The following is a 56,360-nucleotide window of genomic DNA, read 5'->3' as shown; positions in this document are numbered from 1 at the left end:
CCCGCGCCGCCCCGGTGCAGGGCAATCGCAGTGGGAATCGCCCCGCAGGAACACAGCGGCAGGGGCATGCCAATCACCGCCGCCCTCACGATGCTGCCCAGGCCGCGCCCGCCCATCCAGCGCTGTAGCAAGCTTTCTGGCAACCATGCCTTGATCATGCCGGCAATCACCAGCCCCAGCAGCAGCCACGGGGCCGCCGTCAGCGCAATTTGCAGCAGCTCGGTCATCAGCGTCATGTCATCACCTGCTTGTCCACTCGGGGAATAAGGACTAGCCTAAACCCTGTCATCGTTACAGGGTCAAGCCATGACACACGTCTACCGCATTGGCGAAGTGGCCGCCCGCACCGGCTGTTCACCGGAGAGCATTCGCCACTACGAGAAACTCGGCCTGCTGCCGCCCCCACAACGCGGTGAACAGGGCTACCGACACTACGACCAGGCGGCGCTCGAGCGCATCAGCTTCATTCGCCATGGCCGCAACCTGGGGCTAGACCTGCACAGCATTCAGGAGCTGTTAGCGCTCTCAGACCACCCTGACACCGACTGCAGCGCCGCCGATGACATTGCTAGCCGCCATCTCGCGCACCTGGAGGCGCGCATTGCCAAACTGCAGGCGCTAGCGGACGAGCTGCGCCAAGTGGTGCACCAGTGCCGGGGCGGCAAAGCCGCCGACTGCCAAATCATCCAAACGCTGTATGAGCACCAGCCCAGCTGCAGTGACACCCGCTGTGGCGACAGCCAATCTTTGCTCAAATGACGCGCGGCCATCCCCCAAAGGAACTGCCCATGATCGAAACGAAGGAAGAACTCGAGGCCATCAAAAAGACATGCCAAGCGATGGTGACCAAAAGTGCCGGACTCTCAGCGGGCACCGCCATCATCCCCGTACCGGGACTGGATATCGGCTCGGACGTGGCGATTCTGATGCGCATCATCCCCAAAATTAATAGCCAGTTTGGCCTGACACCGGAGCAAATCGACGGCCTGGATACCGAGAGCAAGCTGTTCGTCATGACCGCTATCTCCAACACCGGCAGCAAGATGGCGGGCAAATACATCACCCAGAACCTCATCGTCTCGCTACTTAGCAAAATGGGCGTTCGGGTGGCGGCAAAAGGCGCGTCCAAGTTCGTACCGCTGATCGGCAGTGCCGTGGCAGGCGGCATCAGCTTTACCGCCATGAAATACATGGGTAACAGCCACATCGACGACTGCTACCGCATCGCACTCGCTGCCCTAGAGCACCGCCAGCTCGAACGCGCGGTAGAGGACGACGCCGTGATCGAAACGGACGCGTACACACCCACCGACGGCCCCACTCGCCCTGATTCATAAGGCAGCGTCCGTCGGCAATGGTATGCTGGAGCGTCTTGTCATCTTATCTAGGAGAAAGGAATGCCCGCTTATATCGTTTTGACCCGTGAGCGCACCCACGACAGCGAAGAGATGCAGCGCTATAGCGAAAAAGCCAAAGCCGCCCGCGAAGGCCACGACCCGCAGCCGCTAGCGTTTTACGGCGATGTTGAAGTATTGGAAGGCAGCGACATGGAAGGTGCGGTGATTCTACGCTTCCCCGACATGGCCGCCGCCCGCGCCTGGTACCAAAGCCCCGCCTACCAAGAGGCCCGCAAGCACCGCTTCCAGGGCGCCGATTACCGTGTCTTCCTGGTGGATGGCCTGACAGAGGCATGAGACTCCCCAAACAAGCGCCACGCTGTTAAGGGCAGAAAAAGTGGCTAGGCTGACGCATGTAACGCTTCCATCAGCCTCAGGAGGACATCATGGACGCTCCGTCACCCGACACACTCTACCTGGATGCCGACGGTGCCACCGGCTATCCCAACGCCGCCTTACCGGTGCTGATTTACCGGCATGTCGTCGACACCAGCGACGCGGAGAAGCGAGCCGACGCATTCGAACGCCTGTTCCAACGCCACCACTGGCTGCCCGCTTGGCGCTATCACCTCTACGACTTCGATCACTTTCACTCAACGGCTCATGAGGCATTGGGTATCTTTCGCGGGCAAACCCTGGCACGCCTGGGGGGTCCTAACGGCCGCACATTGATGCTTTATCCTGGCGATGTGTTGGTACTACCTGCCGGTGTCGGCCACGCCAGTCTGACCGCCGACGATGATTTCTGCATGGTGGGTGCCTATCCCCCTAACCAGCAGCCCGAGATCGAGCTCGGTGACCCCGCACGACTCGGCGAAGCGCAAAACCGCGCAGCCCGCGTGGCGATTCCCGAGTTCAGCCCGGTCGGGGGGCCATTGAGCGATCTCTGGCAATCGGCGACGCCTTGATAAGACGGATTCGCCGCCTTACCGCCCCTTATCGGCTCACAAAATGAGCCGATAAGCCAACGTATTCGGCTCAGCCGGTCTTTCAGCCGCTGCTATCCGCCCAACAACAGCTCACGCTCGATGGGGATGAACTCGCTCGCGGCATTGATGAGCGAGGCGGCGGTGAGCTGGGGCACGCCGTAGACCTCGACACGTTTACCGTGCACCTCACGGATTTTCTGGGCTAACAGATCGAAGTCGCCATCGCCGGACACCAGCACCACCACATCCACCTTCTCGGCGTATTCGATGGCATCGAGAGTGATGCCGACGTCCCAGTCGCCCTTGGCGGAGCCGTCCGCTCGCTGAATGAAGGGCTTGAGCCGGACATCAAACCCAATCGAGCGAAGGATAGTTTGGAACTCGCGCTGCTTGGCATCGCCCTTATCGATGGCGTAGCAGCGGGCGGCCACCACCTCCCGGTTCGCCGTCACCTTGGCCCAGAAACGGCGGTAATCGAAGTGTTTGCCGTAGGCCTCGCGCACGGTGTAATAGACGTTCTGGGTATCGACGAAGATGGCGACGCGGGTCATGGAAAAGGCCTCGGCAAGTAATAACACGCCAGCCTCATGAGGCTGGCGTTGGTAAGGGTGCATGGTACCGCGCCGTTATTTAGAATGCGCCCTCTGGATAGGCACGAGGCGCGACACCACCCCGGCCGCCTTCGCCGTTGCTCGCCCAGCGGCTGCGCTCACATCGTCCAGTGATGCTGCGGTCAACTTCGCCAATGCGGCAACGTCGTCCAGTAATCCTATCAAGCCGCCAATGGCCATGGGGGCTTCCTCCGTGAATCAGCATTGCAGATAGTAAAGCACACGGTGGCTGGGGCGAGCGGTCTCTTTCGCATCCCGATTTGCACCTCTTATCCCAGCAAGTGCTCCAGCTCATGGCGTTGCTCAGCATGTTTCGAGGCGTTATCGTTTTTCAGTTTTTTTAGGTTGATGAGTTTCCAGCGTACCGCAGGCAGATTGGCCGCTTCTGGGCGGCCGATGGCATCAAAATCCGGTAGACCGTCATGCAGGCTCAGTAAGAAGCGTTTGGTATTTTCATCAAAGCGTGACTGAATATCCGCAATCAATCGCTTACGTATGCTCAACAGTTCTTCGAGGCTAACAGGAGTTCTGGTCATACCCTCAAATTCTTGTGTATAAGGCTGATCAAGATCGATGAGGTTTGGATTCAGTAGCTCATGTGAAGGGCGCGAAGAACTCGCTATATAAACCAACAAGGTGCGAAACAAAGCATCCGTTAGGCCCTCGTTATCGTAAAGTAGCTTCACATCATAAAGATCACGCGGATGTTGACGATCTAAGGCGGCATGCAGTTTTCCGCCAAACAAGTCCTCGAATGAAACGATCCTCATTTCTGCGTAGCCGAAATCATCCTCAACAGTATCGGACACTGAGCGCATTTGAGGCTCATGAACGATACCACGTGCAACGGGTGACGTTTCAATCTTAATCTCCGCACCACCAAGACGCGCCAGCAAACGCGTGGCTCCACCACCGCCGCCTTTTATACGTTGCGTTTTGGCACCAACGATGCCGCCTTCAATAGACACCGCAATGCGGTCCATTGCTTCGTTGATATCAGTAAGGCTGTCACTTCGATCTTTCATCGGTAGGTAGGTCAGATCGATATCCACCGATAACCGGGGAAAATCACGTTAAAACAGGTTTATCGCTGTGCCGCCCTTGAGCGCGAAGACCTCTTCCTTAGCAACATACGGAAGGATACGTACAAGTAGCGCAACCTGCGCCTCATAAACCTCACGTGCCATCGCTAGCCTCCTACCCCGTAAATTCTGCAGGCACCATAATACGATAGCGTGGATGAATCTTACCGCCTTTGACGAGTGCCCTATCGCCACTGCCAAGGTTGAACGCGGTGACATCAAGACGCTTGCGCCAAGGGTGGTCATGGCGATCCGCAAAGACAAAGAATAGCCGCTTTACCTTAATCTTCTTACAACTGTGTAGCAGCACGGACAGCACTTTTGGGCGTAACGTCGTCAAGCTCTCAAAGAGCATATCGAGGTGATGAAAGCTCTCGTGGTCGGGCAGCTCATCCATAGCTTCCATCACCGCTCTTTCGGGCATCGACATATTCAGCACCCACTCCCATGGCAGTGCGTCTTCATCATTGTGTCTTTGATTAGCTAGCCCTAGCGATGAATCAGAAAACAGTGACGTGTTGCGGATTTTGATGGGGGCGGTAAGTGGTAGCTTACTGAGCCAGCTAGGGATCGTATCACCGTATACCCAAACAGGCGCATGGCTGCCCAAACGTAAATAATGATCATACCCCTGCAAGGAGAGTGCCGTGGTGCCACCGATATGAATGTCATAACGCATGATGTGCTGAATGGAGAGCAGGCAGGTTTTCCAATCGATGGCTGTGCTAGGCGCAGGACGCCGAAATACGCCTCGGTTAACCCTCTCTAGCCAGCCGTTCTCGACGTACTTACGTGCCAGAAAGCGGCTAACGCCATGTCGTTCAAGCCAAGCGGTATCCGCCATAAACCCAGGTGGTATGGCTTCTAATAAACTCTTCAGTATTGATCTATTTTGTGTACTCATAGAACACAAAGTAGCATTCAACTAAAGGATTTACCACACTCGACTTTGAAAAATATAAATTGGGTGCACCTATAGACCACAAACCACCAGATTCATAAAGCAAAAGAACGGTATGCTTATTTACCTGTTTGTTTTCAATCCTGATACTCCCGCTGAGACTCATCGCCATAGTTTATGCTCATTAGCTATCAGGCAGCGTGATTTGCCCCATTAGATAAGGCGCAACGCGGCCTTTAATCATCACGCGCTCGCCTTCTACCACGCAGCTCAGCGCGCCTTGGCGAGCGCCACCCTGGCGGGCAGTCAGCGCTTGCTTACCCAAACGCGCTGCCCAGTAAGGTGCGAGCGACGTATGCGCCGAGCCGGTGACCGGGTCTTCTTCCACGCCGACCTTGGGGCCAAACCAGCGAGACACAAAATCCTCGTCGTCGCCTTTCGCGGTAACGGCCACACCTCGCCCTGGTAACTGTTTAAGCCGCTGCATATCCGGCATAAGGCGTTCGATCACACTCGCCTCCTCGACTACCACCACAATGTCATCCGAGATCAGCAGTTCCTCGATTTCGATACCGCCTAGGGCAGCGGCGACTTCCGCGTGCATGTCTAGCGGGGCGAGCGTTTTTGCGGGGAAATCCATCGTCAGCACATCGCCTTCACGGCGAACGGTCAGTACACCGCTTCTGGTTTCAAAGGCCACCGCCTCGGCCACCACGCCCAAGGCATGAAACACCACCCACGCCGCCGCTAACGTGGCATGGCCGCACAGATCCACCTCCACCGAAGGCGTAAACCAGCGCAGGTGATAGCCCGCTTCCGTGGGTACGAAAAATGCGGTTTCGGAAAGGTTATTCTCCGCTGCAATGGCCTGCAGAAGCGCATCATCCAACCACGCCTCTAGCGGGCACACGGCGGCAGGGTTGCCCTCAAAGGGTTTTGAGGCGAAAGCATCTACTTGGTAGAGGTCGATTTTCATGAGTTATCCCAACGCAAATAAAATAATCTCATCAAGATATCGTAGAAACGTGCATGCAGGTGAGGGTTAGCAAAGTCCAGCAGAAGGCAAGCTCGCTGAGCCTACCTATGAGCGCGAGTAGCCTTCTAAGCGTTGTCTCTGTTACGCTCAATCAGCCATCAACACATGATTGAAAAAGCACACACATGGGTTCCAAAAAAGCAGACCAATAAGCCGCAGCAACCCCTCGTTTCTGTTGTTGCGGCCGCCTGACCATCACTCAATCGACTCGACAGGCTGCCGTCAAATAAGCGTATTTGCACGGAGTTTCCTTGTGTCTGCTCAAAACCCTCGACAGTGGGCGTATAGCCTTCCGTTCGCGCTGGCGTTGCTGGCCCCATTCAACCTTCTCGCCTCACTCGGCATGGATATTTATCTGCCGGTAGTACCCGCCATGCCGGATATTCTGGATACCACACCCGACGTCGTTCAGCTTACATTGACGCTCTACATGATCATGCTCGGCGCTGGCCAGATCCTCTTTGGTCCGCTCTCAGACCGCATGGGTCGCCGCCCTATCCTAATAGGCGGCACCCTCATATTTGTGGCCGCATCATTCTCCCTGGCGTTCACAACGGTGGCCTGGTTATTCGTTGCACTCAGGCTGGTACAAGCCATGGGGGCAGCCGCCATGCTCGTCGCTATGTTCGCTACGGTGCGTGATGTTTACGCCAACACACCTGAAAGCGCGGTTATTTACAGCCTAATGAATGCCATGCTGGCTGTCGTACCTGCGGTGGGGCCTATTGCGGGTGCTTTGATCGCCCGTTATCTAGGCTGGAGCGCCCTATTCATCACCTTGGGTATTCTGGCTCTGCTCACACTCAGCTACGCCTTCCCGAGATGGCATGAATCACGTCAGGCATACTCCACCACTCGCATGGTGGATGTGGGGCGGGTGCTTAAAAGTACTCAGTTCTGGGTCTATACGGTTGCGTTCGGAACCGCTATGGGGGCGTTCTTCGTATTCTTCTCGACAGCCCCTAGAGTGCTCATCGAAGGCGCTGGTTTAACCGAGCTGGGGTTTAGCGTTGTCTTTGCGACGGTGGCCCTGGTTATGATCGTCACAGCGCGCTTTGCCGAACGTTTCGTAACGCGCTGGGGCATTCCAGGCTGCGCCCTGCGTGGCGTGTTGGTTCTGCTGATCAGCGCAGGCCTGCTGGGGCTGGGGGAAATGTTCTTCACACCAAGCCTTTGGTCGTTTGTCGTGCCCATGTGGCTGGCGGCGGTGGGCATTGTATTCATCACTTCTGTCACCGCCAATGGCGCGCTGCAAAACTTCAGCGACATGGCTGGCACGGCCGTGGCGCTACACTTTTGTGTGCAAAGCCTGATCGTCGGCGGCATAGGCACCGCGGTGGTGGTAGTGCTGGATGGCAGCACGGCTTGGCCGCTGATCGCCTATACCGGTGGAATGGCAGCGCTGACGCTGGTGTTGCTCACCTGCCTAGCGCGTGCTGAATCACAAACGTAAGGGCAATGCCGCTTCTGGCGGAGGCATCAAGCTCAATCGCGCATCGTTAAGCGCTGAGTTCGTCTCCGCCTGGTAGCCATCACGGCCACTACCGCGATGCAAAGGGCAACGGCAACACCCGCCCACACAAAATGGGAAAGGCCGCTTAATCGCTCAAAAAGGGGCGCAAGGGCCTGACCAAACATATAACCGAGCGTGACCCAGGCGGCCGACCAGAGCAACGCTGAAATAGCATTGAGCAGGATAAAGCGTGGCCAAGGATAATCGGTCGTGCCGATGGTCACCGCACCGGCCATGCGTAGCCCATAAAGGAAGCGCAAGGAGAACGCGAAAACATCCGGGTGGGCGTTGAACGTGGTCACTACACGCCCACCCGCTGCGCTCCCCTGAACCGAACGAACGATAGCGCTATTGCGCCCCCCATGCCCAAGCAGGAAGAACACTTGATCCGCCAGGAAAGAACCCAATGCCAGGGCGATGATCGCGGGCCAAACGCCGATCAGGTGCTGATGAGACATGATGCCGCCCAGCATCGCGATACCCTCGCCCTCCAGGCTCGCCCCCACGAATAAGCCGAAGCTGCCATAATTCGTCACCAAATGCTCAAGCGTCATTTGCGTTCATCCATAAAGTAACCCCGGAGCCGTGGGCGGCACGTAAACGCCATCTCTATCGCGATTCGGGATGATGCGGAGGGTTGAATAGGGCTTTTTAGAGGCAGGCAGCTTATTCAATCTGCGAATGGTGTTCAACAGCAACGCACGCAGGCCACACCCATCAGTGCAGCTAAACCAACAACCCGTTATTATCCTGCTAACTACTTTGCCTACTGGCATCATGCACACCATACCAACTCAATGGGCACGCTATGCATAACCTATGGATTCCCGTTGTCGCCATTTTCATCGTGGCAGGCCTGATATTCGGTGGCCAAGCCTACTCCGAGGGCCAGCGTGATGCGCACATCGCCGCGAGTATATCGGAACGCCTCGGCAGCCAGACACAGGTCGACATCTCGCATTTAAAGAGCGTCAATAAGGGCTATGGGGTTTGCGGCGACTATAACCTTGCCAACGTTGAGCATGGACACTTTTACTACAACAGCGCCACCGAGCACCTAGCGCTGGGCACCGATGCGACGCTGTATCAAGACAACTGCGATAGGGTTTCTGATTAACATATAGCAACGGGCATGTTCCATGATGTTTGATTGGCCAGCCAAGCCCACATACCCTGAGCAAATATCTCTGCTGCGTGATCAAGCAAACGTTTGGGTGCGTAGCTTTATTTATGAACAGGGTATATTTGTTTCGCCTATTCTCATTGCATTGCCTGCCTCTACTGCGCCCCTCTTAATAAGACATTAGATTATAGTTAATTTCTTAACACTTCAAAATAGTATAGAAAATAAATTCAATAAGAATTGAAAATTAAAAAAAGCAAAACTTGATGGCATTTTTTATAATAAAAACCACTCTCGAATGTTTAAAAATATAAATAAATAAAAATCGACACATAAGTAAAAACAATTCTTCTAGAGAAAGAACATAAAAATGTGATAAAATAAGGAAATTGAAATTATTTGCGCAAAAAAATGACAGAACTTGAAATAAAAATCATCTTAGCGGACAGCATATCCAATCAATATCCAGATTACATAATGGGTATAGAGTTTCCTTTTCAATTTGGTGAAAGAAGAGCTGATTTAGCTCTACTAAACGATATGGAGCTGACTTCATTCGAAATCAAAAGTGCTACCGACCGAACAACGAGGCTCGGTTATCAGCTCGCAAGTTACAGATCTTACTTTGATTATTGTTATGTTGTATGCGAAGAGTCTAATCTAAAGGAAATTAGGGCCAACACACCAAAACCAATAGGCATTTTGATTGCTTCCAAAAAAGGAATTAAACATATTAGAAAGTCTTATAAATTTAGAAGCCATGATAAGGAGAGCCTGTGCAGCACTCTTTCAGTTAGTTTCCTAAGAAGCAAGTCTTCCCTTAAGAAAATCAAATCCAAACATGAACTGTGCAAACACATCTCTTCAAAAAACCACGTTGAAACAATCAGAAACTGGTCACGGTTAGACTTTAAGGAAAGATATGAAACTGCTTCAAAACTAGTAAAACTAGAAAAAGGAAAAACTATAAATGCGGATGATATCCTCACGTTAACTAAAAAATCACCATCTAATTTATTTAGAAGAACTTCTTAGACGCAACCTTGTTTCAATAAAATAATTCATACGCACCGATATCCAAAATGCAGGACTAATTCCCGTTGGAGTGTCATTGCTTGCTAATTCTATCTCTTCATCAGCCCAAGTACTTAAAGGCGTATAATTGGCATTATCTTTTATTGTCTCTTGCGCGCATTTTACGTATCCGCCAGCATTGCGCCTATAACGCTTATATGTGAAGGCGAAGCCATCTAAACTAGCAATATCTATTCTTGGAACAAAAGTCCCCCCTCTCATTTCAATTTGCTCGGTATTAATAGAAGCATAGTCACCATACTTCACATCTACTTCTTCTATTACTTTTTGATACACACTTTCTTCAAAAATATCAAATTTTCCTTGAGAATCGTCTTCACCTGCTTTTGCAACATTTGAAGGAAAACTTGTTGATATAATCACTATATCTTCTATATAGTGCAACATATCATTTAAACCAGCACAACTGTCGATAAACTTATCTGCCACATCGTTGACATGTTCATTCCTTATATAACCTGCATCCAGTATCACATACAGCTTACATCCTTCCACCATCGAATCAACAATAGGCCTCACATAACTAAATATATCTTCACTACCTAAGTCGTAAGGCAATCTTACAGCCAAGTAGGCTTTTCTTTGAGAAGCTATCTTAACAAAAGACTTAACATCTTCTGCAACTTTACCCTCATCCTCAAAAATATGGATCATGGGGATAATATTAAGATCATGATTTAGGTCAAATATAAAATACTGCCAATCTTTAAACCCCATATAAGGTGAAAGAAGCTGCTCAATCTGAGGGTTTATATATTTATCATCTGTGCACAAATCTAAAATAAAGGGCCTTCCTTTTTGTATTTCGCCTATTTTTTTCATGCGCTTATAAATATCACCATCAGGTGTTTTCAAAGTTTTTCTTGACTTTGTAAGCTCGTATATAGGCAGTAAATCATCAAAACTTTCTTCTTTAATGTTACTGAAGCAACGCAGTTCTGCATCTCTTGTTTTAATTAAAGGAAAATATCTAAAGTCAGTCATAAATTATGTCCTTCGAAACCTAAAACTTTTGCTCTAATTCTAACAGCCATAGAAGATACTTGAAAATGGTTAGCTAAGTCTTCGACTTTAGCAGAAAAATTTGTAGTATAACTAACGAATTCCTCTTCTGGCATTAAGAGAGCAGCAGCAAATTGATTCGCCTCTATTTCCATCCAATTAGTATCCCCATTTCTAAAAAATGTTTTGTCTTCAAATTTATCACTATTTGCAGCATGGCACACTCTATGAGCTAGCTCATGTGCAATAGTGAACCTTTGTCTATGTGGATGATGTAAAGAATTAACCGTCATAATCCAAGTTCCTGTCTTCTTGTCTTTAGCCAAGCTGCCCGAAACATCATCTTCAAGAGGCTCAAACCTCATGATAACGCCCAGAGCTTGCGCTAATTCCGATATATTAACAGGATTTGTGCTTATTCCTTTTTCTTCCGCTAATTTTAGCAAATCTTTAGGGGTTGATAACTCTTCAAATTCAGGCATTTTCCTGTCCTGAACGGTTCCTTTACGAACGAAGGCCATTATTTTAAACTCCTATTGATTACTAGGCTTCCACCATCATTATCTTTAGTATCCAGCTCGGCTAGCTTTTTAGATATAATATTAAGCTGTCGCTTTAAATCTGAATTCTCACTTTTAATAATTTCACATTCTTTTTTAACTTCATTAAAATCTTCAATTTTCGCTTCTAGCATTTCAGTTGTGCTGGAATAATCATTTTGAAGCTGACGCAACTTACTTCTACTTTTCCTCAAAATAACTTTCTCTACAAAAACAATAAAGCTTTCGCTTTTAACGTAAGACTTTGCAGCATCCTCAGCCTTATCCTCTGAATTTGTTTTTATATATAGAACAGACAAAGCAGCTATAAAGCCGTTAATAGCTATTAAAAATGTTATTATCGTTTGGTACAAAGAGGCTTGAAACGACCAAGCCTCCTTCAGACTTAAAGTTTCAAAGTCAGTCTTATGTGGTAAAGCTGACTGGCAGTTCTCAACCTGGCATTCTCTATTCGCTGAAATAACTGAGATTAAGTTAAAATCACTAATTTTATCAATTAAGCTGGGTGATGATATGAAGACAAAAAAAGCTAGCAAAAAAATCAAAGTAATCAAACAAGTCAAGATACTTATCATAAAGGCAAACTTCTTAGTACAAAAACCCTTTTCTTTTGTCATAAATATCTCAAAAGCTTAGTTATAAAAATCAGAATGCAGCACTTTAAGATGATATTACGAATATGATGTAGATTTCAATTCATAAAAAAACCCGCTCTTAAGCGGGTTTTTTTGCAATCAAGAAGGATTTACTCCCACTCAATCGTAGCAGGCGGCTTACTGCTCACATCATAGGTCACTCGCGAAACCCCTTCCAACTCATTGATAATGCGGTTGGACACCTTCTCCAGCAACTCGTAGGGCAGGTGTGCCCAGCGGGCGGTCATGAAGTCGATGGTTTCGACGGCGCGTAACGCGATGACCCATTCGTAGCGGCGGCCGTCGCCTACGACACCTACCGATTTCACCGGCAGGAACACGGCGAAGGCTTGGCTGGTTTTTTCGTACCAACCGGCGGCGCGCAGTTCTTCGATGTAGATGGCGTCGGCATCGCGCAGGATGTCGGCGTACTCTTTCTTCACTTCACCCAGAATGCGCACGCCCAGGCCAGGGCCGGGGAACGGGTGGCGGTAGACCATGTCGTAGGGCAGGCCGAGTTCTAGGCCGAGTTTGCGCACTTCGTCTTTGAACAGTTCGCGCAGCGGCTCGACGAGCTTCAGCTTCATGGTTTCCGGCAGGCCACCCACGTTGTGGTGGGATTTGATCACGTGCGCTTTGCCGGTTTTCGAGGCGGCGGATTCGATCACGTCCGGGTAGATAGTGCCCTGGGCCAGGAACTCCACGCCTTCAATTTTGCTGGCTTCTTCATCGAACACGTCGATAAAGGTGTTGCCGATGATCTTGCGCTTGGCTTCCGGGTCGTTTTCGCCTTTCAGCTTATCGAGGAACAGCGCTTCGGCGTCGACGCGAATCACCTTCACGCCCATGTGCTTGGCGAAGGTTTCCATCACTTGGTCGCCTTCGTTTTTACGCAGCAGGCCGTTATCGACGAACACGCAGGTCAGTTGGTCGCCAATCGCTTTGTGCAGCAGCGCGGCCACAACAGAAGAATCGACACCGCCAGAAAGACCCAGCAGTACGTGGCGGTCGCCGACTTGCTCGCGTACGCGCTGTACTTGGTCTTCGATGATTTGCGCGGGCGTCCACAGCTTTTCGGCTTTACAGATATCCAGCACGAAGTGCTCAAGAATCCGCTGGCCTTGCAGGGTGTGGGTCACTTCCGGGTGGAACTGTACGCCGTAGAACTGCTTCTCTTCCCAGGCCATGGCCGCAATCGGGCAGCTTGGGGTAGAGGCGGTCACGGTGAAGGTGTCGGGGGCTTTAGCGACTTTATCGCCGTGGCTCATCCACACGTCCAACAGCGCGTTGCCGGTGGCGGCGTCGACGTGGTCTTTGATGTCTTTGAACAGCGCGCTTTCCGCGTCCAGGCGAATCTGGGCGTAGCCGAACTCACGCTGGTTAGAGCCTTCTACCTTGCCGCCCAGCTGCTCGGCCATGGTTTGCATGCCGTAGCAGATACCAAATACCGGCAGGCCCATTTCGAACACGCACTGCGGGGCGCGGGGGGAATCCAGCTCGGTGACGGATTCCGGGCCACCGGCCAGGATGATGCCGTTGGGGTTGTACTCGCGAATCTCTTCTTCGGTGATGTCGAAGGCGCGGATTTCAGAGAATACGCCGATTTCGCGAACCCGGCGGGCGATCAGCTGGGTGTACTGGGAGCCGAAGTCGAGAATCAGGATCTTATGGGCGTGAATGTCACTCATGGCGGAGCCTCTATAACGCGGAACGGGCCGCATTGGCTAAAAAGCAAGCGGCGGGGCAATGCCCGCCGCCGTGTAACTTAATGCGCTGGTTAGCTCACCCGGTAGTTGGGGGCTTCTTTGGTGATCTGCACGTCGTGAACGTGGGACTCATTAAAGCCAGCGCCGGTGATTTGTACGAATTCCGGCTTGGTGCGCATTTCTTGAATATCGCGGCAGCCGGTGTAACCCATGGAGGCGCGCAGGCCGCCCATCAGCTGGTGGACGATAGCGCCCATCATGCCTTTATAAGGCACGCGACCTTCGATGCCTTCCGGTACCAGTTTTTCGGCACCGGCATCTTTGTCTTGGAAGTAGCGGTCGGCGCTGCCTTGGTTCTGGGACATCGCGCCCATGGAGCCCATGCCGCGGTAGGCTTTGTAGGTACGGCCTTGGTAAAGCTCGACTTCACCCGGCGCTTCTTCGGTACCGGCCAGCAGGCCACCTACCATCACCGCACTGGCGCCAGCGGCAATGGCTTTGGCCAGGTCGCCAGAGAAGCGCACGCCGCCATCGGCAATCAGCGGAATGTCGAATTCTTTCAGCGCTTCGGCCACGTTGGAAACGGCGGTGATTTGCGGTACGCCCACGCCTGCCACAATGCGGGTGGTGCAGATGGAGCCGGGGCCGATGCCTACTTTCACGGCGTCTGCGCCTGCTTCCGCCAGGGCTTTAGCAGCGGCGGCGGTGGCGATGTTGCCGCCGATCACTTGAATCTGCGGGAAATGCTCTTTGATCCAGCGAACACGATCGATCACGCCTTGAGAGTGGCCGTGGGCGGTATCGACGATGATCACGTCAACGCCTGCTTCGGCCAGTGCCGCGACACGGTCCGGGGTTTCCGGACCGGTACCGACGGCGGCACCTACCAATAGGCGGCCATCGCTGTCTTTGGCGGCCATCGGGTAAGTGCGGGCTTTTTCGATGTCTTGGAAAGTCACTAGGCCGCGCAGGTGGAAGGCGTCATCGACAATCAGCATTTTCTCGATGCGGTGTTCGCGCATCTTGGCTTTACTGACTTCGAGTTCGGTGCCTTCCGGTACGGTGACCAGACGCTCACGGGGGGTCATGATATCGGCCACGCTGTCACCGTGGTTCGGCTGGAAGCGCATGTCACGCTCGGTGACGATGCCGACCAAGGTTTCGCCTTCCACCACCGGGAAGCCGGAGAAGCCGTATTCGCGGGCCATGGCCAGCAGGTCTTCCAGCTTGGCTTTGGGGCTCACGGTGACCGGGTCTTTGACGATGACGCTTTCGTGCTTCTTCACCTTACGCACTTCAGCAGCCTGTTGCGCCATGGTCATGTTCTTATGGATGATGCCAATGCCGCCTTCCTGCGCCATGGCAATGGCGAGACGCGCTTCGGTCACGGTGTCCATTGCAGCGGAAAGCAGGGGAATGTTCAGGAAGAGATTGCGGGTCAGGCGGGTTTTTAGGCTGACATCCTTGGGCAGAACGTCGGAGAAGCCAGGAACGAGAAGTACGTCATCGAACGTAAGCGCTTCTTGGGCCATACGTAGCATAGCGGCAACACCCATTGAGAAGTGGGAAGATGGGGCGTGGAAAGTTAATCGCCCATTATAACGTTTTGAGGGCCGCTCCAGCAACGCGGAGAGGCGGTTAGGCTTATACCAATTGCTAATGACGGTCAGCGTCAGCCGGGAATATGCGGTGAAGGGAAGCCTTATGAGCCGCGTTTGAGGTATCGTGACATCTACGAGAGAACCACCAAGGCCAACGATGGAACCAACGAGCACACCACCCACCCCCCAAGCGCTCTCCGTGAGCCAACTCAACCAGCGCGCCAAGCAAACCCTGGAGCGCGACGTGGGGGACGTGTGGGTAGAGGGCGAGCTTTCCAACGTCTCGCGTCCGGCCTCGGGGCATATCTACTTCACCCTGAAAGACGACCGGGCGCAGATTCGCTGCGCGCTGTTCCGTCAGCGGGCACGCTTCGTGGCCGCGCCCATGCGCGATGGCGACCAGGTGAAGCTACGCGGACGTGTCTCGCTGTTCGAGCCACGGGGCGACTACCAGCTCATTGCCGAGGCGGTCCAGGCCGCTGGCCTCGGCGAGCTGCTGGCGGCCTTCGAGCGTTTGAAAGCGCAGTTGGAAGGCGAAGGCGTGTTCGCCAATGCGCGCCCCCTGCCCTTGCCACCGCGCAAGATTTTGATTTTAAGCTCTGCTACCGGCGCGGCCATTCGCGATGTGCTGGCGGTGCTGGCCGCCCGTTGGCCGCTGGCGGACGTGACGCTGATTCCCGTGCCGGTTCAGGGGGCCGATGCCGCCCCGGCGATGATCTCGGCGCTAGGCCTGCTCAACCGACAGGCGCGGCTAGACCCTGAACAAGATGTGGTGCTGATCACCCGTGGCGGCGGCAGCCTGGAAGATCTCTGGGCGTTCAATAACGAGCATCTGGCGCGGGCGATTTTTCACTCCCGGCTGCCGGTGATGTCGGCGGTGGGCCATGAGGTGGATGTCACCCTGGCGGATTATGCCGCCGATAGGCGCGCGCCCACGCCTTCCGCTGCCGCCGAGCGTCTCGTACCCGACCAACACGCCTTGAAGCGCCAGCTCATCCAGGCAGAGCAGCGCTTACAGCGCGCCATGCAGGCCCGGTTAGAGCGAGATAGCCAGCGGCTAGACACCCTACGCGCCCGCCTTCGTCACCCCGGCGAACAGCTCGCCCGCCAGCGCCAGTACCTCACTGCGCTGCAGCAGCGGTTACACCGCGCCATACAACACACCCTCGCCCAGCAAAAGGCGCAAACGGCCCAACTTACTCGCCGCCTTGCCAGCCAAGATATGAAAAGGCTGCACCGCGCCGACAGCGAACGGGTAAGCAGCCTACAGCGCCGCTTGGCCAATGCGATGCAGCGCCTGCTGGAGACGCGTCAAGCACGCCTACATAGCGCCGCCCGAGAACTCAACGCCGTCAGTCCGCTGGCCGTACTCGGGCGCGGCTATGCCATCGCTCAAGATGCCCAAGGCCAAGTCGTCCGTCGCGCCGACGACACCCAGCCCGGCCAGCGCCTCACGCTGCGCCTGGGCGAAGGACGCCTCAGCGTCGACGTAAAACGGCGCTACAAAAAGTAGCGCCGTGAACCAGGGACGAGCCAACTCAGCCGTTACGGAAGCGGTGGCTTACGCGTCTCGGACGTTTGCGTGGCGGTATTCGCCCCCGGTGTAGTGGGGCTGCTAGCAGGATGGGTAGCCGTGTTCGTACCCGCGCCCTGAGTGTTGCCTGACGGCGTGCTCGACCCCGCTAATCCCGGCTCGTTATGCTGGGTGGGGTTATCCTCGTTCTGGTGCCCCTCGTGGCGTTGCTCATGGGCGTGCTGCTTCACGGATTCTGCCGTGTCGTGAATTGCCTGCTGCGCTTTGTCCACTTGCGCCTCGCCCATCTTGGTCGCTTGGTCCATGGCATGATCACGATACTCGCCCAGGGTTTCGTTCTCTTTGCGTGTCGTAGCGCTCAGGCTGGCCAGCGCCGCCCCCAGAGCAAACCCTAACGCTCCCACGACCAGTGGGTGCTCTTGAATGAAATCCGAAGAGCGGTCGCTCACATGATGAGCGCGCTCTTTCATGTGATCGATCCGCTGATGCGTGCCCTGCTGGGCGTGGGACATGGAATCGTGCATACGTCCTCCCATTTGGTGAGCTTTGTCGCTGAACTGCTGCGCGGCCCCTTTCGTGCTATGACCAATATGTCGGGCGCGCTCTTTGATGCCGTGGTCTGGTCCGAGTGAATCGCTTCGCGGGTCGTGCTGCCCGGCACTTGCACGCTGAGGCGACATCACATCATCAGGAGGCGGTGGCGTGGCATGTACGTCAGTGGCATCGACGTGCGCAGAGCCACGCGAATGGGAGCGATGAGGTTGGCGCTGGCTAAGCATCAGCCAACCTAGGCCCGCGCCGGTAAGCAGCGTAGGCACGGGGTTCTGCTTGACGGTCGTGCCCAGGTTGGCAAAGAATTCATTGGCACCGCCGTGGCGCAGATAATCATACGTGCTGTGCAGCCACTGTTCTGGCGAAAAGCGCTCTTCGATCTGATGCAGCGTGGCATCCAGCCGCTCGCGAGATTGATGAATCTCTTGCTCGATTTGGTCCGGATCGCGCTCTGTTTGGCGATGTGAACGTTCATCCTTGCTCATTTCACCTCCTCCTTGACGTGCTGCTGATGCTGCTTGGCCAGCGTTTTATCGCTGCGCAGGCTCTGCATGGTGCGGTTTGGCATGAGCCCCTGGGCGCGTACTTTTTTGAGCCCTGCCTTGAGCATCACCACGCCCATCAGCGTGACCACGGCGCCTACCACCACGGCGCCCAGCCAAGGGCGAGTGTCCGGTGGCAGTACCTCGTTCAACAACATCACAAGCGCCGCCAACAGCGTAAACAAGCCAGCGAAGAGCACCGCACCGGCCGTCGCCACGGCGCCTACGCCTGCCATGGCCTGGTGAGTCTTCTCTGACATTTCGGCCTTGGCGAGCGCCGCTTCGCCGCGCACCAGGGCAGAGACTTCGTTGAGTAACGTGGATAGCAGCGTGCCTATCGAACTGCTTTTATGGCTTTCCGATTCCATTCTTGCTCTCCCGCTTCCTGCATGAAAAATGGTATGGGTGTCTGATGAACACAGGGGTTCAAAGCGTTTGGTCGGGCGCCTTGGATTCGGTTGACACATCGGACGACGATGCCTTGGCGGGGGAGCTGCGCAGAAAACGCGTGACTAAAAAGCCTGCAGCAATCGCGCCACCAATGAACATGGCGGGCTCACGGCGGCCATACGCTTCCGCTGAACGACACAGCGCGTGGAGGTCTTTATCGCGTAGCCGCTGGGAAAACCGCTCGGTATGGTCGGCCAGCTTCCTGGCCTGCTCGGAACAGAAGGGTTGCTCTTGGCGGTCGAACTCGTCAGCAGCGCGCTGCAATACCGAGCCGAAGGTGTGAGTGTGCTGCGCGACACTATCGCGCTGTCGGTCGAACGCGCTCTCGGCCTGTTCGCGGGCGGCCTCTTTCAGCTCATCGGCGCTTTGCTGGCCTTTCTGCTTGAGCGTTTCGTGATCGTGATGGGGTCCTTGATCGTTCATGGTGACGTTCTCCGTGTCAGTGAAACTTCACCAGAACTATAGCGAGCCTGGGGCCCCTTTCCATGTCCATACCGCCGAATTAACCCAGCGCGACCCGGCCAGCAACAAAGGTTAAGTCAATAATGGTTAAAGCCATCTGGCTGGCTGCCCCCATAAAAAAAGACGCTGTTGAAAGCGCCTTTTTCAGTAACGGGATTGGGCTTATTTCTTATCCGACTCGTCATCGCTATCCGGGTTGACGTGGTGCGTATCGGGCATGGGGTTCGCATCGTCATGATGGTCGTCGCGCTGGTCTTTCTTTTGATCGTCTTTATCCGGAGACATAGTCCCTCCTACTCCTTGGTGGTCGAGCTTGGTGATCGAGAAAGTGGCTGTCTACACATGACTCTGGACAGGCCTCACTCACTATAGCCGCTGACACGTTGATTGCCATGCAGCACAGCAGGTCTCCCAAGGCTGATCCAGCACCCAAAAAATCATAAAAAGCCATTTAAAACATAGGATTAAAAAAACCATAGCCGCCATAACCGTGTAGATGAGCAGTTTAAATAGCTTTTATTAATTCTGGCTATACATCGCCGCTGCTGTCGCTGCGTCATTTGCCCTCCTCTTCGCCGTTGGTCTACGTTGAAAGCTCCCCGTCGACAGCCAGCCACCCAGGAGACGGGCCGCCCTGTCGACAGTTCGAAGCGATTCGTGCACACAAAGGAGTGACCGCACATGAGCGAACAGCAGCAGCCCCCACAGCATCAGGACAAGCAGCCCGGCGACGAGTACGCCATGCGTCCGGAGCCGGAGTACATTCGCGAGAGCTATCGCGGCACCGACAAACTGCGCGATAAAGTGGCGATCATCACCGGCGGTGATAGCGGTATTGGCCGCGCCGTGGCCGTGCATTTTGCCCGTGAAGGGGCGGATAGCGTGATCGTGCACCTCAAAGAGACCAAAGATGCCGAAGAAACCAAGCGGCTCGTGGAGGCGGAAGGCCGCCGTTGCCTAGTGCTGAAAGGCGACGTGGCCGAGCCTAGCTTCTGCCGAGAGATCGTCGACCGTACCCAACAAGCGTTTGGCAAGATTAACATCGTGATCAATAACGCCGCCGAGCAGTACGACTGGGACGACATCACCGAGATCCCCGACGACCAACTGATGCGGACCTTTCAAACCAATATCTTCAGCCACTTCTACTTGACCAAAGCGGCGCTGCCCCACTTGAGCGAGGGCGATACGATCATTGCCACCTCGTCGATCAATGCCTTCAAAGGCAACGACACGCTGATTGACTACACCGCCACCAAAGGGGCCATTCAAGGCTTGGTGCGCTCTTTGGCGATGTCGCTGATGGAGCGTGGCATTCGTGTGAACGCCGTGGCCCCCGGTCCCATCTGGACGCCGCTGATACCCGCGAGCTTCGAGGACGATAAAGTGGCGGAATTTGGCAACCAAGTGCCGATGAAGCGCCCGGGCCAACCCAGCGAAATCGGCCCGGCGTACGTCTACTTGGCCAGCGAAGAGTCGTCGTATATGAGCGGCCAAACCATGCACTTGAACGGCGGCGTAATTCTCAATACCTGAGTAGCATTCCGGGGCGGCGTAGCCGCCCCAGCCACTCACCACTCACCTTTTTCCACTCACTCACTTTCATCCCGCCAGATTTTTCACCAGCACCTTGGACTTACGGGCGTGGTTGTAGGCCTCGCGTTTGAGGGGCGGCAGGTCGTCCAGGCTGGCGGCGCGGAAGCCGCGCTCGACGAACCAGTGGGCCGTATGCGTAGTGAGCACGAACATGTCGGAAAGCCCCCGCTGGCGGGCGCGTCGTTCAAGGGCTTCGACTAGACGCTCGCCGCGCTCGCCGCCCCGGTAGTTGCCGTGAACGGCCACACAGGCTAACTCACCCACGGTGGTATCAGGGAAGACGTGCAGCGCCGCACAGCCGATCACCATACCGTCGCGTTCGATCACCATGTAATCGTCGATCTCGTGCTCCAGCCGCTCGCGGGAACGCGCAACCAGCATGCCACGCCGCTCTAACGGCTCCAGTAACTCGAGCAGGCCTGCCACGTCGTTGAGGGTGGCGGGGCGAAGCTGCTCGTAGCGATGCTGGGTGATCATGGTGCCCACGCCGTCGCGGGTGAACAGTTCGCCCAGCAGCGCATCGTGATTACGCCACGACAACAGGTGCGTGCGGGCCACGCCTTCCCGGGCAGCGGTGCAGGCAGCGTTGAGATGGCGTGCCAGCTCGCTGCCGGGCACGGCCTGCTGCAAGCGCGGTTCGGCTTCGAAAGGTGAAAGCTGGCGCAGAAGCGCGCCCTGCTCGTCCTCCAAACCGTCCGACTCGCCCAGCAGAATCAGCTTGTCTGCCTTGAGCGCCACGGCGGCGTGCTGGGCCACTTCAGAGGCGTCCAGATCGAACACTTCTCCAGTGCTGGAGAACCCCAGCGGCGGTAGCAGCACCAGCGAGCCTTTATCCAGCAGCCCTTCGATGGCGCTGGCGCGCACCCGGCGCACTTCGCCGCTATGGTCGAAGTCTACGCCTTCACGCACGCCCAGCGGCTTGGCGGTGACGAGGTTACCGGAAATCACGCTAAGCTCGACACCGTGCAGCGGCGTGCTGGGCAGGCCCAGCGAGAGCCGCGCTTCCAACCAGAGCCGCTGGTGAGCGGCCACCTGCTCCACATGAGCCATCACGGCGCGGTCGGCGACCCAGCGGCCATCGATGCGGGTAGGCTCGACACCGGCGGCCGTCAGCGCCTCGTGCACTTGGGGGCGAATGCCAAACACCACCACCAAGCGCACGCCCAAGGTGTGCAGCAGCGCCAAATCCTGAATGAGCTGCTCCCCTCGGCCAGACGCCATGGCTTCGCCTTCGATCAAGATGACAAAGGTTCGCCCCCGATGGGCATTGATGTACGGGGAGGCGTTACGAAACCAATCTACGAAGGGGAAACGAGTGTCCAAGGGCCGCTCTCCGGCAGCAGGTGAATGAAAGTGACGCTAGTTACTTTAACAGAGCACCAAAAACAGCGGCACCTTCTATTGCAACGATCTGATAAGAAGATCATCTGCAAAGAAGGTGCCGCTGTAGGTCAAACAGTGTCGTCTTGGCGTGCCGAACGTTTAACCAAACATGCCTTTGAACATGAAGAAGAACAGAATGGCCAAGCCCGCGCCAGCCGGCAGCGTGATCAACCAGGACATGGCAATGGTGCCAATCACGCGCAGGTTCAACGCCGCCATCCCGCGCGCCAAGCCGACGCCGAGAATGGCCCCAACCAAGGTGTGGGTCGTCGAAATCGGCAGGCCGGTACCCGAGGCGAGCACGACCGTGGTGGCCGCTGCCAGCGTCGCCGCAAAACCGCGGCTCGGGGTCAGTTCGGTAATGCCGGTACCGACCGTGGCGATCACTTTATGGCCGTAGGTCACCAAACCCACGACGATACCGCCGCCCCCCAATACCAGTACCCACCAGGGCACCAGCGCGGACGCTTCGATTTCACCGCCGGTTTGCACCACGCTGATGACCGCTGCCAGCGGCCCCACTGCGTTGGCCACGTCGTTAGAGCCGTGGGCAAACGCCATGGCGCAGGCAGTAAAGATCATCAGCACGCCAAACGCGCGCTCTACGTTGGCGTAGCCAAAGTGGTCGTTGGCGCTCTTTTCGAACTTGATACGGCGAAGCATCAGCATGCCGATGCCCATGATGACCAAGCCGATCATGATCGACAGCAGCAGGCTCTGGTTGAAGGTGAGATCGAGCCCCACGTGGGAGAGACCTTTGGTCAAGGTCACCATGGCAACGATGAACCCTACCAAGAATACGTAGCCCGGCACGTAGCGCTTGGCGGCCGTGAACGGGTTATCGTTCTCGAAGATCAGGTGGTGCACCGATTTGAACAGCACGAAGCCGATGGTACCGGCCAGCAGCGGGGAAACGACCCAGCTGGCAGCAATCGTGGTCACCGCGCTCCAATCGACGGTAGACGCCCCCAGACCGGCGACCGCAAAGCCTACGATCGCACCGACGATGGAGTGCGTGGTGGAGACGGGCCAACCTTTCACCGAGGCCACCAGCAGCCACGTACCGGCGGCCAATAGCGCCGCCAACATGCCGTACACCAAGAGTTGCGGGTCTTCTTGCAGCAGTTCTGGGTCGATGATCCCTTTACGGATGGTGTTGGTCACCTCGCCACCCGCGAGCCATGCGCCCAGGAACTCGAAGATCACCGCAATGATGATCGCCTGTTTGATGGTGATCGCTTTCGACCCCACCGAGGTGCCCATGGCGTTGGCCACGTCGTTGGCCCCCACGCCCCAGGCCATGAAGAAGCCGAACAAACAGGCCAGAATGATAAAGATGTCACCGTGCTGAGCAATAATCTGCATGAGTATCCCTTAGCGTGCGGTCAAAATCTGCAGGCGGCTGCCCACGCGCTCTGCGCGGTCAGAGACTTCACCGACCCACTCGATGATCTTGTAGAGAAAGATCACGTCCACCGGCGGCAGTTGGCTCTCCAACTCGAACAGTTGACGACGGATCGCCACCTGCTGGCTGTCGGCCTGATGTTCGAGGGTGTGGAGTTCGCGGATCATGTTCTGCATGACGTCGGAAACGTTGCGACCAAAGCCGGACTCCAGCAGGTCTTTCAACTCTTCCAATGCTTGGCGCGCTTGGGCCACACACGCCACACTGGTACGCATGTAGTCACGCATCGGCTCGGCCAACACGTCGGGCACGCGCATTTTACGGCCCAGCATGATGCCGGTAATGTCGCGGACTTTGTTGGCGATCTTGTCCTGCACACTGATCAGATCGAGCAGGTCAGAGCGCGAAACGGGCAGGAACATGGTGTTGGGCAAGTTCAGCCGCAGCTCTGTCTTCAGGGTGTCGGCGTCGTGCTCTAAGCGCGTCACGTTCTCGCGCAGTTCTGCCGCCGTATCCCAATCACCGGTCAACGTGGCCTCGAAGAACGGGAGCAGTTGATCGGCACATTCATTGGCCTTGACGATGTGGGCCAGCAGCGGCTGGAATGGCGAGCGGCCAAACATCGCGGAAAAAGGGTTGGAGGTTACCATATAGCCTTTAGCCTGTTTTCGGGGAGCCTGGAAATGGCGGGCGCCAGTATAAAGAGTGCGCCCGCCGCCGTCATGAAAAGTTCATAATGTCATCAAAAATTAACCGAAATGTCACAATATCGAGGTGGCGATTGTCATGAAAGAGTCAACCAAAACGCCAGCCCCTACGGAAGTGGAGCTCAAGCTGGCCCTGCCCAGCGGTCAGTCGGGTGCGCTGTGCCATCATCCGTTACTGGCCGCGACGCCACCGCACCAGCAGCAGCTCGCCAACACCTACTTCGATACCCCCACAGGCGACTTGGCCGCCGCACGGGTGGCGGTGCGCCTTCGCACCATTGATCAGCAAGTGCTGCAAACCGTTAAAACGGCCGGCCAGGGCGGTGGCGGACTCTCCAGCCGACAGGAGTGGGAGTGGCAAGTTCCCTCCGCCGCTCTCGACCAGGCGGCGCTGGCAGAGCTGCCTCCATTTCAAGGGGCGCTTGGCGATTGCATCGCAGCGCTGCGCCCGACGCTCAGCACCGATTTCACCCGGAAAAGCTGGCAGTTAGTGTGGCAAGACAGCGACATCGAACTGGTGCTGGACGAAGGAGAGATCGTCTGCGGCAGCGCGCGAGCGCCGATTCGCGAAGTGGAGCTGGAGCTGAAAGCCGGTGCCCCGGCAGCGCTCTGGACGCTCGCCGTCGAGTTGGCGAGCCAAATAGCGCTGCGCCCCTCCGATACCAGCAAGGCAGCGCGGGGCAATGCCCTAGGCCACCAGCACTGGCCGCTGCCCGCCGCCAAGCGCCCTGCCGAGTGGCTGCACCGCGCCACCGTCGCGCTGGATGCCTATCATGATAGCGGCGACGCTGCGCATCTAAACGCCGCACGTCAGGCGCTGGATACGTTGGCCCAGCACCCCCAGCTCGATAGTGCAGCGCGCAGCGAGGCAGAAGCACTGCCCAACGCGCTGAATGCCCAAGGCATGCCGTCGACGACCTACGGCGTTGCTGCGTTAAATCTGGCCCGTCGCTTGGCCCACGAAACCGCGCTACGCTAACCACACTGCCCGATTGATGAAGCCGACTTCAGGATGATGCAATGAGCTTTCCCCTTACGCCCGGTGCCGACGGACTTCGCGCCCGGCTGTTTCACATTATTTTCGAATCCGATACGCCGGGGGCCAAGGCGTTCGACATTGCGCTCATCGTCGCCATCCTGCTGAGCGTGACGGTGATCTTGCTGGGCAGTATCGAGATCTATGCCGAACGTTACGGGCAGCTCTTCTTCTACGTAGAGTGGGCCTTTACGCTACTGTTCAGCCTGGAGCTGCTGGTCCGTCTTTACTGTTTGGAGCGCCCGACGGTCTACCTCAAGAGCTTTTATGGCATCGTCGATGTCGTGGCCATCATTCCCACTTGGCTGGTGCTGCTGGTGCCGGGCGCCCATGGGCTGGTGATCGTGCGAATTCTGCGCGTGCTGCGGATTTTTCGCATTTTACGGCTGATGGAATTCGTCGGCGAAGGTCGCCTGCTGCTGGATGCGCTCAAACGCAGTCTGCGCCAGATTCTGCTCTTTTTTAGCAGCATTCTCATGGTCGTCACGCTGTTTGCCGCGCTGATGTACACCATAGAATCGCCCGAGGCGGGCTTTACCAGCATTCCCATGTCGATCTACTGGGCCATCGTGAGCATGACCACGGTGGGCTATGGTGACATCGTGCCCGCCACCCCCCTAGGGAAAGCCATCACCGTCATCCTGATGCTGATTGGCTACTCGATCATCGCCGTGCCCACCGGCGTGTTCTCGGCCCAAGTCATTCGTTCGATTCGTGAAGACCGCTACTCGGAAGAGGCCTGTCCTGGCTGCGGCCACGACCGTCATGAAAAGCGTGCCCGCTACTGCCTACGCTGCGGCACTTGGCTGGATGAAGATAGCGAAGACCCACGCAAGAAAGCGCAGAGAAAAGAGGACGACACTGACGATGACACACCGAGCGAGTCGTAGCACTCATGCCAGGAAACGGGGGCGCCAAGCGCCCCCGTCGTACGACACGTTTAGTATCCGTCTTGAAACGGGGTGATGTCGCCACGCCCTTCCCGCACGATTTTTGGCGGCAGTTCGCGCAGGTCGATCACGCTGGTGGGGTCGAGGTGGCAAGCACCGCCGTCGATAATCAAATCCAGATGAGCCCCATAGCGGTCGCGGATCTCCTCGGGGTCGCTCATTGGCAGCGCCTCACCTACGGGAATGAGCGTCACGCTCATCAGCGGCTCGCCCAGCGCGTCGAGCAGCGCGTGGGTAATCCGGTGGTCGGGCACCCGCACGCCGATGGAGCGGCGCTTGGGATGCAGCAATAGGCGCGGCACCTCGGTGGTGGCATCGAGAATGTAGGTGTAAGGGCCCGGGGTATGGGCCTTTAGCAGTCTAAATACGGCGTTATCCACCTTGGCGTAAGTACCTATTTCGGACAGGTCCGAACACACCAGGGTAAAGTTGTGCTTGTCATCCAGCGAGCGCAGCCATTTGATTTTCTCGATGGCTTTTTTTTCGCCTAGATGGCAACCCAGCGCATAGCCCGAGTCCGTGGGGTACGCCACCACGCCGCCTTTGCGAATGATCTCGGTGGCTTGATCGATCAGCCGCTTTTGCGGGTTTTCCGGATGTATCTGAAAGTACTGGCTCATCGATGACTCCTAGTCGGCAGAGGTGAGAGTGTTCTCTTCAGCGTAGCTGATTCAACCGCTTAACACCCACGGGCCAGCATGCCACTGGGGGCATCGCGCAGATGAGCCAAGCGAGGATGCTGCCAAATCGGCGGCGCGGCGGTACGGGGTACCGGGCTCATGCTGCCGGGGGCGGCATGGCTGCCGGGAAAGTGGAAGTCGCTACCCAGTGAGGCGTATAGCTCGCGTTCGACGAGCTGGCGCGCAAGGTCGCGGGTGGTGTCCGGGTTTTGCTGTCCGCTCACTAGCTCCACCCCTTGGCCTCCGGCGTCCATGAAGCTATCCATTAGCAGACCGCGCTTCCGCCGAGTGAGCCCGTAGCGTAGCGGATGAGCCAGCACGGCCACCCCGCCAGACGCCACGACCCAACCCACCACTTCGCTGATCTCCGGCCAGTGGGCTTTGACATCGCCCTTCTTTCCGCTGCCTAGATAACGTTTGAACGCGCCGGCCCAGTCGGCCACCACGCCTTCCGCCACCAGCGCCCGGGCAAAATCGGGCCGCCCGAGCGGCCGATCGCTGCCCGCCAGGGCCCGGGCTTTTTCCAGCGCATTGGGCAGCCCCATCTTTTCTAATCTTGCGGCGATCACGTCGGCACGCTGGATGCGCGCGTCGCGCTGGCGCTCCAACCCCTCGACCATCGGCCCCTGCAAGCCGCCTGGCAGCAGCGCGACCACATGGATACCGATGCCCTGCCAGCGAGTGGACAACTCGCACCCAGGCACTAGGCAGAGCCCCTGCTGCTGGGCGGCGATGCTCGCTTCCGCCACCCCCGCCATGGTGTCGTGGTCGGTCAAGGAGAGGTGGGTGACACCGCGTTCGGCACACAGCGCGACCAGCTCGGTAGGCGAGAGCGCACCATCGGAAGCGGTCGAGTGCATGTGCAAATCTACCGTGTAACGCTGGTCGGCTTCGAAGGCGGCGGGCAGTGCCGTCGCAAGAGCATTAGGAAGTAGTGGCATTAGCATGACGCCGTGTGGCGAGTTTGTCAGAATAGGCGTGTACAACACGAACAGGCTCGCCATGGTGCGCGCTAACCGGGGTGCGGTCAATGTATTGACCTTGGCGACAACGTCGCCACGTCCCCTGCCTTCAAGGAGTTATCCCCATGCTTTATGCCATTATCAGCGAAGACGTTGCCAACAGCCTAGAACGCCGCCTGGCGGCTCGCCCTGACCACCTTGCGCGTCTGGAAGCACTGCGCGACGAGGGGCGGCTCATTTTGGCAGGCCCACATCCCGCCATCGATGCCGATAACCCCGGCGATGCAGGCTTTAGCGGCAGCTTGGTCGTGGCGGAATTCGACAGTTTAGAAGAGGCGCAGGCATGGGCAGACGCCGATCCTTACATCATCGCAGGGATCTATGCCAAGGTAATTGTTAAACCATTCAAAAAAGTTTTGCCTTGACGCTTTGGGGCGAGTATGGAGGGTCCGCCCGCTTTTTCACAGAGCCTGTGGAAAACTCTGTGAAAACCCGGCGGACGCTTTTCTATAAGCCAGAGATAGCGCCCCGATGAACAAATTGATCATTTTTTAACCAACCATTCATTACCCACGGATGCCCGCGTGACACAACGCCCTGCTCAAGCTCCCACCCTGCCGCCACTGGCGGCATTGAGCGCCCCACAGCTCACTTGGAACGACACATCACTCCACTCGGACGCCTTCGACGACGTCTATTTTTCCCGTGAGGATGGCCGTGCCGAAACCGAGCACGTGTTTTTGGGAGCGAACCGGCTGCCAGAGCGCTTTGCGGCGTGGCAGGCATCGCGGGCGTTCGTGATCGGCGAAACGGGCTTTGGCACTGGCCTCAATATGCTCTGTGCGTGGGCCTGTTTCGAGCAGAACGCTCCAGCCGACGCGCGACTGCACCTGTTATCCACAGAAAAATTTCCGTTAAGCCGGGAAGCGTTGACGCGCGCGCTCAGCGCCTGGCCCTCGTTGGCGAGTTATTCACAGGTGCTATGTGCCCTCTGGCCTGACGCGGTCAGCGGTATTCACCGCTTACATTTAAGCGAGCGTGTCACCCTCGACCTTCACTTTGGCGACACCACCGAACGGCTCAACCTGCTGGACGGCCAAGTGGATGCCTGGTTTCTCGATGGCTTTGCACCGTCGAAAAACCCGGATATGTGGCAACCCGAATTGTTCGAGGCCATGGCCGCCCGGTCTCGCCCGGGGGCGACGTTTGCCACCTTTACTTGCGCGGGCATCGTCAAGCGCGGCCTGAAAGCGGCGGGCTTTCACTGGCAGAAAGTACCGGGGTTTGGCCGCAAGCGAGAGATGCTGGCTGGTGGCATTGAAACGCCCCCAACCGATGCGCGGCGCAGCGCAACGCCCTGGTTCATGTCCCCCAATCACCACGACGCGCACCATGTGGTGGTGATCGGCGCGGGCCTAGCGGGAAGCAGCGTGGCGGCGGCGTTGGCCAAGCGCGGCAAACGGGTGACGGTCATCGAGCGCGACGCACCAGGCGCAGGCGGCTCCGGCAACCGCCAGGGGGCGCTCTATGTGAAGCTGGCGGTAGATACCAACCTTCAGAGCCGGTTCTATTTAGCGGGGCTTCTGTATAGCCAGCGCCAGTTTGGTCAGCTGGCGGCGGCTCATCCACAGGAGCCGCCGCTTTGGCAGCCGTGCGGCGTCGTGCAGCTGGCGCTCAGCGATAAAGAGGCCTCGCGCCAACGCCGCTTCATGGCCCATCACCCGCTGCCCGCCTCCGTCGTGTCGGCACACACCGGCACCACACTCAGCGAGCTGGCGGGCGTGCCGGTCTCGGCCTCCCAGGGGCTCTACTACCCACAAGCGGGGTGGGCACGGCCAAAACGGCTTTGCGAGCAGTGGTTGCAACACCCCCGCATTACCGTGCAGCGGGGCGACGTCACCGGGCTGGCACAGACATCGGAACAGACACCGAGATGGCAGGTCGCGCTGGCCAACGGAGAGAGACTGCAGGCCGACCACGTGGTGATCGCCACGGCGTCGCTGGCCAATCGGTTTACCCAAACCGCCGAATTGCCGCTGCAGCAGGTTCGGGGCCAAGTCAGCGAGCTAACGCTGCCAGAAGGCACCCAGACGCCGGATAAAGTGGTGTGCGCGGGAGGCTACGTATCGCCGCCCGTCAAGAACGTACTGACCTTTGGTGCAAGCTTCGTTCCCAACGACGCGACGAGCCACGTCATCGACGAAGAGCACCAGCGCAATATCGACGAACTGCGCCAGGCGCTGCCAGCGTGGGTGGCCGCGCTTGAGGCCTCCGGCGTTTCATTACACCCAGAGTCGTTGGAAGGCCGGGCTGCGGTGCGGGCCGCCAGCCCCGATAAAACCCCATACGCGGGGCCGGTGCCCAACGCGGCGGCATGGCAGAGGGACTATGCCGTGCTGCGCAAGGATGCCTCGAAAGTGCCGTCCATCCCCGGTGAACACTACCCAGGGCTGTGGATATCCACCGCGCATGGCTCCCGAGGACTGGCCAGCGCGCCGCTATGTGCGGAAGTCATTGCATCGCGCCTTTGCGATGAGCCGCTACCCGTCGAGCAGCCGCTGGTGGACCATCTTCATCCGGGGCGGCGGCTGATCACCGCGCTGGTGCGGGCTCAGTAGTCGCCCTCCTCCTCGTCATCCGCTAACTCTCGCCCAAACGAGCGCCACTGGGCGAGAGTCATCACCTCAGTCATCTCGAGCTCTAAGTCGTGGGCAATGATCAGCTCGTGACGGTCAAGCTGCTGCTTGAGCTCGGCGACCCAGCCGCTCATGCCTTCGCCGGTATCGGTGGTGTCATACCCTTGGCGGGTGACGAAGGCTTCCAATAGCGCGGTGAGGGTGTCCGGCGGCAGCATGCGCGCCGGGACTTCGATGAAACGGCTCATTGACTCTGCTCCCAGGCGGCCAAGCGCTCGATGAACGTGGCTTCGTCGATCACCTCGACCCCCAGCTGTTCGGCTTTGGCGAGTTTGCTACCCGCTGCCTCACCCGCCACGAGGCAGGTCGTTTTCTTGGAGACACTGCCCGCCACTTTGGCGCCTAACGCTTGAAGCCGCGCTTTGCCTTCGTCGCGGGTCATGCTGTCCATCGTGCCGGTCAGCACCCAAGTCTGGCCCTCCAGCGGCGTGGGACCTTGCGTCACCTCGGCCTCTTGCCAGGTCACGCCCGCTTCGATCAACGCTTGCAGCGTCTCCAGGTTATGGGGCTGGCGGAAAAAGGTGTGGATATGCGCAGCCACCACGGGGCCCACGTCATTGACGGCCTCCAGCGCCGCCAGATCGGCCTCTTGTAACGCTTGCAGCGTACCGAAGTGGTTGGCCACATTGGCCGCCGTGGCCTCGCCCACCTCACGGATGCCCAGCGCGTAGATGAACCGCGCCAGCGTGGTCTGCTTGGCTTTTTCCAGTGCATTGACCAGGTTGGTGGCGGACTTTTCGCCCATGCGCGGCAGGCTCTTCAACGGATCGACGCCAAGGTGGAACAGATCGGCCGGGGTTTTCACCCACGCCTGATCCACCAGCTGTTCGATCAGCTTCTCACCCAGGCCGTCGATATCCAGCGCTTTACGGCTGGCGAAGTGTTTTAGCGCCTCTTTACGCTGGGCGGCGCAGTACAGCCCACCGGAGCAGCGCGCCACGGCTTCGCCTTCGATACGTTCGATATCCGAACCGCACACAGGGCAGTGATCTGGAAAAACGATCGCCCGGGCGTCCGCCGGGCGCTTCTCTTCATCCACGCGTACGACTTGAGGAATGACGTCGCCCGCGCGGCGAATCGCGACCGTGTCGCCAATCATCACGCCCAGGCGACTAATCTCATCGGCATTGTGCAGCGTGGCATTCGAGACCGTCACCCCGGCAACGGTGACCGGCTCCAACCGGGCGACCGGCGTAATGGCGCCGGTGCGTCCCACCTGAAACTCCACGTCGTTTAGGGTAGTGACCTCTTCCTGAGCGGGGAATTTGAACGCCACCGCCCAACGCGGCGCGCGGGCAACGAAGCCCAGCTCCCGCTGATGGCGCAGGTCGTCGACCTTGATCACCACGCCGTCGATGTCGTAGCCCAGCTGGTCGCGCTTAGCACCGAGCTGCTCGCAGTAGTCCGCGACGGCGTCGGGGCCTTGCAGGGTGGTGAGCTCTGTACTGGTGCGAAAACCCAAGGTGGATAAACGGGACATCAGCGCACTGTGGGTGGTGTCGCCTAAGTCGGGCTCCAAGCGGGCGGCTTGGTACGCGTGAAACTCCAACGGGCGGGTCGCCGTAATGCGCGGATCGAGCTGGCGCAGGCTACCGGCGGCGGCGTTACGCGGGTTGGCAAACACTTTACTGCCCTCCTCTCTGGCCCGCTCGTTGAGGGCTTCGAACCCGGCATGGCGCATGATCACTTCGCCGCGCACTTCCAGTAACTCAGGCACCTGCTGGCCCATGAGTTTGAGCGGTACCGAGCGCAGCGTGCGCAGGTTGGAGGTGATGCCCTCCCCGGTGCGGCCATCGCCCCGCGTCGCGCCGCTGACCAGTACGCCCTGCTCATACACCAGCGAGACCGCCGCACCATCCAACTTAGGTTCGCAGCTAAACGCGATCTCGCTGGCTTGGCACTCCAAACGCTCCGCAACGCGCTCGGCAAAGGCCGCGATGTCACCACGGCTAAAGGCGTTATCCAACGACAGCATGGGTATGGCGTGGGCGACTTCGGGGAAGCCATCTGCCGGGGCGGCACCGACTCGTTGAGTGGGCGAGTCGGGGGAGATCAGATCGGGGTGCTCGCTCTCTATCTGTTTCAAGCGCTGCAGTTTACGGTCATAGTCCGCATCGGTGAGCGTGGGTTCGTCCAGCACGTAATAACGGTGATTGGCATCATCGAGATCGGCGCGCAGCTGGCTGATCTCTTCCAACAGAGTGGGGTCAGGCTGACTCATTCAGAGATTCCGAAGACAGAGAAACGGGTATTCAGTAACAAAAACACCCGCCTTCCAGAAGAAGGCGGGTGTCAGCGTAGTGTGGCGGTTAACGCGCCTGCAGTTGGCGATGCAAACGGTGACGACGTTCGAATTCGTGCACCCGCTGACGGGCAAACTCGATGGTTTGTGCCGTCATCACGCTACGGTTTTCGTCTTTCAATTCACCGCCCATATGACGAACGACGACCATGGCGGTCTCGACCATCGCCTCGAAGGCGGCAGAGCTATCCACCGCGCCGGGTAGCGGCATTAGGAAGGTAATACCAGGAGTCACGAACTCATCCATCTCTTCGATGGGAAAGGTGCCGGGCTTGAGCACGTTAACCATCGAGAACTGCAGCTCGCTGTCCGGGCTTTCCGTTTCGAAACGGTGAAATACGCCCATGGTACGGCTATAGCGCAGCCCGCATGCCATGATGAGTTCGAGCAGCTTACCGCCATCGAACCCGTCCGGGTCACGGGAAAGAACGCTGATCACCACCATCTCGTCGGCATTGGCCAACGTCTCTTTGGCGTGCTCGCCGTTCACATCGTGACGTAGCGCTTTTTCCAAGGTGGGATGAGCGCGCACCACGTTATCTTGTGCAGCGTAAGTCGCTTCCAGCTCGTCATCGACGCCTTGGTAATGCTCATCGTAATGTCGTGCGCTGTGCTCGTACTCATCCCACACAGGCGCCGACTGTGGGGCCTCCTGTTGGGCGGCTGCTTCATAGGCAGCGGCCTCCCGGGCTTGAGCCTTCTCTTGTGCGATACGTGCTTTTTCCGCTTCAGCAGCCTGCTTGGCTTCGCGGCGCTGTTCGGCTTCTAGCGCTTTACGCTCGGCCTTCTGCTTGGCTAATGCTTCGGCGCGTTTGGCTTTCTCGGCCTTTTTGATCGCTCTCTCTTTACGGCGCTCGATGATGCGGCGTTTGAACGAGCGTCCAATACCTTCGAAATCGACCAAGCGGTACTCGTCGATTTCGTCGTCGTCCAGCTCACGGTCGCCAACGGTCTCATCACGCAGTTGCCGACGTTTGGGGGCATCAGCGGCGTGCTTGGCAAAAACGGCGTCCTCTGGCTCAGCGCGCAGTACCGGTTCAGGATCGGGAGTCGGTGTCGGCTCATCGTCCGCGGCTTCTTTCGCTGTGGGCGCTTCGGCCATCTTAGGCATGTCAGGCTGAGTGGCTGGCAGCTCATCGGCCGATGCCGTTACAGCGGGCTCTTCTTCGGCCGAAGCGCTCATGGCAGGTGCGCTGCTGGAGGCCTTGACGGGGTCAGGCGTTGCGGTTGCCTCAGGCGTTGGCTGAGTCGCCGCAGGCATTCGCTGGGTCGGCTCTGCATCGACAGCCACAGACGGTGCGGGTGCCGTTACCTCTGCGTCGTCTTTGGCAAACACACTCGGCTCGCGACGGAGCTCTGGTTTCACTTCTTGAGCTGCCGCGTGCCGTTCGGCAGGCCCGGGGGCAGCAGGCTCGGGACGAGACGTGGTTTTACTAGAGGGTTTACTGAACGAACGACGGAAATCCGACAGCACTTTGGAAGGGCCAGGGTGCTCTTGGCGTTTGAGTTTGGGCTTTTGTCCCAGCCCGCTATAGTCGGCGGGTTTGACGACCCGAGCACCGCCGTTGGGCAGCTCCCAATTGATCTCGGCTTCTTTCGCCTCGTCGTCTAACTCTTCCAACTTCGCGGTAGGCAAATCTTTTACCGCTTGGTCTAGCCGGGGCACACGACGCTGACGCTGGAGCCTACGCACGCCGTCAACAACGATCAGCGAAACCAGAGCCAGTCCTAGAATGATTAACCACTCTCTTAATTCCATGTCGAGCATTCCATGGGTCATCTAACCGGTTACTAAGCGCAGTGCTTACACTACGCCAGAATATGGGAACCTTCTTATAAAACGATATTTAGCACCAAGCATAGCGCGGTTACTACGAAAAGAGCCAACTTTTGCTGATTTTCACACGTTTGCGCCGCTATGAGCGTTTTTTAGGCGAATTTTTCGACCTTATCAACCAGCAAAAGTGCCCAGCGCGTTATTTCATCTCTTTAAACAGTGTTTGAACACACCCTGCAAGGGGAAGCCACTACCTGCTTCAATCACTCTATTTAAACGTTATGCTAGTGAATGTTATTCACTATCGCTAGTTTCTTATTAATCCTTTGCGCTTTCGACGGCAGGCTGGGCAGACTTAACGTAACAGTAACGCTTCCATGCGGGCGCCTACTCCCACCTCGAGCCGCCCAGGCTCATTGTCAGCAACCTACTGTTATTAAAAGACTTAATGCTCAACGACCTGATTGACGCTAGGTATTATCAAACGCTCACCAGCAGCGCTCGGCACATGACACGAGCAAATAAGGAAACTCTTGGGAAGCCGCGCCCAATATCGTCTCGAACCATGCCCCTACTCGACCAGTTCTGCCGCTTCATCGATCCCCACGGACACCAGCCGTGAGACACCTGGCTCTTGCATGGTGACCCCCATCAGGCGCTCGGCGGCTTCCATGGCGATCTTGTTATGAGTGATGTAGATGAACTGCACGCTTTCCGACATCTCTTTAACGAGCTTGGCGTAGCGGCCCACGTTGGCGTCATCCAGTGGCGCATCGACTTCGTCCAGCATACAAAACGGGGCTGGATTGAGCTGGAAGATGGCAAACACCAGCGACAGCGCGGTCAGTGCTTTCTCGCCCCCTGACAGCAAGTGTATGGTGCTGTTCTTCTTGCCCGGCGGGCGAGCCATGATGGCCACGCCGGTTTCCAATAAATCGTCACCGGTGAGCGTCAACCACGCCGCCCCACCGCCAAATACGCGAGGAAAGAGGGTTTGCAACCCTTTGTTCACCTGATCGAACGTTTCCCGGAAACGCACGCGGGTTTCTTGGTCGATCCGTTTGATCGCCCGCTCCAGCGTGTCGAGCGCTTCGGAAAGCTCAGCATGCTGGGCTTCGAGGTAATTACGCCGCTCGGCCTGCTGGTCGTACTCCTCGATCGCGGCGAGGTTGATCGCCCCCAGTCGGCGGATCTTTTCCGAGGTGCTCTCCAAGCGCTCTTGCCACGCTGGCTCACTGGCATCGCTGGGCAGCGTAGCGGCGAGCGCGTCGGCATCGTGCCCCAGTTCCGCTAACTGCTCGTCTTGGGTGGCGGCTTTGAGCGCCAGCGCCTGCACCTCCATACGGCGCTGCTGTAGCTGTTCGCGGCTCTGCTCCAAATTGCGCTCGTGCTGCTGGCGGGCTAGTTCGTCGTTGCGCAGCTGCTCGGCCAAGGTTTGAGCCTGCTGGCGCGTCTCGTTGAGCCGCCGCTCCTGCTGTTCGCGCTGGTGCAGCAGCTCTTCGAGCTCTTCGGTTGCCAGCTCATCGGGCTCGACCAGCATTTCGCGAGACTCTTCCAACTCGGCAATACGCAGCGAGAGGCGCTCTTCGGTATCGCTTGAACGGGCTTGCTGAGCGCGCAGGCTTTCACGCTCGGCTTTTAAGCGCTCGCGCTCCAGTGCCAACGCCTGCTGACGCGCCTTGAGCGGGGCATGCTGCTGGTTGAGCTGCTCACGTTGCTCACGCTGACGTTGGCGCTGCTCGGCGCTGGTTTCTCGCGCTTGCGCGGCTTCCTCCAACTGCTCCATGGCCGTGTGCCAACGGGCGCGCTGCTCTTCTAAAGTAAGCGTTAACTCCGCCTCGTCCTCTTGCAGTTGCGATAACTCGTCGTTCAGCTCCGTCGCGCGGCTGGATAAATGCTCCAGGCGCTGGGCAAGCCGCTGCTCCTGCACCGCTAGCTGTTGGCGGGTAGCGGCATGGTCGCGCTCCTGCTCCGCCTGCTGCTCACGGGTCAGTTCCAACGTGTCGATCGTTTCACTAGCGACATCGCACTGCTCATCTAGCAAGACCAGCGCGGCTTCTGCTCGTTCGCGCTCGGTGGACAGCTCCTCGAAGCGACGACGAGTGACCAGTAGCGCATCGACGCCTTCGCCATTGGATTGCTGATGCAGCCAGCCACGCCCGCGCCATACGCCGTCTTGGCTGACCACACTCTCACCGGGAGCAAGCGTAGGCAGCAACGCTTCGGCCGCGTCAGCAGTACCGACGTAGTGAATACTCGCCAACCACTCCGTCAGCGCGCCCGCGCCTTTCACCAAATCGCTGAGGCGATGGCCTGCGCCCGCCGTGGCTGTGGAAGGCGGTGCTTGATCGATCAAGCACCACACCGTCGCCAGCGCTTCGGGCAGCGCGTTTAGCTGATGAGCGGCTACCAGGCGGGCGTTGAGCCAGGGGGCGAGCAACCAGGAAATGACCCGTTCCCAGCCTTGGCTAACCGCGATGGCTTCACCCAAGCGGGGCGCATCGGCGAGGCCATGAGCGGCCAGCGTGTCGCTTAGCTGGGGGTCGTGATCGGCTAAGGCGGCATCCATTAGTGCCTGCAGTGAGGCGAGTTCGCCCTGCTGCTGGCTTAATGCAGCGCGCTGCGCATCGCGCTCGGCCACGGCGTGCTGATAGGCGCGTTTGGCATCGCTATAGCGCTGCTGCCACTGCTCACGCTCCACTTGGAAGGCGTCGGCACGTTGGTCGGCTTCTTCCAGGCGGGCTTGGTATTCGGCGTGCTCGTTTTGTAGCGCGGTCATATCGGCCAGCTCGTCGCGCTGCTGGCGGCGGCGTTGTCCCTCGGCCTGCAAACGGGCAATGCGCTGCTCTAAATCGCGCAGTTGATCTTGGCTACGGTCGGCGTCACGGCTGGCTTCGCGCCAACGGTTTTCGGCATCGGCCCACTGCTGTTCAGCGGCCTCTAACGCAGGCGTTGCGTCGGCCAGGGTTTGCTCGAGCATCTCGAGCTGCTCTTCCAGCGCTTCGTGCTCGGGCAGCAACTCTTCAAAGCGCTCGTCGATCACCGCGAGCCGCTCTTGGTCGCCCTCGCTGACCTGGCGCTGCTCGTCGAGATCCCTACGGGCGGTGGCAATGTCGTTGGCCAGCTGTGCTTCGCGGCTGCGGCGGTGGGCTTGATCCTGCTCTAAGCGGGCAATGCGCGTGGTGGTTTCATAAAACTGCAGCTGGTGGCGGTCCAGCACGTCGGCCAGCTCATCATGCTGCTCGCGGGCTTGCTCCAGGCGGGTTTCGCACTGACGAACGCCAAACACGTCTTTCTCGACGGCAATTTCCAGCTCGCGCACGCGGCTCTCTTGGTGAGACTGCTCGGCCCGCAGGGTACGGCCGCGCAGCAGCGCCAGCTCGCCTTTCAAGCGATACTCCTGCTGCTTGAGTTCTTGGTAACGCTTGGCGGCTTCCGCTTGGCGCTTGAGACGTTCGAGCTGCTTGTCCAGCTCTTCGCGAATATCGTCCAGGCGCTCCAGGTTCTCCTGAGTACGTCGCATGCGGTTTTCGGTTTCCCGACGACGCTCTTTGTACTTGGAGATCCCCGCGGCTTCTTCGAGGGTGGCACGCAGGTCGTCCGGTCGCGCTTCGATCAACCGCGAGATCATCCCCTGGCCGATGATGGCGTAGGAGCGCGGACCCAGACCAGTGCCCATGAACAGGTCGGCGATATCCCGGCGACGACACTTCTGGCCGTTGAAGAAGTAGTTGGACTGGCCATCCCGGGTGACTAGGCGCTTGACGGCAATTTCAGCGTACTGGGCGTACAAACCGCCCATACCGCCCTCACGGTTATCGAACTTCAACTCGATGGACGCCTGTCCGACCGGCTTGCGCCCGGTAGAACCATTGAAAATGACGTCGGCCATCGACTCGCCACGCAGGGTTTTGGCAGAGGACTCCCCCATCACCCAGCGTACGGCGTCAATGATATTGGATTTACCACAGCCGTTGGGCCCAACGATGGCCGTCATGTTGCCATCGAAGGGCACGGTGACCGGATCGACAAAGGACTTGAACCCAACGAGACGTATAGAGGTTAAGCGCATTGCGACCCTTAGCAGCGGTAGCTTACGTGGTGGTTATTCAAAAACACGGTTGATAACGACATTGGCGGTATCGTCTTCGCGAATGGGGCCGACGCTGACGCTCTCCACGTCGCCAAACAGATCCCCAGGCTGCGGCGTGGCCTGCCCAGATTCCGAGACACGCACCACCAGGCGCGCTTCACGCACCTGGGAGATTTGCGCTTGCGGCGACATGGCAGCGGCGTCGTCCAGCACCACGGTCATCGGCAGCTCAGAGACCCGAGCGCGGGTCACCGCCAGCGGCGGCAGCTCGCCGTCGATGTCCCGCGCGGTAATGAACACCGTCGCATCGTCGCTGACACGGTCTGCCAGCGCCTCATCCAACGAGACGCTCACCCGCACGCCTTGGCCCTGAGTGGCGGCAGGTGACTCCGGTGCAACGCCCATGCGCCCTTGGGCCACACGGATACCATCACGTAGGGAAGCAGCCGTCTCTGGGTCTGAAATATTGGCAACGGCACGGCGCCAACGGTCGATGGCCGTTTCATAATCACCATTATCGAAGGCGTGAATGCCCAGAAGCCCCAACACGGTCGGCTGACGGGGGTCTAATTCAAGCGTTTCATCGACCAGCGCCTGTACCTCGGGCGTTAACTCCCGCTCGGCCATGAAGAAGCGGAGCTGCGCCAACTGAGCGAGCAGCGGCGGAATGCGCCCTTCGATGGCGATCAAGCGCTCCAGCGCATCGACCGCTTTGTCAGGCTGACCGGTATCCCGGTAGAGTGGAAACAGCGAACTCCACACGTTGGGATTGTGGGGCTGGCGCTCCGCTTCGGCTTCCATCCTCTCCAGGAACATCATCAGCGAGCCTTCCGGATCGTTTCTGACCTCCTGCTGGATAGCGTACAGCGTCAGGTCACCTTCCGCGCCGTTTTGCTGGTACCAAAACGTGCTCGCCCCGACCACGGCCACCATGACCAGCGGCACCACCAGCCGTCCAGCGCTCGCAGCTTTCAGCGGCCGCTTGGCCTGAGTGGCGGTGTCTTCCAGCAGGCTGCGCTCTAGCTCTAGGCGATCTTCATTAAAACGAGCGTCGTCGATGTCGCCACGCTCGCGTGCCGCTTCCAGGGACGCCATGCGCCGCTGGAAAATCGCCACGTTCTGCTCAGCAGACGTATCGTTGGCTTCAAAGTGATCTAGCTGGTCGCGCAGAACGCGGGCACCGCGCATGGGGGCAATCAGCAGCCATAGCGCAGGCAATAACAGTAGTGCAATCGCTATCCAGAGCGGTGTCATGAAGACCTCTCGCGGTTGATCAGAGCATCCAAGCGGGCGCGCTCTTCGGCGCTCAACGCTTTCGCAGACGCATTCCGTCGAGCACGCACCATCAGTACGACCACGAGCGTGCCGAGGACGAACAGACCGATGGGCAGCCCCCACAGCAGGTAGGTGCGGTTTTCCAGGCGCGGGTTGTAGAGGATGTACTCCCCAAAACGCTGCACCATGTGATTGATGATTTCGATATCGGACTGACCATCTTGAAGCAGCTGATAGACCCGCTCGCGCATGTCACCGGAGATCGGCGCATCCGAGTCGTCGATGGCCTGATTTTCACACAGCGGGCAGCGCATCGAAGACGTCAGATCGCGATAGCGCTGCTCCATGACCGGATCATCGAATTCGCGAATCTCGATGCCGGCCGCCACGACACTACTCGACAGTACCAGCAACATCACGGCGAACACCCAACGCATTAACGCCATTTTTCTACCTCCGGCAGGATGCGCTCACGAACGTCTTCAGGTGACACGTAGCCTTTATGGTGGTATCGGATCACGCCTGCGGCATCCACCAAAAACGTCTCAGGCGCGCCATAAACACCGAGGTCGAAACCCAGGCTGCCCTCGGGGTCGAACACGTTGACCTCGAACGGGTCACCGAACTCGCTCAAAAACTCTAGCCCCTTTTCACGGGTGTCCCGGTAGTTGATGCCCACCATACGAATGCCGTGATCGGCGAGCTCTAAAAGCTGGGGCATCTCCTGCTTACATGCAGGGCACCACTCACCCCAGACATTGACCAGCGTGACCTCCCCCATCATCAGCGTTTGATCCACTTGGCGATCAGCATCGCGTAGCGTGGTGGCTTCGAATACGGGAAACTCACGTGCCATCAGCGCAGAGTCACGCTGCGACGGATCGCGCCCCAACCCTTGGTACAGAAACAGCGCGATACCGAGAAAGCCAATCGGCAGGAGTAAAAGCAGCAGGCGTCGTGTCATACCATAGCCTCCTGAGACGACGAACGATCCGTCCGGGCGGGAGCTGTCTGGCGACTCGCGGCACGACGATAGCGTTTATCCACAACGGCTAGAACGCCGCCAAAGGCCATGAGGAGGCCACCCAGCCACAGCCAGCGCACGAACGGTTTGTACTGGACGCGCATGGCGTAGCTGCCATCGCCCAAGTCTTCGCCCATGGCGACATAGAGGTCGCGGAACAAACCAGGGCGCAGCGCAACTTGGGTCATGGGCATGCCGGTGGCGAGGTAAAGGCGCTTCTCGGGGCGCATCACGAAGCTGCGTCCCTCGTCCCCGCGCTGTACCTGAATGATCGAAGTATCGGCCAGGAAGTTGGGGCCACGACGGTTGGTGAGTTCCGTCATGGTGAACTGATAGCCCGCCACTTCCACGGTGGTGCCCGGCGACATGCGCACGTTGCGTTCGATGTTGTAGTTCGAGACCACGGCAACGCCTAGAATGGTCACCGCGATGCCCACGTGGCCCAGCACCATGCCCCAGTAAGAGAGCGAAAGCTTACGCAACCCCGCCAACATCGAGCTGGCGTGACGGGTCTTGTCGAAGAGGTCGCGCACCATGGGCAGCACGATCCATAGCGCCGACACGATTCCCAATGACACCCACAAATTCCATTCGCCGCCATAGATCAACGGCAGGATAATGCCTAACACGAGAGCCACAGCGGCGGCTAATCCCAGCTTACGCCATAGCTCACGGCCACTCATGCTTTTCCAGCGCGCCACTGGACCCAGCCCCATGAAGACACACATCACCACGGTGAGTGGTACGAATAGTGCATTGAAGTAAGGGGGACCTACGCTGATTTTACCCAGCCCCAAAGAGTCCAGAATCAGCGGGTATACGGTGCCCAGCAGCACCGTGACGGTCATGATGACCAGCAGGATGTTGTTGATCAGCAGCAGGGAGTCCCGCGAAAGCCAGTTGAACCCCACTTTATGGCTCACCCGCGGGGCGCGTAGGGCAAACACCAGCAGCGATAGCGTGACGGTGATCGCCAGCAGCATCAGGATGAAGAAGCCACGCGAGGGATCGTTGGCAAAGGCGTGAACCGACGTCAGTACCCCCGAGCGCACCAGGAAGGTGCCCATCAGCGATAGCGAGAACGTCGAGATCGCCAACAACACCGTCCAACTCTTGAACGAGCCGCGCTTTTCGGTCACCGCCAGCGAGTGCACCAGTGCCGTGCCGGTAAGCCAAGGCAGCAGCGAGGCGTTCTCTACTGGATCCCAGAACCACCAGCCGCCCCAACCCAGTTCGTAATAGGCCCACCAGCTACCTAGCGCGATCCCGACCGTCAAAAATGCCCAGGCCACGTTGGTCCAGGGCCGTGCCCAGCGGGTCCAGGCAGCGTCCAGGCGCCCGCCCAACAGCGCAGCGATGGCGAAGGCAAACACTACCGAGAAACCTACGTAACCCATATAGAGCATCGGCGGGTGCACGATCAGGCCAAAGTCCTGTAGCAGCGGATTCAAGTCGGCGCCATCTTGCGGCATGTTCGGCAGCAAGCGCTCGAAGGGGTTGGAGGTCATCAAAATGAAGAGCAAGAAGCCCACACACACCATGCCCATAATGCCCTGCACCCTGGCCACCATGTCGCGGGGCAAGTCGCCCGAGAAGACCGATGCCGCGAATCCCCAACCCGCCAGCATCAAGCTCCATAGCAGCACCGAGCCTTCATGGTTACCCCACACGGCGCTGAATTTGTAGTACCAGGGCAGCAGGGAGTTGGAGTTGTTAGCGACATTAGCCACGCTGAAATCGTCCAGCATGTAGCTGGCGGTCAAGCAGAGGTAGGCAATGGTTACAAACAGGAATTGGCCGATGGCCATGGGACGACCATAGGCCATCCACAGCGGGCGACGCGTGGCAGCCCCGGCAAGCGGCATCACCGCCTGAACCACCGCCATGAGTAGCGCGATGACCAGGGCAAAGTGGCCGATTTCAGGAATGATCTTAATCAACATGGGTGCTCCGAATTAGCATCAGGCTTTATCGCACAGCGTGCGTGCAGCCGTTAATAGTCGCTTCCTTCTGGGGAGCCTTCCTGCTCTAGGCGCTTGCCCACTTTGGCGGCTTTCGCTTGAAAGTCTGCCGGGGAGTAGCCTGCTTCTTCCAATGCCTGCGCCACTTCGGGCGGCATGTAGTTTTCATCGTGGCGTGCCAGCACCTTATCGGCGTAGAGTCGGCCATCGGCCTGCAGTTCGCCAACCACCACCACGCCCTGCCCTTCACGGAACAGGTCCGGCAGAATACCGCTGTAGTACACTTCTAGATCGTCCACGTAGTCGGTCACCACGAACTCGACGTCCAGACTTTCCGGGTCGCGGGAGACCGAGCCCTCTTTGACCATGCCGCCCGCGCGAATTTGGCGCTCCATGGGGGCATCGCCCTGAGCAATTTGTACCGGGCTGAAAAAGAGGTTGATGTTGGCGCGCAGCGCATACAGGGTGAGCCCCACCGCAATAGCGGTGAGCGACAGCAGTCCCAAGATGACAAACAGTTTCTGTTTACGTTTAGGCGTCATGGTGAACGTCCTTCTGAGCAGAGGTAACTGGCTCTTGCAAAGACTGCGCATACGATGACTGGCGCTGGGCGTTTTCTCGACGCACCCGGCGCTTGACCGCGTGAAGTAGCTGGCGGCGCTCCTGGCGGGCATGCCACACGATGACCAGCATCAATAGCGCAGTGACTCCCCAGGCAGCCCACACGTAAACCGCGTGACCGCCCATGGCAAAAAATTCGTTCAGCGAGGAAAAGGCCATTAGTTCGTCTCCTCGGCAAGCTCGCGCACCCAGCGCTTGTTGGCTTCACGACGCAGAATTTCGCTACGCGTGCGCATCAGCGTGAGCGCAATGAAAAAACTGTAAAAGCCCAACACCATGATGAGCAGCGGCGCCCACATATCCATGGTCATGGCAGCGCGGCCGGTAATCGTAAAGGTGGCGGGCTGGTGCAGCGTGTACCACCAATCCACGGAGTATTTGATGATCGGAATATTGATGACACCGACCATAGCCAGCACCGACGCAGCACGAGAGCCGCTATCGCGGCTGCTAAAGGCGCCACGCAGCGCAATCACGCCCAGATAAAGAAACAGCAGTATCAGCATGGACGTAAGACGTGCGTCCCACATCCACCAGGTTCCCCAGGTCGGTACGCCCCATACTGCGCCCGAAAAAAGGGCCACGAATGTCATCGCGGCGCCCAGCGGGGCCATCACGGTAGCAGCCATATCCGCCACTTTGATTTTCCAGACCATGAACACAAGCCCAGAGACGGCCATGGAGACGAAAATGGACTGGGCTAGAAACGCGGCGGGAACGTGGACATAAATGATGCGAAAGCTATTACCCTGCTGATAATCCGCAGGCGCAAAGACGAGCCCCCAAACGGTGCCGACCAGCAGCAACAGCGTCGCCGCTACCCAAAAAAGCGGCTGCAGTTTGGCGCTAATGGCATAGAACCATTTGGGTGATCTTAGTTTGTTGATAAAGGCCCACATGGTGTTCCCGTCCTCTAACCGTTGATGCTGATGCGCAGTGATGCCGCAATGGCCCAGGGTGCCAGCATCAGTGCTAGCGCCAGCAGTGCCCCTAGAATCGCCAGATGAGCGGCCATTCCATCGCCAAAAATAGCGGCTTGTACGGCACCTGCGCCGAAAATCAGTACTGGAATATAGAGCGGCAGCACCAGCAGCGAGAGCAGCACACCGCCCCGCGCCAGCCCCACCGTCAATGCCGCCCCGATGGCGCCAATCAGACTCAAGCTGGCCGTACCGAGCGCCAACGACAGCGACAGCACGGCGTAGCTTCCTGCGGGAAGCGACAGCATGATGCCCAAGAGTGGCGCCATGAGCGCCAGTGGCAGCCCGGTCAGCAGCCAATGCACCGCCACTTTTGCCAACCCCAGCGCCGCCAGCGGCTGGGGAGCCAGTAGTAATTGCTCGAGGCTGCCATCGTCATAGTCACTGCGAAACAGGCTATCCAGCGAGAGCAGTGCGGCTAGCAGCGCAGCTACCCATAACAGCCCCGGCGCAATGCTTGCCAGCAGCGCTGGATCCGGTGAAATCCCAATGGGGAATAGGGTAATCACCAGTGCAAAGAACACCAGCGGATTGAGCACCTCGCCACGACGGCGCAGCATCAGGGTGAGGTCGCGCTTGAGCGTGGCCTTGATGGCCACCAGCAGACCGCCCTGGGGGGCATGCATGGCCACCTCGGGGGGGCTCAATGGAGCGTGTGAACGTTGCAACGCTGTCTCCTTCTTACCCCAGCTGAATACGCCTGAGCACGGGTGACTCGGCCAGCGCATGGTGCGTGGTCACCAACACACAGCCGCCAGACTGCGCATGGGCCACCAGCTGCGCCTCCAGCGCCGCCACCCCTTGACGATCGATGGCAGTGAAAGGCTCGTCGAGCACCCACAGCGCACGCTGAGTGAGGGTCAAACGCGCCAGCGCCACACGCCGCTGTTGCCCGGCAGACAGCTGACCGGCAGGCACGTCCTCGAAACCGGTAAGCCCAACGGCGGCCAGCGCTGCCTCCCGTGCAGGCTCGCTGCCCACTTCTCCGCTAAGCGCTTGATACCAAGCTAAATTCTCCAGCGGCGAGAGACCCGCCTTCACACCGGGGGCATGACCTAAATAGAGCAAATTGGCGAGAAAATGTTCACGGGCTTGGCGCATGGGCGCGCCATTCCAGAAAAGCTCGCCACGGTAATCGGTTAATTGCCCTGAGAGTATTTTTAGCAGCGTCGTTTTGCCGCTGCCGTTTGGGCCCTCGATGCGCACGATCTCACCCGATTGGATATCGAGATCGAGCCCTTCAAACAGCCAACGGTCGTCGCGTTCACAGGCCAATTGTCGGGCTTGCAGGCACAGGCTCAAAAGACACTCCAGGCGCATTGATTTTGGGTCGAACTCTACACGGAAAGGCCCTTCCCCGCCAGTCGGGCTCTGCGGTCTTGGGTCGCAGCGTGCCCCAAACCAATGCTTTCTTAAGCACCTCATGGAGGCGTCCTGCAAAAGACAGGACTAGCACTGTATGCAAAAACAGGCTTATACTGTAAACACTGTATGAATAGACACCACAGAATAAAACAACAGGTATTGCCTCAATCAAACGCCTCGACAACGGGCGCTGCATGGGAGAACACACTATGACGATCTGCCTACCCTCTAGGGTAACGTCTCAGGTTCCTTCTTACGTACCCTCTCAGACGCTGTCTCAACCGGTAGCGCCATCGACGCCTACCCCACTAGCGTCTCGCAGCGCCTCATCACATGCGCGTCAAGCGTGCACACCCCCTCGCGTCACACGTCGCAACACCTACGCCCTGCGTATTCGCGGCGACCGCATGCGCGACTGCAACCTCTTCGACGGCGATGTCATCATCATTCACCGTCACCAGCACGACGCCCATCAAGAGACCGCCGTTGCGACGATCAACCAGCGCGAAGTGACGCTTAAGCAGCTCTCCATTAGCCGCTTGGGTATCCATTTATGGCCGGAAGATGCAGCCATACCGGACCTATTCCTGCATAATTGTGACATTCAGGTGCTGGGCATGGTAATGGGCGTGGCCCAACACACCACGGAAACCCAGCATCACTAATTGGTCACCCACCCTGCCGGGAGCCCTCGTTGCGTTTTCGAGTCCCTGATTTAGCCCTTGGTACATGGCACACCGCCGACATCGACGTCGAGAAAAGCCAATTTTTGGCTTGGCTGTGCCATGCCCCCACCCCTGACGCTTTCGATACGCTGCTTCAAGCGGCCAAAGCTGCTCACCCAAACGCCAGCCATCACTGTACGGCCTTCATTGCTGGCCCTCCTGGCGAGCAAACCCATATTGGCTTTTCTGATGATGGCGAACCGGGCGGCACCGCCGGACGCCCCATGTTCCAGGCACTTCAAGGCAGCCAGATCGGCGAAATCGGTTGCGTGGTGATTCGCTACTTTGGCGGCACCAAGTTAGGCACTGGCGGGCTGGCCCGCGCCTATGCTCAGGCCGTCAAAGCCGGCTTGGAAACGCTGCCCACCCGGGAAGTCATCGAGCGGGACAGCTATCGGTTGAAGGTCAGCTTCGCCCACGAAGCGCAAGCGCGCGCATGGTGCGACGAGCAGGCGCTGCCCGTGCAGCAGGCAGACTACGATGGCGACGGCGTGCGCCTGACCATTGGCTGGCCGCGGGATGTGGAGTTGGATATCAGCGGCCTAGAAAACCGCCTCAAAACCGCCGTCGAACCGCGGCGGGCATGAAAAAACGCGGCTTACACGAGCCCTGCTCGATAAGCCACGTTTCAGATAGGCAGCGCTCTAACGGCCGATTAGCCTAGGTACTTGATCATCACACCGGCGGCGACCGCCGAGCCGATCACCCCGGCCACGTTGGGCCCCATAGCGTGCATCAGCAGGAAGTTGTGCGGGTTCGCTTCCAGTCCAACTTTATTCGCCACGCGCGCGGCCATCGGCACGGCAGACACCCCTGCCGCCCCAATCAACGGGTTGATGGGCATTTTGCTAACCACGTTCATTAGCTTGGCCATCAACACCCCGGCAGCAGTCCCAATGCCGAAGGCCACGATTCCCAGCCCCAGAATCCCTAGGGTTTCGAACGCTAGGAAGCTATCGGCCATTAGCTTAGACCCCACCGACAGGCCGAGAATGATCGTCACGATATTGATCAGCGCATTTTGCGCCGTATCGGAAAGACGCTCCACTACGCCACACTCGCGCATCAGGTTACCGAAACAGAACATGCCCAGTAGTGGTGCTGCATCCGGCAGAAACAGCGCCACGGCAATCAACAGCATCAGAGGGAAGACCACTTTTTCGAGCTTGGAGACCGGACGCAGCTGCGTCATGGTGATCTTGCGCTCTTTTTCAGTGGTCAGAAGGCGCATGATCGGCGGTTGGATCAATGGCACCAGGGCCATGTAAGCATACGCCGCGACGGCAATCGCCCCTAGTAACTCAGGTGCCAGCACGCTGGAGACGTAGATCGACGTCGGGCCATCTGCCCCGCCGATAATACCAATCGCTGCCGCCTGATTGAGCGAGAAATCCATGATGCCCATGGAGGTCAGCAGCACCGCCCCAAACAACGTGGCAAAGATACCGAACTGCGCCGCCGCCCCTAAAAACAGCGTACGCGGATTGGCCAGCAGCGGGCCAAAATCGGTCATCGCCCCTACGCCCATGAAGATCAGTAGCGGCGCGATACCAGAGCCAATGGCTACCTTGTAGAAGTTATAAAGCATGCCGTCGCTGTAGCCGACGCTCACCGCAATATCTTTCGCGGCGCGCAGTTGATCCGGCGCCGCCGAGTCGTGGGCAATTGCCTTGAGGGTGTCGCGCCAGCCCTCGACACCGGCCAAGGGGTCGAGTGTGGCTCCCAGCGCGGTAGCCATTTGCTGAAGCACGGCGGGCTTGGCGACTTCGATCGCTTGATCCAGCGCCGAAATCGCAAGGCCCGCCTCGGGAATGTTGGCGAGAATGCCACCAAACCCAATCGGCACGAGCAGCAACGGCTCGAACTTCTTGTGAATCGCCAAGTAGAGCAAGCCAAGCCCTACAAGGATCATCACCGCTTGGCCAAGCTCTAGGTTATAAAGCCCGGAGCCTTCCCATAAAGTGATTAGTTTATCCATTCCGAGAGGCCCTTAAAGCTCGATCAGCGCATCGCCAACGGCAACGCTATCGCCTTCATTGACGTTGACTTTCGATACCGTACCGGCGCTGCTGGCACGCACTTCGGTTTCCATCTTCATGGCTTCGAGAATGATCACGACGTCGCCTTCGGCCACTTGATCACCTGGACGCACGTTCACTTTGAAGATGTTACCCGCCAGCGGTGCGTCGATGCTGACACCGCTAGACGCAGGGGTGTCAGCCTCAGGCTGTGCGGCGGGCTGCTCCTCAATATTGCCGATCTCGCCACCCTCTGACACCTCGACCACGTACGCCTTGCCGTTGAGCTTCACGGTATAGGTTTCCGGGCCACCGCCAGCGCTCGGTGCGGCGGCAGGAGCGGCGTCTGCTTTGGCCGGTGTCGACGCTTGAGCGGCTTGGGGCGCAGGCTCGAAAGCGTCTTTGTTGTCGCGGTTCTTGAGGAATTTCAAACCAATCTGCGGGAACAGCGCATAGGTCAGCACGTCATCCACTTCCCGCTCGCCCTCGGCAAGGCGAATGCCCTCGGCGCTAGCTTTCTCTTTCAGCTCGGCGGCAAGCTTGTCCATTTCCGGGGAGAGGTTGTCTGCCGGGCGGCAGGTAATTGGCTCGCCACCCTCCAGCACACGCTTTTGCAATTCGGCATTGAAGGGTGCCGGAGCAGCGCCGTACTCCCCTTTCAGCAGCGCCTGCACCTCTTTGGAGATCGACTTGTAGCGCTCGCCCATCATGACGTTCATGACCGCTTGGGTGCCCACGATTTGTGACGTAGGGGTCACCAGCGGAATGAACCCGAGGTCTTCACGAACGCGGGGGATTTCACTCAGTACGTCATCCAGCTTGTCGCCAGCGCCCTGCTCTTTCAACTGGCTCTCCATGTTGGTGAGCATGCCGCCGGGCACCTGGGCCACCAAAATGCGCGAATCGATACCGCGCAGCGAGCCTTCGAAGGCGGCGTATTTTTTACGCACTTCGCGAAAGTAGCCAGCGATGTCTTCCAGCAGCTCCAGGTCCAAGCCGGTGTCGCGGTCGGTATCTTTCAACATGGCCACCACGGACTCCGTCGGGCTGTGGCCGTAGGTCATCGACATGGAGGAGATGGCGGTATCGACGTTATCGACCCCTGCCTCGACCGCTTTCAAAATGGTCGAGGTCGATAAGCCGGTCGTCGCGTGACAGTGCAAGTGGACGGGAATGGAGAGCTCTTTTTTAAGACGCGTGACCAAGTCATACGCCGTGTACGGCGTGAGCAGCCCCGCCATATCCTTGATAGCCAGCGAATCTGCCCCCATTGCGGCAATGGTCTTGGCAAGATCTACCCAGCTATCCAGGGTATGTACCGGGCTCACCGTGTAAGAAATGGTACCCTGCGCATGGCCGCCCACCTGACGCACTGCCTTAATAGCGCGCTCTAAATTGCGCGGGTCGTTCATGGCATCAAATACGCGGAACACATCGACACCATTGGTCTTGGCGCGCTCAACAAACTTATCGACAACATCGTCAGCGTAGTGGCGGTAGCCCAGCAGGTTTTGGCCGCGCAGCAGCATCGCCTGGGGCGTGTTGGGCATCGCCTCTTTAAGGGCGCGAATACGCTCCCACGGGTCTTCCCCTAAGTAACGGATACACGCATCGAAGGTGGCACCGCCCCAGGTTTCCAGCGACCAGTACCCGACTTTATCCAACTTTTCGGCAATGGGCAGCATGTCGTCCAAGCGCAAGCGCGTGGCAAACAGGGATTGATGCGCATCGCGCAGCACCACATCGGTGATTCCCAGAGGACGTTTTATTTCATTCATGGTCATGGCTCACAGTTTGGCGTTATGAATTTGTAGTAAATTTAACAAAAAAAATGCATCAGGAGCGAAATGGACACGCTGGCACGTGCCGCTTACTGGCGGCGAGACGAACGATAACGATGCACCGCAGCACTAATCACCGCGACGACTTCGTCGTTTTGGCCGTGTTTGGCGGGTGTTTTTCCACTTTTTCGGTCCGCTGGCGCCGCCACAGGGGCAGGCTGATAACGGTCGATCAGCTTCGACATCAGCGTGACACTTATGACCAAAATAGTAAGAAAAACAAAAACAAAGCCCATACCCAGGCCCATTAGAGCAAGCCCCTCTTGGAGCAACTCCGACCCTTGCATAGCGTGCTCTCCTTATTTTACAGGGTTATTGGCACACCAAACGCCTCCAACGGCGCTTGGCGCAATAAGGGTAATACACTAACCTGCCACATCCAGGATAGAATGCAATCGCGCCATAGTGGAAGTCATGGTTGTTAATTTACTACATAAAGGTAAGATCGGTCTCGCACCGATGGAGGGCGTCATCGATGCGCTCACTCGAGACCTACTCACTCGGCAGGCCGGCTTTGACTGGTCGGTCACCGAGTTCGTCCGCGTCGTCGACACGCGCCTCCCCCCACGTGTGTTTTATAAACACTGCCCCGAATTACAGCAACGCCCCGTCGCCACGCCCAGCGGCGTGCCGGTGCACCTGCAGTTGCTAGGCGCCGACCCACAGGCTTTGGCGGAGAATGCCCGCCAAGCGCTGGCGCTGGGCGCCATCAGTATCGATCTCAATTTTGGCTGCCCGGCCAAGCTCGTCAACCGCCACGATGGCGGCGCGTCGCTGTTGCGCCAGCCCGAGCGCGTCTACCGCGCCGTGAAAGCGGTGGCCGAGGCGTTAGACGGAGAGATACCGGTGACGGCAAAAATTCGCCTGGGGTTTGCCAATCGGCGCTTGGCGGTGGCGTGTGCGCAGGCCACCGAGTCGGGCGGCGCGGCGCGACTGGTCGTCCACGGGCGGACGCGAGACGAGGGATACCGCCCTCCCGCTCACTGGGAGTGGATCGGCAAAGTGCGCCGCCACGTTTCCATCCCCGTGGTGGCCAATGGCGATATCTGGACACTCGAGGATTACTGGAAAGCGCGCACGCTCTCGGGCTGCTGCGACGTCATGCTAGGACGCAGCGCCCTCGCCGACCCCTGGCTGGCCCCTCGCATTCGCCACTGGCAGCAAACCGGCGAACGCTTGGCGGACACCACTTGGACAATGCGCGCCAGCGTGCTGCAAGAGTACGCCGCGCTGCAGCGCCAACATCTTCCTGACCGCGTGGTGGTCTCCCTGGTGAAGCAGTGGCTTGCCCAGATGCGTCAGGGCAACGCCGAAGCCAACCAGCATTTTCAACGCTTGAAGCGCCTGACCGACTTGGACACACTTCTGGGCAGCCTTACCCCTAGCACGAGCGCGCTCAACGCCTGCGAACCCGCCTAAGGCCATCAAGGACCATCGCCAGCTTTCGCTACCCGACACTCTTCCCCTGGCGTTTTACGGGCCAAAAAAAAGCGCCCTTCCGCAAGGATGCGGGGGCGCTTTACACGATCGCAAGACTACCGCGCGAGCCACGATAGTCAGGCTAGAAAACAGAAAACCCGCTCTCCTATGAGAGCGGGTTTTGGAATCTGGCGCGCCCGGGAGGATTCGAACCTCCGACCACCTGATTCGTAGTCAGGTACTCTATCCAGCTGAGCTACGGGCGCTTTTCAGTCATTGTCGAACTCGTCAAACAATGAAAACACTGTAACATCAAACACTTACCTTTGCAACTTGGCGCGCCCGGGAGGATTCGAACCTCCGACCACCTGATTCGTAGTCAGGTACTCTATCCAGCTGAGCTACGGGCGCCTATCCAATTGCGATGTTACTAGATGCGGTTGGCGGAGAGAGAGGGATTCGAACCCTCGATAGGGCTATAAACCCTATACTCCCTTAGCAGGGGAGCGCCTTCAGCCACTCGGCCACCTCTCCTCAACAGCACGGCGCGAATGTTACCGATTATGATGACTGGTGTCCAGTCCTATTCCGATTTTTTTCGCGCCGACCTGATATTACCGCTTAAACGCCCTCTATTGAGCGTGACACAGGCGGCCATTTACTCTGCTTCGCTTTCGCTATTACGTTCACGCTGAATACGCTGGTAGATCTCTTCGCGGTGAACCGCGACATCTTTCGGTGCGTTTACACCAATGCGTACTTGATTACCTTTCACACCTAACACTGTGACGGTGATTTCATCACCAATCATCAGCGTTTCGCCAACGCGGCGGGTTAGGATGAGCATGGCTGATCTCCTTCTCAGACGTTTTATACAACGGGATGTGTCCGCCAGTGGCGTCACCATGCCATTATGCGACATGGTGACCCCTGCCACCAATGGCTTTGGCCCCTATGACACCTTAACCTCCCGTTGAAAGAAAGCTCACCACCACAGGGCAGCAAGTACTTTCAGCGTAGAAGGTTTAGGACACAATTGTTATTCAGATTCGATATCGGATTTATCAAGGCCAAATGCTTTGTGTAAGGCATTGACCGCAAGTTCCATATGTTTTTCGTCAATCACGACAGAAATCTTGATTTCGGACGTGGAGACCATACGGATATTGACGTTTTCATCGGCCAATACGCGGAACATTTTAGAGGCGACACCGGCATGAGAGCGCATACCAACGCCCACCAGAGAAACTTTGGCGATGTTGTCGTCGCCACGCAGTTCGCCGCCACCCAGGTCAGGAATAACGGTCTCTTCTAACAGCTTTTTGGTGGCCTTGTAGTCACCCTTCGCCACGGTAAAGGTGAAGTCGGTGTAGTCCCCCGCTGGCGCCACATTTTGAACGATCATATCGACTTCGATGTTGGCGTCGGCAATCGGACCCAAAATGCGCGATGCTACGCCCGGAACGTCTGGCGTGTTCAGTAGCGTCAGTTTGGCTTCGTTCTTGGTAAACGCGATACCGGAGATTAGCGGTTCTTCCATAGAATCCTCGTCTTGGTCAGAGTCAGCGACAATCAGGGTGCCCGGGCCGTCTTCGAAACTCGACAGTACCCGCAGCGGTACGTTGTACTTACCAGCGAATTCAACAGCACGAATTTGCAGTACTTTAGAGCCCAAACTGGCAAGCTCGAGCATCTCTTCGACGGTGATGCTCTCCAGGCGCTGCGCTTTGGAGCAGACGCGCGGGTCGGTGGTGTAGACACCGTCCACATCGGTATAGATTTGGCACTCATCAGCGCCCAGAGCCGCTGCCAGGGCCACGCCGGTGGTGTCCGAGCCGCCACGACCCAAGGTAGTAATGTTGCCGTCTTCGTCGACGCCTTGGAAACCGGCCACGACCACGACCTTACCTTCGTCCAGATCAGATTTCAGGTCGTCGGTTTCGATGCGCTGGATACGCGCTTTGGTGTAGGCGCTGTCGGTCAAGATCCCTACCTGTGCACCGGTGTGCGAGGTCGCCGGAACGCCAATTTGCTGTAACGCCATGGCCAGCAAGGAGATAGTGACTTGCTCACCGGTGGAGAGCAGCATGTCCATCTCACGCGGTGCGGGCTCTTCGTTCAGCGCATGGGCCATCTCGGTCAGGCGGTTCGTTTCGCCGCTCATCGCGGAAACGACGACCACGACCTGGTGTCCCTGGTCGCGAAAGCCTTTCACTTTTTCCGCCACGGCCTTGATACGGTCGACAGAGCCCACCGAGGTGCCGCCGAACTTCTGTACGTATAGTGCCATATGCCGTTTTTCCTTTACGTTCGGGAATGGAGGGTGAATATTATTGTTGCCAACTTTCCTAACTAGCAAAAAGGCCGGTAGCAAATAATGCCACCGGCCTCTCTATTTAGCGAAGCGTGTTTTCCAACCAAGCCGGGACACTGTTCAACGCGCCCGGTAGCGCCTCTGGCTGACTGCCGCCTGCCTGTGCCATGTCAGGGCGACCGCCCCCTTTACCGCCTACCTGGGAAGCCACATGGTTGACCAGCTCGCCCGCCTTGACCCGATCGGTCAAGTCGCCGGTCACCCCGGCAATCAGACTGACCTTGCCAGCCGCTTTGTCGGCCGTGCCTAGCAGGATGACGCCAGAGCCCAGCTTGTTCTTCAACTGATCCAGCACGCCGCGCAGGTCTTTACCGGAGACCCCTTCTAGTTCGGTGACCAGCAGCTTCACGCCGCCTACATCTTGCACTTGGCTGAGCATGTCACTGCCCGCCGCGCTCGCCAGCTTCGCTTTGAGCTGCTCGAGCTCTTTTTCCAGGCTGCGGTTGCGCTCCACCAGCGATTCGACACGGGCTTCCACCTGTTCAGGCTTGGTTTTCAGACGCTCGCCCAGGCGCTGCACGCGCGCTTCCTGTTCGCGGAAGTAGGCCAAGGCGTTTTCACCGGTGATCGCTTCGATACGGCGAACACCAGAAGCAATGCCCACTTCGCTGACGACGTGGCAGCAGCCAATGTCGCCACTGCGCTTGACATGGGTACCGCCGCAAAGCTCGATGGAGAAGTCATCGGCACCGATGGTCAATACGCGCACGTTATCAGCGTATTTGGCTTCGAACAGTGCTGCCGCGCCTTTGGCCTTGGCATCGGCGAGGCTCATCTGCTCGATTTTGGTCGGCGCGTTGGCCAAGATTTGCTCGTTGACGATGCGCTCGACCTCAGCAAGCTGCTCTGCGGTCATCGGTTCGAAGTGGCTAAAGTCAAAACGCAGACGCTCTGCGTTGACCAACGAGCCCTTCTGCTGCACGTGATCCCCCAACACCATTCGCAGTGCTTTGTGCAGCAGGTGGGTCGCGGAGTGGTTACGAATGGTCGCGCCACGCAGACTGGCATCGACTTCACCGCGCACGTTGGCGCCGACACTCAGACTCCCTTCGACCATTACCCCCTGGTGAAGGTGGTGGCCACTCTGCTTCTGGGTATCGTTCACCTGAAAACGACCACCATCGACGTGCAAGTAGCCAGTATCGCCCACCTGTCCGCCGGACTCCCCATAGAATGGCGTACGATCGAGCACTACGGTGCCTTTTTGACCGGCTTCCAAAGCCGCCAGCGCGTTGCCTTCGCTGTCTACGATGGCGGTTACGGTGGCTTGGTCTTCCAGCCGCTCGTAGCCGGTAAACTGGGTTTCGCCGTCCAGTTCGATAGAGACCGTGTAATCCGCGCCAAACTGGCTGGCGGCACGAGCGCGTTCGCGTTGAGCTTCGAGTTCACGCTGGAAACCGGCTTCATCCAGTGTCACCTCACGCTCTCGGCACACGTCAGCAGTCAAATCGAACGGGAAGCCGTAGGTGTCGTAGAGTTTGAACACGGTTTCGCCGGGCAGCACGTCACCTTGCAGCTCTTCGAGCGCCGCGTTCAGCAAGCCCATACCGTGATCCAGCGTCCGCGCAAACTGCTCTTCCTCTTTCAGCAGTACGCGGGCGATCTGCTCGCTGGCATCGCGCAGCTCGGGGTAGGCATCACCCATTTCGTCATCCAGAGCGCTCACCAACTTATGGAAGAACGGCTCGGACGCGCCCAGCTTGTGGCCATGACGAATCGCCCGACGAATGATCCGGCGCAGTACATAGCCACGACCTTCGTTGGAAGGTAGCACGCCATCGACGATCAAGAAGGCGCAGGAGCGAATGTGGTCGGCGATGACGCGTAGCGAGGGCGTGGTGGTATCGCCATGTCCCGTGGCGTCTGCTGCCGCCTTGAGCAAATTCTGGAACAGATCGATTTCGTAGTTGGAGTGCACGCCCTGCATGACAGCCGCTACACGCTCCAGCCCCATGCCGGTATCGATAGAGGGCTTCGGCAGTGGGTTGAGGGTGCCTTGGGCATCGCGCTCGAACTGCATGAAGACGAGGTTCCAGATCTCGATGTAGCGATCACCATCCTCTTCAGGACTTCCAGGCGGGCCACCCCACACCTCCGGGCCGTGATCGAAGAAAATCTCTGAGCTGGGGCCACAGGGACCGGTGTCGCCCATTTGCCAGAAGTTGTCCTCGTCCAGCTTGGAGAAACGCTCGGGGTCGATACCGATCTCATCTTTCCAGATGCGCTCGGCTTCGTCGTCGCTGATATGTACGGTGACCCAGAGTTTCTCTTTGGGTAACCCCAGGGTTTCGGTCAGGAATGTCCAGGCAAAGCGAATGGCGTCACGCTTGAAGTAATCACCAAAGCTGAAGTTGCCCAGCATCTCGAAGAAGGTGTGGTGGCGCGCAGTGTAACCTACGTTGTCCAAGTCATTGTGTTTGCCGCCGGCACGCACACAGC

At 58.0% G+C, this 56,360-nt stretch carries 55 protein-coding genes, 3 tRNA genes and 1 pseudogene (2 of these 59 running past the window's edge); 16 read left to right on the top strand and 43 right to left on the bottom strand.

The window, feature by feature from the left end:
- A protein-coding gene (locus FRH_RS09845) for an SO_0444 family Cu/Zn efflux transporter (protein WP_281996793.1) crosses the window boundary here: on the bottom strand, positions 1-236 show its 5' end (the start). 790 nt of this gene lie to the left of the window's left edge; 236 of the gene's 1,026 nt are visible here — the first part of the coding sequence; it begins with the start codon at positions 234-236; its stop codon lies off the left edge, out of view.
- 70 nt (positions 237-306) lie between these two features.
- Between FRH_RS09845 and FRH_RS09840 the strand changes: the two genes are divergently transcribed.
- The 4 genes from FRH_RS09840 to FRH_RS09825 all read left to right on the top strand — a co-directional run bounded on the left by FRH_RS09840 (position 307) and on the right by FRH_RS09825 (position 2,305).
- A complete protein-coding gene (locus tag FRH_RS09840) occupies positions 307-759 on the top strand; it encodes a helix-turn-helix domain-containing protein (RefSeq protein WP_054641266.1) in 453 nt (150 codons plus the stop codon).
- A gap of 29 nt (positions 760-788) precedes the next feature.
- Complete coding sequence (locus tag FRH_RS09835; RefSeq protein ID WP_231125512.1) at positions 789-1,337, top strand: hypothetical protein; 549 nt, start codon at positions 789-791, stop codon at positions 1,335-1,337.
- Positions 1,338-1,397: 60 nt separating this feature from the next.
- On the top strand, positions 1,398-1,694 hold the full coding sequence (locus FRH_RS09830; RefSeq protein WP_139525186.1) for a DUF1330 domain-containing protein: 297 nt from the start codon (positions 1,398-1,400) through the stop codon (positions 1,692-1,694).
- An 89-nt stretch (positions 1,695-1,783) separates the two neighbouring features.
- Positions 1,784-2,305 (top strand): cupin, encoded by a 522-nt coding sequence (locus tag FRH_RS09825; protein ID WP_139525185.1) that lies wholly within the window; start codon positions 1,784-1,786, stop codon positions 2,303-2,305.
- 92 nt (positions 2,306-2,397) lie between these two features.
- Here FRH_RS09825 and FRH_RS09820 read toward each other — a convergent pair whose 3' ends face one another.
- From FRH_RS09820 to FRH_RS09800, 5 genes and pseudogenes are all read right to left on the bottom strand, one after another.
- Entirely contained in the window at positions 2,398-2,877 is a 480-nt protein-coding gene (locus FRH_RS09820) for an NYN domain-containing protein (RefSeq protein WP_139525660.1), read from the bottom strand.
- 75 nt (positions 2,878-2,952) lie between these two features.
- Positions 2,953-3,117, bottom strand: coding sequence for a DUF808 family protein (locus FRH_RS09815; RefSeq protein WP_139525184.1), 165 nt, complete (start codon positions 3,115-3,117; stop codon positions 2,953-2,955).
- A gap of 89 nt (positions 3,118-3,206) precedes the next feature.
- Positions 3,207-3,992 (bottom strand): annotated as a pseudogene (locus tag FRH_RS09810) (nucleotidyl transferase AbiEii/AbiGii toxin family protein); the annotation flags it as partial.
- 142 nt (positions 3,993-4,134) lie between these two features.
- Positions 4,135-4,923 carry a type IV toxin-antitoxin system AbiEi family antitoxin gene (locus FRH_RS09805; RefSeq protein WP_281996792.1) on the bottom strand — a complete coding sequence of 263 codons (789 nt, stop codon included), beginning with the start codon at positions 4,921-4,923 and terminating at the stop codon, positions 4,135-4,137.
- Between the two features lie 181 nt (positions 4,924-5,104).
- On the bottom strand, positions 5,105-5,896 hold the full coding sequence (locus FRH_RS09800) for a PhzF family phenazine biosynthesis protein (RefSeq protein ID WP_281996791.1): 792 nt from the start codon (positions 5,894-5,896) through the stop codon (positions 5,105-5,107).
- A 313-nt stretch (positions 5,897-6,209) separates the two neighbouring features.
- Here FRH_RS09800 and cml point away from each other — a divergent pair, with 313 nt between their 5' ends.
- Complete coding sequence (gene cml / locus FRH_RS09795; protein ID WP_281996790.1) at positions 6,210-7,409, top strand: CmlA/FloR family chloramphenicol efflux MFS transporter; 1,200 nt, start codon at positions 6,210-6,212, stop codon at positions 7,407-7,409.
- 32 nt (positions 7,410-7,441) lie between these two features.
- On the opposite strand, the gene FRH_RS09790 is transcribed toward cml, so the two are convergent.
- Positions 7,442-8,023 carry a DedA family protein gene (locus FRH_RS09790; protein WP_281996789.1) on the bottom strand — a complete coding sequence of 194 codons (582 nt, stop codon included), beginning with the start codon at positions 8,021-8,023 and terminating at the stop codon, positions 7,442-7,444.
- Positions 8,024-8,277: 254 nt separating this feature from the next.
- On the opposite strand from FRH_RS09790, the gene FRH_RS09785 reads away from it, so the two are divergent.
- Together FRH_RS09785 and FRH_RS09780 are read left to right on the top strand one after the other, a co-directional pair.
- Positions 8,278-8,586 (top strand): hypothetical protein, encoded by a 309-nt coding sequence (locus FRH_RS09785; protein ID WP_281996788.1) that lies wholly within the window; start codon positions 8,278-8,280, stop codon positions 8,584-8,586.
- A 417-nt stretch (positions 8,587-9,003) separates the two neighbouring features.
- Positions 9,004-9,627 (top strand): sce7726 family protein, encoded by a 624-nt coding sequence (locus tag FRH_RS09780; RefSeq protein WP_281996787.1) that lies wholly within the window; start codon positions 9,004-9,006, stop codon positions 9,625-9,627.
- Here the strand turns inward: FRH_RS09780 and FRH_RS09775 are convergent.
- The 5 genes from FRH_RS09775 to guaB form a co-directional block, all read right to left on the bottom strand.
- Entirely contained in the window at positions 9,607-10,671 is a 1,065-nt protein-coding gene (locus FRH_RS09775; RefSeq protein WP_281996786.1) for a hypothetical protein, read from the bottom strand. The genes FRH_RS09780 and FRH_RS09775 overlap by 21 nt on opposite strands.
- Positions 10,668-11,210 carry an ImmA/IrrE family metallo-endopeptidase gene (locus tag FRH_RS09770; protein ID WP_281996785.1) on the bottom strand — a complete coding sequence of 181 codons (543 nt, stop codon included), beginning with the start codon at positions 11,208-11,210 and terminating at the stop codon, positions 10,668-10,670. Before FRH_RS09770 ends, FRH_RS09775 begins: the two co-directional genes overlap by 4 nt.
- Positions 11,210-11,866, bottom strand: coding sequence for a hypothetical protein (locus FRH_RS09765; RefSeq protein ID WP_281996784.1), 657 nt, complete (start codon positions 11,864-11,866; stop codon positions 11,210-11,212). Before FRH_RS09765 ends, FRH_RS09770 begins: the two co-directional genes overlap by 1 nt.
- 128 nt (positions 11,867-11,994) lie before the next feature.
- Entirely contained in the window at positions 11,995-13,572 is a 1,578-nt protein-coding gene (gene guaA, locus FRH_RS09760) for a glutamine-hydrolyzing GMP synthase (protein WP_139525175.1), read from the bottom strand.
- Positions 13,573-13,661: 89 nt separating this feature from the next.
- Positions 13,662-15,131, bottom strand: a complete 1,470-nt coding sequence (gene guaB, locus FRH_RS09755; protein WP_159341276.1) for an IMP dehydrogenase — start codon at positions 15,129-15,131, stop codon at positions 13,662-13,664.
- A gap of 217 nt (positions 15,132-15,348) precedes the next feature.
- On the opposite strand from guaB, the gene xseA reads away from it, so the two are divergent.
- Entirely contained in the window at positions 15,349-16,704 is a 1,356-nt protein-coding gene (xseA, locus tag FRH_RS09750; RefSeq protein ID WP_281996783.1) for an exodeoxyribonuclease VII large subunit, read from the top strand.
- Between the two features lie 32 nt (positions 16,705-16,736).
- On the opposite strand, the gene FRH_RS09745 is transcribed toward xseA, so the two are convergent.
- From FRH_RS09745 to FRH_RS09730, 4 genes are all read right to left on the bottom strand, one after another.
- Positions 16,737-17,762, bottom strand: a complete 1,026-nt coding sequence (locus tag FRH_RS09745) for a DUF3618 domain-containing protein (protein WP_281996782.1) — start codon at positions 17,760-17,762, stop codon at positions 16,737-16,739.
- Positions 17,759-18,187 (bottom strand): phage holin family protein, encoded by a 429-nt coding sequence (locus FRH_RS09740; protein ID WP_281996781.1) that lies wholly within the window; start codon positions 18,185-18,187, stop codon positions 17,759-17,761. Before FRH_RS09740 ends, FRH_RS09745 begins: the two co-directional genes overlap by 4 nt.
- A gap of 58 nt (positions 18,188-18,245) precedes the next feature.
- The gene (locus tag FRH_RS09735; RefSeq protein WP_139525170.1) at positions 18,246-18,692 is read right to left on the bottom strand and encodes a hypothetical protein; all 447 of its coding nucleotides are present in this window, start codon (positions 18,690-18,692) and stop codon (positions 18,246-18,248) included.
- A gap of 201 nt (positions 18,693-18,893) precedes the next feature.
- Positions 18,894-19,016, bottom strand: a complete 123-nt coding sequence (locus tag FRH_RS09730) for a hypothetical protein (protein ID WP_255303816.1) — start codon at positions 19,014-19,016, stop codon at positions 18,894-18,896.
- A 396-nt stretch (positions 19,017-19,412) separates the two neighbouring features.
- Between FRH_RS09730 and FRH_RS09725 the strand changes: the two genes are divergently transcribed.
- Positions 19,413-20,267 carry an SDR family oxidoreductase gene (locus FRH_RS09725; protein ID WP_139525169.1) on the top strand — a complete coding sequence of 285 codons (855 nt, stop codon included), beginning with the start codon at positions 19,413-19,415 and terminating at the stop codon, positions 20,265-20,267.
- A 66-nt stretch (positions 20,268-20,333) separates the two neighbouring features.
- On the opposite strand, the gene argA is transcribed toward FRH_RS09725, so the two are convergent.
- From argA to FRH_RS09710, 3 genes are all read right to left on the bottom strand, one after another.
- Positions 20,334-21,650: an amino-acid N-acetyltransferase gene (gene argA / locus FRH_RS09720; RefSeq protein WP_139525168.1), complete on the bottom strand. Its 1,317-nt coding sequence runs from the start codon at positions 21,648-21,650 to the stop codon at positions 20,334-20,336.
- 159 nt (positions 21,651-21,809) lie between these two features.
- The gene (locus FRH_RS09715; RefSeq protein WP_153842170.1) at positions 21,810-23,075 is read right to left on the bottom strand and encodes an inorganic phosphate transporter; all 1,266 of its coding nucleotides are present in this window, start codon (positions 23,073-23,075) and stop codon (positions 21,810-21,812) included.
- 9 nt (positions 23,076-23,084) lie between these two features.
- Positions 23,085-23,765, bottom strand: a complete 681-nt coding sequence (locus FRH_RS09710; protein ID WP_139525166.1) for a TIGR00153 family protein — start codon at positions 23,763-23,765, stop codon at positions 23,085-23,087.
- A 136-nt stretch (positions 23,766-23,901) separates the two neighbouring features.
- Between FRH_RS09710 and FRH_RS09705 the strand changes: the two genes are divergently transcribed.
- Together FRH_RS09705 and FRH_RS09700 are read left to right on the top strand one after the other, a co-directional pair.
- A complete protein-coding gene (locus tag FRH_RS09705) occupies positions 23,902-24,801 on the top strand; it encodes a CYTH domain-containing protein (RefSeq protein ID WP_281996780.1) in 900 nt (299 codons plus the stop codon).
- 41 nt (positions 24,802-24,842) lie between these two features.
- Positions 24,843-25,748: an ion transporter gene (locus FRH_RS09700; RefSeq protein WP_281996779.1), complete on the top strand. Its 906-nt coding sequence runs from the start codon at positions 24,843-24,845 to the stop codon at positions 25,746-25,748.
- Between the two features lie 50 nt (positions 25,749-25,798).
- Here the strand turns inward: FRH_RS09700 and FRH_RS09695 are convergent, their stop codons facing one another.
- Both FRH_RS09695 and FRH_RS09690 read right to left on the bottom strand, forming a co-directional pair.
- The gene (locus FRH_RS09695; protein WP_219862974.1) at positions 25,799-26,428 is read right to left on the bottom strand and encodes an L-threonylcarbamoyladenylate synthase; all 630 of its coding nucleotides are present in this window, start codon (positions 26,426-26,428) and stop codon (positions 25,799-25,801) included.
- Between the two features lie 59 nt (positions 26,429-26,487).
- The gene (locus tag FRH_RS09690) at positions 26,488-27,429 is read right to left on the bottom strand and encodes a PHP domain-containing protein (RefSeq protein WP_281996778.1); all 942 of its coding nucleotides are present in this window, start codon (positions 27,427-27,429) and stop codon (positions 26,488-26,490) included.
- Positions 27,430-27,575: 146 nt separating this feature from the next.
- On the opposite strand from FRH_RS09690, the gene FRH_RS09685 reads away from it, so the two are divergent.
- Positions 27,576-27,875 (top strand): YciI family protein, encoded by a 300-nt coding sequence (locus FRH_RS09685; protein ID WP_219862970.1) that lies wholly within the window; start codon positions 27,576-27,578, stop codon positions 27,873-27,875.
- Between the two features lie 159 nt (positions 27,876-28,034).
- Positions 28,035-30,068, top strand: coding sequence for a bifunctional tRNA (5-methylaminomethyl-2-thiouridine)(34)-methyltransferase MnmD/FAD-dependent 5-carboxymethylaminomethyl-2-thiouridine(34) oxidoreductase MnmC (gene mnmC / locus FRH_RS09680; RefSeq protein WP_281996777.1), 2,034 nt, complete (start codon positions 28,035-28,037; stop codon positions 30,066-30,068).
- On the opposite strand, the gene FRH_RS09675 is transcribed toward mnmC, so the two are convergent.
- The 13 genes from FRH_RS09675 to ccmA all read right to left on the bottom strand — a co-directional run bounded on the left by FRH_RS09675 (position 30,062) and on the right by ccmA (position 45,481).
- Complete coding sequence (locus FRH_RS09675; RefSeq protein ID WP_139525159.1) at positions 30,062-30,334, bottom strand: YheU family protein; 273 nt, start codon at positions 30,332-30,334, stop codon at positions 30,062-30,064. The genes mnmC and FRH_RS09675 overlap by 7 nt on opposite strands.
- Positions 30,331-32,367 (bottom strand): NAD-dependent DNA ligase LigA, encoded by a 2,037-nt coding sequence (gene ligA / locus FRH_RS09670; protein ID WP_219862966.1) that lies wholly within the window; start codon positions 32,365-32,367, stop codon positions 30,331-30,333. Before ligA ends, FRH_RS09675 begins: the two co-directional genes overlap by 4 nt.
- Before the next feature lie 88 nt (positions 32,368-32,455).
- Positions 32,456-34,207 (bottom strand): cell division protein ZipA, encoded by a 1,752-nt coding sequence (zipA, locus tag FRH_RS09665; protein ID WP_219862964.1) that lies wholly within the window; start codon positions 34,205-34,207, stop codon positions 32,456-32,458.
- Positions 34,208-34,796: 589 nt separating this feature from the next.
- The gene (gene smc / locus FRH_RS09660; protein ID WP_281996776.1) at positions 34,797-38,297 is read right to left on the bottom strand and encodes a chromosome segregation protein SMC; all 3,501 of its coding nucleotides are present in this window, start codon (positions 38,295-38,297) and stop codon (positions 34,797-34,799) included.
- Between the two features lie 33 nt (positions 38,298-38,330).
- Positions 38,331-39,572 (bottom strand): c-type cytochrome biogenesis protein CcmI, encoded by a 1,242-nt coding sequence (gene ccmI, locus FRH_RS09655; RefSeq protein ID WP_139525155.1) that lies wholly within the window; start codon positions 39,570-39,572, stop codon positions 38,331-38,333.
- A complete protein-coding gene (locus FRH_RS09650; protein ID WP_139525154.1) occupies positions 39,569-40,039 on the bottom strand; it encodes a cytochrome c-type biogenesis protein in 471 nt (156 codons plus the stop codon). The genes ccmI and FRH_RS09650 overlap by 4 nt, the downstream gene beginning before the upstream one ends.
- On the bottom strand, positions 40,030-40,557 hold the full coding sequence (locus FRH_RS09645) for a DsbE family thiol:disulfide interchange protein (protein ID WP_139525153.1): 528 nt from the start codon (positions 40,555-40,557) through the stop codon (positions 40,030-40,032). Before FRH_RS09645 ends, FRH_RS09650 begins: the two co-directional genes overlap by 10 nt.
- A complete protein-coding gene (locus FRH_RS09640; RefSeq protein WP_139525152.1) occupies positions 40,554-42,560 on the bottom strand; it encodes a heme lyase CcmF/NrfE family subunit in 2,007 nt (668 codons plus the stop codon). The genes FRH_RS09645 and FRH_RS09640 overlap by 4 nt, the downstream gene beginning before the upstream one ends.
- 50 nt (positions 42,561-42,610) lie before the next feature.
- The gene (ccmE, locus tag FRH_RS09635; RefSeq protein ID WP_139525151.1) at positions 42,611-43,120 is read right to left on the bottom strand and encodes a cytochrome c maturation protein CcmE; all 510 of its coding nucleotides are present in this window, start codon (positions 43,118-43,120) and stop codon (positions 42,611-42,613) included.
- Positions 43,110-43,358 carry a heme exporter protein CcmD gene (gene ccmD, locus FRH_RS09630; RefSeq protein ID WP_139525150.1) on the bottom strand — a complete coding sequence of 83 codons (249 nt, stop codon included), beginning with the start codon at positions 43,356-43,358 and terminating at the stop codon, positions 43,110-43,112. The genes ccmE and ccmD overlap by 11 nt, the downstream gene beginning before the upstream one ends.
- Positions 43,358-44,098, bottom strand: coding sequence for a heme ABC transporter permease (locus FRH_RS09625; protein ID WP_139525149.1), 741 nt, complete (start codon positions 44,096-44,098; stop codon positions 43,358-43,360). Before FRH_RS09625 ends, ccmD begins: the two co-directional genes overlap by 1 nt.
- Before the next feature lie 14 nt (positions 44,099-44,112).
- A complete protein-coding gene (gene ccmB / locus FRH_RS09620) occupies positions 44,113-44,805 on the bottom strand; it encodes a heme exporter protein CcmB (RefSeq protein ID WP_176558205.1) in 693 nt (230 codons plus the stop codon).
- 55 nt (positions 44,806-44,860) lie between these two features.
- Positions 44,861-45,481, bottom strand: a complete 621-nt coding sequence (gene ccmA / locus FRH_RS09615; RefSeq protein WP_239295887.1) for a cytochrome c biogenesis heme-transporting ATPase CcmA — start codon at positions 45,479-45,481, stop codon at positions 44,861-44,863.
- Positions 45,482-45,738: 257 nt separating this feature from the next.
- Between ccmA and FRH_RS09610 the strand changes: the two genes are divergently transcribed.
- Together FRH_RS09610 and FRH_RS09605 are read left to right on the top strand one after the other, a co-directional pair.
- Entirely contained in the window at positions 45,739-46,209 is a 471-nt protein-coding gene (locus FRH_RS09610) for a S24 family peptidase (RefSeq protein ID WP_239295886.1), read from the top strand.
- Between the two features lie 29 nt (positions 46,210-46,238).
- Positions 46,239-46,856 (top strand): YigZ family protein, encoded by a 618-nt coding sequence (locus tag FRH_RS09605; protein WP_281996775.1) that lies wholly within the window; start codon positions 46,239-46,241, stop codon positions 46,854-46,856.
- Positions 46,857-46,924: 68 nt separating this feature from the next.
- Here FRH_RS09605 and FRH_RS09600 read toward each other — a convergent pair whose 3' ends face one another.
- The 3 genes from FRH_RS09600 to FRH_RS09590 form a co-directional block, all read right to left on the bottom strand.
- Positions 46,925-48,247 (bottom strand): sodium ion-translocating decarboxylase subunit beta, encoded by a 1,323-nt coding sequence (locus FRH_RS09600; protein WP_139525145.1) that lies wholly within the window; start codon positions 48,245-48,247, stop codon positions 46,925-46,927.
- 12 nt (positions 48,248-48,259) lie between these two features.
- Positions 48,260-50,065 carry a sodium-extruding oxaloacetate decarboxylase subunit alpha gene (gene oadA / locus FRH_RS09595; protein WP_139525144.1) on the bottom strand — a complete coding sequence of 602 codons (1,806 nt, stop codon included), beginning with the start codon at positions 50,063-50,065 and terminating at the stop codon, positions 48,260-48,262.
- A gap of 92 nt (positions 50,066-50,157) precedes the next feature.
- The gene (locus FRH_RS09590) at positions 50,158-50,415 is read right to left on the bottom strand and encodes an OadG family transporter subunit (protein ID WP_139525143.1); all 258 of its coding nucleotides are present in this window, start codon (positions 50,413-50,415) and stop codon (positions 50,158-50,160) included.
- Positions 50,416-50,542: 127 nt separating this feature from the next.
- Here FRH_RS09590 and FRH_RS09585 point away from each other — a divergent pair, with 127 nt between their 5' ends.
- Positions 50,543-51,547: a tRNA-dihydrouridine synthase family protein gene (locus tag FRH_RS09585; protein WP_244992984.1), complete on the top strand. Its 1,005-nt coding sequence runs from the start codon at positions 50,543-50,545 to the stop codon at positions 51,545-51,547.
- A gap of 189 nt (positions 51,548-51,736) precedes the next feature.
- Here the strand turns inward: FRH_RS09585 and FRH_RS09580 are convergent.
- From FRH_RS09580 to alaS, 6 genes are all read right to left on the bottom strand, one after another.
- Positions 51,737-51,813 (bottom strand) — tRNA-Arg (locus tag FRH_RS09580).
- Positions 51,814-51,881: 68 nt separating this feature from the next.
- Positions 51,882-51,958, bottom strand: a tRNA-Arg gene (locus FRH_RS09575).
- Between the two features lie 30 nt (positions 51,959-51,988).
- Positions 51,989-52,081, bottom strand: a tRNA-Ser gene (locus FRH_RS09570).
- Positions 52,082-52,205: 124 nt separating this feature from the next.
- A complete protein-coding gene (gene csrA, locus FRH_RS09565; RefSeq protein WP_039180068.1) occupies positions 52,206-52,394 on the bottom strand; it encodes a carbon storage regulator CsrA in 189 nt (62 codons plus the stop codon).
- A 192-nt stretch (positions 52,395-52,586) separates the two neighbouring features.
- The gene (locus FRH_RS09560) at positions 52,587-53,837 is read right to left on the bottom strand and encodes an aspartate kinase (RefSeq protein WP_139525142.1); all 1,251 of its coding nucleotides are present in this window, start codon (positions 53,835-53,837) and stop codon (positions 52,587-52,589) included.
- Between the two features lie 106 nt (positions 53,838-53,943).
- On the bottom strand, positions 53,944-56,360 hold the 3' portion of the coding sequence (alaS, locus tag FRH_RS09555) for an alanine--tRNA ligase (protein ID WP_139525141.1). It continues 193 nt past the right edge of the window; 2,417 of the gene's 2,610 nt are visible here — the last part of the coding sequence; the start codon falls outside the window, past its right edge; its stop codon occupies positions 53,944-53,946.

The organism is Halomonas sp. A020, from assembly GCF_027943625.1.
Lineage (GTDB): Bacteria > Pseudomonadota > Gammaproteobacteria > Pseudomonadales > Halomonadaceae > Vreelandella > Vreelandella piezotolerans.
The sequence above is the reverse complement of the archived record's forward strand: the minus strand, read 5'-3'. Positions and strand labels throughout refer to the sequence as shown.

Excerpts from the sequence above, each read along its gene's own strand:
- FRH_RS09775 (WP_281996786.1), bottom strand. The coding sequence starts at position 10,671 with ATGACTGACTTTAGATATTTTCCTTTAATTAAAACAAGAGATGCAGAA.
- FRH_RS09715 (WP_153842170.1), bottom strand. The coding sequence starts at position 23,075 with ATGCAGATTATTGCTCAGCACGGTGACATCTTTATCATTCTGGCCTGT.
- FRH_RS09725 (WP_139525169.1), top strand. The coding sequence starts at position 19,413 with ATGAGCGAACAGCAGCAGCCCCCACAGCATCAGGACAAGCAGCCCGGC.
- FRH_RS09780 (WP_281996787.1), top strand. The coding sequence starts at position 9,004 with ATGACAGAACTTGAAATAAAAATCATCTTAGCGGACAGCATATCCAAT.
- FRH_RS09675 (WP_139525159.1), bottom strand. The coding sequence starts at position 30,334 with ATGAGCCGTTTCATCGAAGTCCCGGCGCGCATGCTGCCGCCGGACACC.
- zipA (WP_219862964.1), bottom strand. The coding sequence starts at position 34,207 with ATGGAATTAAGAGAGTGGTTAATCATTCTAGGACTGGCTCTGGTTTCG.
- FRH_RS09590 (WP_139525143.1), bottom strand. The coding sequence starts at position 50,415 with ATGCAAGGGTCGGAGTTGCTCCAAGAGGGGCTTGCTCTAATGGGCCTG.
- oadA (WP_139525144.1), bottom strand. The coding sequence starts at position 50,065 with ATGAATGAAATAAAACGTCCTCTGGGAATCACCGATGTGGTGCTGCGC.
- FRH_RS09820 (WP_139525660.1), bottom strand. The coding sequence starts at position 2,877 with ATGACCCGCGTCGCCATCTTCGTCGATACCCAGAACGTCTATTACACC.
- FRH_RS09650 (WP_139525154.1), bottom strand. The coding sequence starts at position 40,039 with ATGGCGTTAATGCGTTGGGTGTTCGCCGTGATGTTGCTGGTACTGTCG.
- FRH_RS09645 (WP_139525153.1), bottom strand. The coding sequence starts at position 40,557 with ATGACACGACGCCTGCTGCTTTTACTCCTGCCGATTGGCTTTCTCGGT.
- FRH_RS09710 (WP_139525166.1), bottom strand. The coding sequence starts at position 23,765 with ATGGTAACCTCCAACCCTTTTTCCGCGATGTTTGGCCGCTCGCCATTC.
- csrA (WP_039180068.1), bottom strand. The coding sequence starts at position 52,394 with ATGCTCATCCTAACCCGCCGCGTTGGCGAAACGCTGATGATTGGTGAT.
- FRH_RS09585 (WP_244992984.1), top strand. The coding sequence starts at position 50,543 with ATGGTTGTTAATTTACTACATAAAGGTAAGATCGGTCTCGCACCGATG.
- FRH_RS09745 (WP_281996782.1), bottom strand. The coding sequence starts at position 17,762 with ATGAGCAAGGATGAACGTTCACATCGCCAAACAGAGCGCGATCCGGAC.
- FRH_RS09625 (WP_139525149.1), bottom strand. The coding sequence starts at position 44,098 with ATGTGGGCCTTTATCAACAAACTAAGATCACCCAAATGGTTCTATGCC.
- ccmI (WP_139525155.1), bottom strand. The coding sequence starts at position 39,572 with ATGACACCGCTCTGGATAGCGATTGCACTACTGTTATTGCCTGCGCTA.
- FRH_RS09560 (WP_139525142.1), bottom strand. The coding sequence starts at position 53,837 with ATGGCACTATACGTACAGAAGTTCGGCGGCACCTCGGTGGGCTCTGTC.
- FRH_RS09840 (WP_054641266.1), top strand. The coding sequence starts at position 307 with ATGACACACGTCTACCGCATTGGCGAAGTGGCCGCCCGCACCGGCTGT.
- ccmD (WP_139525150.1), bottom strand. The coding sequence starts at position 43,358 with ATGGCCTTTTCCTCGCTGAACGAATTTTTTGCCATGGGCGGTCACGCG.
- ccmE (WP_139525151.1), bottom strand. The coding sequence starts at position 43,120 with ATGACGCCTAAACGTAAACAGAAACTGTTTGTCATCTTGGGACTGCTG.
- FRH_RS09815 (WP_139525184.1), bottom strand. The coding sequence starts at position 3,117 with ATGGCCATTGGCGGCTTGATAGGATTACTGGACGACGTTGCCGCATTG.
- ccmB (WP_176558205.1), bottom strand. The coding sequence starts at position 44,805 with ATGCATGCCCCCCAGGGCGGTCTGCTGGTGGCCATCAAGGCCACGCTC.
- FRH_RS09765 (WP_281996784.1), bottom strand. The coding sequence starts at position 11,866 with ATGACAAAAGAAAAGGGTTTTTGTACTAAGAAGTTTGCCTTTATGATA.
- FRH_RS09805 (WP_281996792.1), bottom strand. The coding sequence starts at position 4,923 with ATGAGTACACAAAATAGATCAATACTGAAGAGTTTATTAGAAGCCATA.
- guaA (WP_139525175.1), bottom strand. The coding sequence starts at position 13,572 with ATGAGTGACATTCACGCCCATAAGATCCTGATTCTCGACTTCGGCTCC.
- FRH_RS09610 (WP_239295886.1), top strand. The coding sequence starts at position 45,739 with ATGGGAGAACACACTATGACGATCTGCCTACCCTCTAGGGTAACGTCT.
- FRH_RS09600 (WP_139525145.1), bottom strand. The coding sequence starts at position 48,247 with ATGGATAAACTAATCACTTTATGGGAAGGCTCCGGGCTTTATAACCTA.
- guaB (WP_159341276.1), bottom strand. The coding sequence starts at position 15,131 with ATGCTACGTATGGCCCAAGAAGCGCTTACGTTCGATGACGTACTTCTC.
- FRH_RS09685 (WP_219862970.1), top strand. The coding sequence starts at position 27,576 with ATGCTTTATGCCATTATCAGCGAAGACGTTGCCAACAGCCTAGAACGC.
- FRH_RS09790 (WP_281996789.1), bottom strand. The coding sequence starts at position 8,023 with ATGACGCTTGAGCATTTGGTGACGAATTATGGCAGCTTCGGCTTATTC.
- FRH_RS09740 (WP_281996781.1), bottom strand. The coding sequence starts at position 18,187 with ATGGAATCGGAAAGCCATAAAAGCAGTTCGATAGGCACGCTGCTATCC.
- FRH_RS09770 (WP_281996785.1), bottom strand. The coding sequence starts at position 11,210 with ATGGCCTTCGTTCGTAAAGGAACCGTTCAGGACAGGAAAATGCCTGAA.
- xseA (WP_281996783.1), top strand. The coding sequence starts at position 15,349 with ATGGAACCAACGAGCACACCACCCACCCCCCAAGCGCTCTCCGTGAGC.
- FRH_RS09830 (WP_139525186.1), top strand. The coding sequence starts at position 1,398 with ATGCCCGCTTATATCGTTTTGACCCGTGAGCGCACCCACGACAGCGAA.
- FRH_RS09735 (WP_139525170.1), bottom strand. The coding sequence starts at position 18,692 with ATGAACGATCAAGGACCCCATCACGATCACGAAACGCTCAAGCAGAAA.
- FRH_RS09800 (WP_281996791.1), bottom strand. The coding sequence starts at position 5,896 with ATGAAAATCGACCTCTACCAAGTAGATGCTTTCGCCTCAAAACCCTTT.
- FRH_RS09825 (WP_139525185.1), top strand. The coding sequence starts at position 1,784 with ATGGACGCTCCGTCACCCGACACACTCTACCTGGATGCCGACGGTGCC.
- FRH_RS09690 (WP_281996778.1), bottom strand. The coding sequence starts at position 27,429 with ATGCCACTACTTCCTAATGCTCTTGCGACGGCACTGCCCGCCGCCTTC.
- smc (WP_281996776.1), bottom strand. The coding sequence starts at position 38,297 with ATGCGCTTAACCTCTATACGTCTCGTTGGGTTCAAGTCCTTTGTCGAT.
- FRH_RS09785 (WP_281996788.1), top strand. The coding sequence starts at position 8,278 with ATGCATAACCTATGGATTCCCGTTGTCGCCATTTTCATCGTGGCAGGC.
- ligA (WP_219862966.1), bottom strand. The coding sequence starts at position 32,367 with ATGAGTCAGCCTGACCCCACTCTGTTGGAAGAGATCAGCCAGCTGCGC.
- FRH_RS09835 (WP_231125512.1), top strand. The coding sequence starts at position 789 with ATGATCGAAACGAAGGAAGAACTCGAGGCCATCAAAAAGACATGCCAA.
- FRH_RS09730 (WP_255303816.1), bottom strand. The coding sequence starts at position 19,016 with ATGTCTCCGGATAAAGACGATCAAAAGAAAGACCAGCGCGACGACCAT.
- FRH_RS09700 (WP_281996779.1), top strand. The coding sequence starts at position 24,843 with ATGAGCTTTCCCCTTACGCCCGGTGCCGACGGACTTCGCGCCCGGCTG.
- FRH_RS09640 (WP_139525152.1), bottom strand. The coding sequence starts at position 42,560 with ATGTTGATTAAGATCATTCCTGAAATCGGCCACTTTGCCCTGGTCATC.
- FRH_RS09695 (WP_219862974.1), bottom strand. The coding sequence starts at position 26,428 with ATGAGCCAGTACTTTCAGATACATCCGGAAAACCCGCAAAAGCGGCTG.
- FRH_RS09705 (WP_281996780.1), top strand. The coding sequence starts at position 23,902 with ATGAAAGAGTCAACCAAAACGCCAGCCCCTACGGAAGTGGAGCTCAAG.